Origin of the sequence: Bradyrhizobium xenonodulans (assembly GCF_027594865.1) — a bacterium.
Lineage (GTDB): Bacteria > Pseudomonadota > Alphaproteobacteria > Rhizobiales > Xanthobacteraceae > Bradyrhizobium > Bradyrhizobium xenonodulans.
Window position 1 is genome coordinate 4800516 of record NZ_CP089391.1, and the last position, 53870, is coordinate 4854385.

Genomic DNA, 53870 nt, shown 5'->3' on the forward strand with positions numbered 1-53870 from the left:
GCATGACCGCCGCCCAGCTGCTCGGACTGCGCGGTTCGCAGAACGGCGGCCTGGTCGGCCGCGTGATGTCGGAGGCCCTGCCCAACGGCATCGTGCCGAAGGCGTACAAGGCGGTCGAGAAGTCGAAGAAGTCCGAGAACGGCCTTCAGACGGTGCTCAACGTCCAGCGCGTCGGCAGCCAGCGCTATTTCGACGCCGCCGGCTTCCCCGGCCGCACGCTCGGCCTCGAGCCTGACACCGACAAACAAAAAACGGCGGGGAAATAACCCCGCCGCTTTCTGTCGCGCCTCGCAAGAGGCGCGACAATCTCAAGAACCCAAATCCTACATGCCGATGTCGAACACGTTCGGCAATTGGCCCGCCAGAGGCAGCGCGGTGGCGCCCAGGAAGGTCGCCACCATCGCCATCAGGCGGCGGTTGTTCTGGCGCTTGCCGCGCATCTGACCGGCGATCCACTCCAGCATCTCGCTGTTGACCTTGGAGGCATAGGACGGCGCCCAGCTCTCGATGTCGGTGTCGGCCGCCAGCGCGACGCTGCGCGGCGGCACCTTCAGGCCCGAAGCGCTCGCGGCGTAGTGAGCAACGGCCTTGGCCAACAAATCGTCGAACCGGCCGCCATCGGTGCGCTCGGTCGCGGCTTCGTTGATCTCGAACAGGATCTCGGCTTCCGTGCGGCTGACCGGCTGGTCGTTGACGGCGGTGGCGGTCAGGATACGGGTGCACCAGGCGGTGTCATCGGCATCGAGCGAGCGGGAGAAATGGACCCGGCCCTTGGTGGTCGGGCCTTCGCCCGTGATCACACCGTCGCGCACGATGGAGAGTGCATGGGCCGCGGTATCGCGGCAGGACGGTTCGAGGGACGGAGACTCAACAGAGTGATGCGCAGCGGCAGACATAGTTCACTTCCAGATTTCTTCTGATCGACCAGCATTTTCATGCGGACGTAAAGGGGTGGTTAATGATTCGATACGGGGATCGCGACTTTTCTAGATGGTTGCCAATTGGTCGCTGTCAGGACCATTTTGGTTCTAGGAAGCGCCGGGCGGGCGTGATGCGGGTCATAAAAGGCTTTATCGGGGCAATCGCGACCGTGTGACTGCGGTGGAGATGTTTCGCCGCAGGCGCCGCTGTAACAGAAAAGTGCTAGGAGATGGGCCCTTCAGGCAAGGAATTCACATTTTACTTGAAGCGGTTCACTCGAACTCGACGACACCCTATACTGAACGCGACGGCACAGACAAATTCCAAAGTAACTTCAATGAGATGAGGTAGAACCATGACACTTCCGATCGGCGCCACCGCCCCCGACTTCGAAGCCGAGACCACCGAAGGGAAGATCAAGTTCCACGACTGGATCGGCAATAGCTGGGCACTGCTGTTCTCGCACCCCAAGGACTTCACGCCGGTTTGTACGACCGAGCTCGGCGCTCTCGCCAAGTTGAAGCCGGAATTCGACAAGCGCGGCGTCAAGCTGATGGGCCTCTCGGTCGATCCGGTCGACCGCCACGCGAAATGGTCGGAGGACATCAAGGAGACGCAGGGCGCGGCTCCGAATTATCCGATGATCGGTGACACCGATTACAACGTCTCCAAGCTGTACGGCATGCTGCCGGCCGCGATCTCGGGCGACCCCCTCACCCGCACCGCCGCCGACAACCAGACCGTCCGCAATGTCTTCATCATCGGGCCGGACAAGAAGATCAAGCTGGTGCTGGTCTATCCGATGACCACGGGCCGGAACTTCCAGGAGATCCTGCGCGTCATCGACTCGCTCCAGCTCACCGCCAAGCACCGCGTCGCGACCCCGGCCGACTGGTCGCAGGGCGAGGACGTGATCATCGCGGGCTCCGTCTCCAACGACGAAGCCAAGACGATCTATCCCCAGGGCTGGAAGGAACCGAAGCCCTACATCCGCATCGTGCCCCAGCCGAAGTGATTATTGGCGGTTGCGGATAGCAACCGCTAGACTCCCCAATGCGCCATGGCGCATTGGGGCCTGACTCACGCCGCGTGCACGCGGTCCAGGAAACCGTCGACCTCGGCCTTCAGGTGCAGGCTCTCGCCTGAGAGCGCCTGGGCGGAGGCAAACATCCGGCTCGAGGTCTCGCCCGTCTCGCTCGCGCCCTTGGCGGCGTGGCGGACGTTCACGGCAACATCGGCGGTGCCCGAGGCCGCAGCGCGAACGCTGGCCGCGATGTTGTGGGTGGCGCTCCTCTGCTGCTCGACCGCGCTCGAGATCGAGCCGGCGATGCCGCTGATGCGCTCGATGGTCTGGCTGATCGCCTTGATGGCGGCGACCGATTCCTCGGTCGCAAGCTGCATGCTCTCGATCTGGTTCGAGATCTCGTCGGTCGCCTTGGCGGTCTGACCGGCAAGCGTCTTGACCTCCTGGGCCACCACCGCGAAGCCGCGACCCGCATCGCCGGCACGTGCGGCCTCGATGGTGGCATTCAGCGCCAGCAGGTTGGTCTGCTCGGCGATCGAGGTGATCAGCTTGACGACGTCGCCGATGCGCGCGCCCGCCTCGGAAAGCTGCGCCATGCGCTGGTCGGTGGCTTCGGCCTGCCGCACCGCTTCGGCGGAGATCTCGTTGGATTCCTGCACCCGGCGGGTGATCTCCGAGATCGACTGGGACAGCTCGTCGGAGGCCGAGGCGGCCGAACGGACGTGCTCGGAGGCGCTCTCGGAGGCGCCGGCCGACTGCGCCGACAGATCGGCGGTGGAACGTGCCGTATCGGTCAATTGCCGCGCCACCCGCTCGAACTCGCCGGAGGAGCTCAGCACCTTGTCGAGGATGCCGCCGACGCTGCCGCGGAACTCCTCGACGAAGTTGCGCAGCTCCGCCTTGCGCTGCTCGGCCGCGGCAGCCGAAGCCTCCGCCTGCTCGCTGCGCATGCGGGCCCGCTCCAGCGAATTGCTCTTGAACACGGCGACCGTGCGGGCGATCTCGCCGATCTCGTCGGCGCGATCCTCGCATTCGATCGCGACGTCGCCCTGGCCGTTGGCGAGCGCCGTGAGCGAGCGCGTGACCGAGGTGAGCGGCTTGGTGACGCGGCGGACGACCAGCAGTGTGAGGACCAGAACCAGCAGCGCGGCAATGCCGGCCGCAATGGCCATGCTCTCGATCGCCTGGGTCAGCATGCTCTCGAATTGCGCCATCGGGATGCCGACATAGAGGATGCCGACGACCTTGCCCGCTGCATCGACGACCGGGAAATAGGCGGTCATGAAGGACTTGCCGAACAGCGTGGCTGGACCCTTGTAGGCCTCGCCGCGGCGCAGGACGGCCTGCCCGGGATGGTCGGCGGCAAGCTGGGTGCCGACGGCGCGGTCGCCATTCTCCTTCTTCACGTTGGTCGAGCGCCGCACGAACTGCCCGCTCGCATCGTCGAACACGAACAGGGTCGCATTGCCCCCGACATAGGACACCGCCCGATCGACGATGGCGTGATCCTTGAAATCGGGCATCCGGGGAATCTCGGCGCGCGCAAGCGCGCCATCCCGCATCGTGATCTTCGCGTCGGGCACGACCTCGGCAAAGGCCAGCGCCAGCGTGCGCAGATTGGCCTCGATCTCGCGGAGGGCGCGATCGTTGAAAGCAGAGGTGAGCGACCAGTAGCCGGCGCCGACCACGAGCGCCGTATTCACGGCGATCAGCAGCACCGCGCACAGGACGGCCTTGGTACCCAGCTTGAATTGCGGCAGGAACTTCGCCGTTGGAAGGTTGGACATGAATGGAATGACCCCCGTAATTCCTGCATATTCGTGCAATCGGCTTACGGTCCTATTAATAATGGTTCACAGCCCCTGTGGGCGGGATGCTTACCAAATTGTAAACGAGGGATACCCCTGACCACGCCAAGTGCGCCGCCCATCATCGTCTGGTTCCGCGACGACCTCCGCCTCTCCGACCACCCTGCCCTCCACGCCGCCGCGAAATCAGGCGCGCCGGTGATCTGCCTCTACGTGCTGGATGACGGGGCCGGGCGTGCGCCGGGCGGCGCCGTGCGCTGGTGGCTGGCGCAGTCACTGCGGGCTCTCGGCGCCGACATCGCCACGCGCGGGGGATCGCTGATCCTGCGCAAGGGGCCGGCGGCCAAGGTCATCAGTGAAGTGGCGCGCGAGAGCACTGCCGTGGCCGTCTACTGGAACGCGATCGCACAGGCGGCGCATCAGGCGGTTGAGAGGCGGCTCGAAGCGGCGCTGACGAAGCTCGGCGTGGAGTCGCGAAGTTTCCCCGGCGACCTGCTGGTGCCGCCCTCGACGATCCGCAACAAGGAAGGCCGGGGCCTGCGCGTGTTCACGCCGTTCTGGCGGCGAGTCCTATCGCTCGGCGATCCGCCCAAACCATTGCCCGCACCGAAGGAACTGCGCCCGGGTCCGAAGCTCGCCAGCGACGCGCTGGAGAGCTGGAAACTCGAGCCGACCAAGCCGGATTGGGCGGGTGGTCTGCGCGAGCGTCGGACGCCGGGCGAGGCCGCCGCCCGCGCGCGCCTCCGCAACTTCCTCAAGCACGCCGCGCGCTTCTATGTCGGCGATCGCGACCGCCCGGATCGCGAAGGCACGTCAGGCCTGTCGCCTCACCTGAGATTCGGCGAGCTCAGCCCGCGCCAAGTCTGGCACGCCGCGCGCTTCGCCGCGGCGGAGAATCCCGCGATCGGGTCCGGCGTCGAGAAGTTCCTGAGCGAGCTCGGCTGGCGCGAGTTCTGCCGCCACCTCCTCCACGATCACCCCGACCTTGCCACCAAAAACCTGCAAGCCAATTTCGACGACTTCCCCTGGAAGGACGACAAGAGAGCCCTCACCGCCTGGCAACGCGGCCTCACGGGCTATCCCATCGTCGATGCCGGCCTGCGCGAGCTCTGGCACACCGGCGTGATGCATAACCGGGTACGGATGGTCGTCGCCTCCTTCCTGGTCAAGCATCTCCTGATCGACTGGCGCGATGGCGAAAGCTGGTTCTGGGACACGCTGGTCGATGCGGATGCCGGCAGTAATCCCGCGAATTGGCAGTGGGTCGCCGGCTGCGGCGCCGACGCTGCGCCGTATTTCCGGGTGTTCAATCCAACGCTTCAGGGCGAGAAGTTCGACCCCGATGGAACCTATGTCCGGCGCTGGGTGCCGGAGCTGAAGGACGTGCCGGCCAAGCTGATCCACCAACCCTGGCAGGCAGCGCCGATCGAGCTTGCAAGCGCCGGCGTCACGCTCGGCAAGACCTATCCGCTGCCGATCGTCGATCACGCCAGGGGACGCGAGCGCGCGCTCGCCGCCTACACAAAGATCCGCAAAGGTTGAGCGTTGCTTTGACACAATTATGAAACGCGCTATCGTCATCGCTCCATACAAACCGTGGGGGACGATATGGACGACGATAAGCCGATCACCGAACAAGCGATGGAGACGATCACCACCGCCGTGGAAGCAACCAAGGACGCCGCTGTCATTGCCGTCAAGAAGGTGAAGAAAGCCGCCAAGAAGGTCGCAAAGAAGGTCACGCCGAAGAAGGCTGCGAAGAAGAAAGCCGCCAAGAAGTCTTCGAAGAAAGCTGCAAAGAAGTCGTCGAAGAAGGCAGCCAAGAAGTCCGCGAAAAAGGCGACCAAGAAATCTGCAAAGAAGGCTGCCAAGAAAGCTGCCAAGTCGAAAAAGAAGGCCAAGAAGGCCAAGCGCTGATCGCAGCGCTCGGAGTCTCCGGGTGCAGACGCGCCCGGGGACTCCAGCGATACCCTACCCTCGCGGCTTGGCTGCGCGCCGGCCGGCGTGATGCTCGCCTTGCGGATCGCGGAATTCGCTGCGATGGCCGCGCCGGTCCTCCTTGGCAAACCGACGCCGCTTCTCGGGCGAACCGAACTGCTTGACCACCCTCCTGCCGTTGACCTTCTTGATGACGTAGCCGCCCTCGGTCATGGAGAACGGGGCCTTCAGCGACCCCATGTGGTCGAACCTGGTGCCGCGCGGGTGCTTGAACGGCTCGAACCAGGACGGATAGACGAAGTTCGACATCGGAAAGCCGTTGACGAGGAAGGCCTCTTCCTCGACGGCATCGCAGACCTCATAGGCATATTGGGTGTGCCGGGTCTTGTCGGCCCACAGATTGGCCATGGGATCGAGCACCATCTCGAACAGCTCGTGCGAGGCCGCCAGGCTGACCGGATCGTCCTCGCCCAGCGCCTTGAGGAAAATCTTCGAAATCGGCTGTCCGCGATGCGTCAGCTCGTGCCGGCCAAGGAAGTTCTTGTGGGTGGCATCGTCGAAATAGACCAGTTGCCAGTCGGTGGGCTTCGGCTTGCGGGTGACGTCGAGATCGACCGGATAGCCCCAGACCGGTAAGAAATGCTCGTCGTAGCACTTCTGGAGCGCGGCCGTGAGCCGCGCCATCATCCGGTCGCTCATCATCTCCTCTGCGTAGTTGATGCAGGCAATCCGGACCGGCTTCAGGGATCTGCCGAGCAGTGCGCGCCGCGCCTTCTTCATGGAAATCACCGTGTCAAAGGGAAGCTGAAATGCGGTCAGCGTAACACGACGCGCCGTGCACGTCAGGGATGTATTCCCCGGTGCGGCCTTCCGTCTAGAAGCGCCGATTGACCACGAACACTGCCGCCGCGCACATCGCCATGCCGGCAATCGCCAGCGCATCGAGCTTCTCCCCGAACAGCAGATAGGCCATCAGCGCGGTGACCGCAGGCACCAGGTAGAACAGGCTCGCGACCGAAGTTGCCGCGGCGTGGCGGATCAGCCAGTAGAGCAGCCCGATCGATCCGATCGACAGCGCCACGGCGAGCCAGGCGAGCGCGAGCACGAACTCCCGTGTCCAGTGCACCACACGCTCCTCGAACAGGAAGGCCCCGACCGCGAAGAAAATGGTGACGGCGACATATTGCACGAGATTGCCGGCACGCCAGTCGATGTGGTTGCAGTAGCGGCGCTGATAGAGCGTGCCGAGCGTGATGCTGATCAGCGAGACCACCGAGGCGAGCCAGCCGAGCCCGGCTTCGCCGCTCATGGGACGGCCGTGCAGGATCAGCACCACGCCGCCGAGGCCAAGCACGAGACCGGCCCATTGCACCGGCGTCACCTTCTCGCCGAGCCAGCGGTTGGCAATGGTCGAGGTCAGGATCGGCTGCAGGCCCGGAATCAGCGCGGAGAGCCCGGCCGGAATCGAATGCGAAATCGCAATCGCGGTGCCGCCGAGATAGAAGCCATGGACGAGGATACCGGCGACCGCACTATGCGCGATGCCGATACGGTCTGGCCATTTCGGCCGCGCAATGCCAGCGATGATCGCCATCAGGCCGACCACGATCGCCATGCGGATGGCGAGATAGGTCAAGGGATCGGCGTTGTTGATGACGTATTTGGTGCCGATGAATCCGGTGCTCCACAGCAGCACGAACAGGATCGGCGCGGCGCGGGCGGTCAGGGCTTCTTGATTATGGTTCATTGCCGCCCTCATTGCCCCAGCGGGGCCTGTGCGGCAATGCGAATTTCGTCTGGACGATGCTGCGCTGCGAGCGACCGCGGCGGACCGGCTCAGCCGCTCACCATTCTTCAGGACAGGGGTCGATGATCTTCCAGAGCTCGACGCCGTTCTTGATCTTCTTCATGTCGGTGGTGAGCCCGCCATTGCGGCGGATCCATTCCTTCACCGTGCTCGGGTAGTAGGACATCAGGTCGGACGTCCCCTCCGCGCTGGTGACCTTGATACCGAAGGTAAAGGCCTTGTCGTAATAGGCCTGATGGAAGCCGAGGCTGGCCCGCGGCGTCACGCAGATCTTGTTCATCGGCACGATGCCGAGCACCAGCGTGCAGGCCGAGTTGCAGATGCCGTCGATGATGACGCGCTCGCCCTTCTCGCGGACCCGCTTGTACTTGGCCTTGTACTCCTCGACGTAACCGCCGTGGTCGCGGGTGATGTGCAGCTCGGCACGCGCCGGCGTGGTGGCGGCGACGAAGAGCAACAGCAGGCTCAAAAGCGTGATGCGCATGGCGAGGTGACGGCGAAAGCCTTCAGGAATGGATCGGCCTTGAGGGACCCCCCAAGAACCGTTCGGGGGCCGGCGACAGGATTCTTAAGCGAATTCTCTTTGGTCATACTTGTGTGGGGAATTCGTTAAGCATCCCGAAAAGGCCAAAAATGGGCAACCTTCGGCCCTGCTCCCGGCATTTCTGTCACACCCCTCCGGGAATCTGCGGGATGGGCCCCGTTTTCCGGGTGCCGGATGGGTGTCCGGGCGCCCCGAAATGGCTATAAACAGCGGACCTATTCGCGCGGGTTCCGGAGAATCGAGATGAGCACGTTGAAGCTTGTAGCCGCGGTTGCTGCCCTGTCGGCGGCAATCCTCGCCCCCAGCCTTGCGGAGGCGCGGGGACATCACCGGTACCACCGCTTCTATGCCAATCCGCTGCCCTATCCGATCAGCTACGTGCACAATTACGGCCCCGGCATCACCCCCGGCACCTTCGCCTTCTACGACGGCCCGTCGACCAACCATTGCTACCAGAGCGCGGCCGCCTATGTCGGCCAGGACCGCCGCCGGCACCCCTGCTACTGAGGGGCGCAGGCAGGGCCTTTCTGCGGGCGTTCCTATCCGGCGGCGCCCGACAGCAGCAACTGCTTCTCGATCTCGTAGACCGGCAGCTTGACGAGGTCCTTGCCGACCTCGCCCTGAAGCGCTTTGCGCACCACGTCCGAATAATCGGCGCGGATCATGCCGAGTGCGCGGGGTGAAGCCACCATGGTCAGCGCCGAGGTCTCACCCGCGCTGACGGCGGCATCGAGCCGGCCGGCCAGGCTGCGCAGGAAGGCGCGCTCGGCCTCATCGTGCCAATCGGTCTGCTCGACCGAGCTGCGCGCGCCGCCGACGCCCGCATTCAGCCGGCCCGGCGCATCGGTGCCTTGCGCATGGGTCGCCGGATTGGGCTGCTCATGCACCTCCCTTGTGTGGAGATTCGGAAACATCTCGTCGCCGAGATTTTCCAGAATGAGCGCCTTGCGGCCGTCGCACACGACCAGCCAGTCACCCTTGTCGATTCTCATCTTGTCCATTGCACAGCTCCAAGCAACTTCGCGAGCCTGCTCTTCGAATTCCTCGAAGGACCGGCCACGGCGACAAGACTAGGGACGAAGCTGCGAAGGCGAATTGCGCAGGATCAAGCATGGTGGCGATGTCGTGCGGGATCACAGCAACGCAAGCGCAGCATTGGTACCGCGTGCGAAGCTGGGCTAGTCTGGTGGAGTGAGAGACCGTGGCGGGCTGGCTGAAGATTTGTTCATCAGCATTACATTTCGGTTCCGCCACAATTTGATCAGAACAACTTCGATATCCTGACCTGCGTCAGCGGAGGAAGACATCATGAAGCTCAAGATTGGCCTCGTCGCCGCATCCCTGTTCGGTGCCCTCATGGCATCGCCGGCGGCGTCCGCCATGCCCATCGCACCCGCGCCAGTGGCGCCCGAGGTTTCCAACGTCGAGCAGGTCCGCATGGTCTGCGACGCCTGGGGACGCTGTTTTTGGCGCCCGAACTATTATGGGTATTACGGGCCGCGGCCGTATTACGGGCCCAGATATTATGGCCCGCGGGTTTATGGGCCCCGCTATTACGGCTATCGCCGCTGGTGATTTTGAAGGGGCCCTCGGGGCCCCTTCGCTTTTGCGAGACGGCGGGCGGCGTCGATCTCTTCCAATCTAGACCGGCTCCAAAACTGATCCAGATCAAAGACGACAGGCGCGATCTCGTCATGCTGTGTCGATGGTGGATTTCATTGTTTTCCGATGCCCCCAGACGGGCATGAATGTGCAAACGCATCTGGAAAGGCAGCAGAGACCCGAAGGGCGCAGCTTCGAGTCCTTCGCCTGCCCCGCCTGCACGCGCCTGCATTTCATCGACCTAGCCTCCGGCCAGCCGATGAGCCGGGACCGTTGACGGTGACATCGATCTACCGGGAATTTGCCCGCGCCTCGTGACATGATGTCCGCAATACTACGGCCAGGAATCCGGTTTACTGAATCGCGATGTTTCGCCATTGATTGCGATGTATCGACATTCATTTAATCGTCACATTGCAGCATCCGGCCAGACGCATGTTTTTCGACGCTCTCGCCCCCTCGTCCGCACTCCAGCTGATCCGATTTGCCGATGTCGACGCGTTTCGGCCGGCCGAGTCGATGGAAGATGCCCGGAGCATTCCCCTCGACGTCGCCAATTTCGCGGCAGCCCGTGCGGTCGTGAATCTGCCGGGGTGCCGGATCATCGTGGCGCGCTCGTTTGCGCGCATTCTCGATAGCGCTTATCGCGCGCCGGGCGGCATGGTGATCCTGCCGATGACCGACGATCTGCGCGCCAGCTCGGGCGGCATAGAGCTCGACTCGCGCGTTTTCATCGCCTTGCGCGGCAATCATCACTGCCATTTCGTCGAGCATCAGACCAATTACCACGCGCTGATCATGTTCTCGCCCGCGCTGAGGGATCGCGACTGGTTCGATCGCGCCGACTCATTGTGGGTTCGCAGCGCGGACCCCGCCGCTCTTTTCTACGCGCGGCAGCTCGTGCAGGACATCCTGCGGACCGCGTCGGTCGAGCCGCACATGTTCGAAACCACCGAGGTCGCCGCGCATCTCCAGGAGGGCCTGCTGCTCGCCCTCGACGATTTGTTTCAAATCGACCCGCTGTCGGAGCGCGGCGCGCCGAATGCAAGCGCGCGATCCGCCAGGCTCGTGCAGCAGATCGACGATTACGTCACGGCCTATCCGACCGCACCGATCTATACGGCCGATCTCGCCGGCGAATTCGGCGTCTCGGTCCGGACGCTCGGCGGGGCGGTCAGCAAGGTGCGCGGCATGAGCCTGCATCAATACATCCGCCTGAAGCGGCTATGGGCGACGCGCGCGCGGCTCCTCAAGGGCGGCGGTGCGACGGTCGCCACATGCGCCCGCGCCCAGGGCTTTCATCACCTCGGCGAGTTTGCCGCCGCCTACCGCGCGACCTTTCACGAGACTCCCTCGGAGACCCTGGCCCGGGCCAGGCACACCGGTCTTGCCGCAAGCTGACATCACTGGCCGCGGCACCGGCTGCTCGGCCCTGGACTTGTGCGTCGAGCAATTCGGGAACCAGTTCCTTCGAACCGCGTTACCCAGTTCAAGCAGTGCGCCGTCAGCCAGCCCCGGTGGCGCACTGAAGAGCCCCGCGCCTCCACGCGCGGGGCTTTTTCTCGCCGTCAACCGGGTGGTTCAGGGAAAAGCATGTCCATCAACCGCAATGTCCTGTTTCTGATCATTGGCGCTCTGGTCGTCACGGCGGCCGTGCTCGGCTACAACCTCTACCAGGCGAAGATGCAGCCCGACGGCCTCCAGATCAACGTCGGCCCCAATGGGCTGAAGATCCAGGGCAAGTAGACGGAGGCTTGCGCGTCGGCTGGGGGCTTCAAAGCCCTAGCCCGACAAATGGCGCGCTCGGAGAGATTCGAACTCCCGACCCTCGGAATCGAAATCCGATGCTCTATCCAGCTGAGCTACGAGCGCCCCGGCCCGGGCGTTGGGCCGCAACCGAGAAGCGCCGGACCGGCGGCTGACAGGCCAGCACATCGGACGGCGTTCGGATGGGTTCGAATTAGCAGAGAGACTGACCAATAAAAAGCCCTCCCCGCCGCGTTTCGGGACGGGTCAGAGGCGCTCTCACCAGGTCGTGTTGAAGAGACCGAAATGGGGCTGCTGCGCCACCAGCATCATCGGCCGGCCCTGCTGCGGCGCCGGATGGGTCCGGGCCACCTTGCGCTTGGGCTGCTGCGCCTGGGTCTGCGGAGCTTGGCCTTGAGCAGGCTGGGCCTGCGCCTGAAGCTGCGGCTTCACGTCGGTCTTCTTCGCAGCGGCGGTATCGCCCTTCAGGGCCGGCGTGAACTGGGCAAATGTCTCGCGCACCCGCGCCTTGGCCGACATCTCGGCCAGCGCGGGCGACATAGCCTCCTGCGCCGGCGGTTGCGGCGCGACGACCGCGGCTGTCTTGACCACGGGAACCGCAATCGTCGGCTGGCTGGTGTCGAGCACGACGCGCTCAGGCAAATGGCGATCGGACCGGATCCGGATCAGCGGCTGATCATTGCTTGCGGTGGCAACGGCCTGCGCAACCGGCTGCGACGGCAGAACGTAATTTGCCGCGAACAACAGTGCGAGCAAGGCTCCACCGACAAAAACGAAATACCGAAAGATGGGCATTGGCCACGCTCCGCCCCCCGCATCCCCGCGTGGGCTCTTCGCCTTAAAACAGGCGATACTCTAATTGGTTCCTACCACCCAGCCATTGGTTCAAATGGCAACGCCAGGTTTTTCAGCCAAGCCCCTCGGAGGGTAACTTTTCCGCTACCGGAAATGCCGTCCTTATGCGCGCCGTGCCGCGACAAGCGAACACTTCGCCTGATCGGCATTGACGTTGACGACGCCGACAGGAATGCGCGCAAAGGTCTTGCGGCTCTTCATCGTCACCGTATCCGCAAGCACACGGCTGCGGTCGGTGAGATGGCTGCCATCGCGCCGCGTGAATGCGCAGACGATCTCCAGATCCTTTACGGCATAGTCATTGTCGTTTCGCAGCGTGAATGTCACCAGCGCCTTCGAGCCGAGGCCGCCGCGACGCCAGGTCTGCGACGAAATTCTGAGACGATCGAGTTCTGCCGCAGCCGGGGCCTGAGCCTGGGTCACCGGCGAGACTGACGGTCCCGCGTCACGCGAAGGAGGCGGTTCAGTCGCCACGTCGGACTTCACCGGTTCAGCGCTGTTGCCCTTGGAGGGCGGCAGGAGCATCCAGATGCCGCAACCGACGATGATGGCCGCCATCAGCCACAGCAGGCTTCGGCCAAAGGCGACGCTCGCGATCGTCACGATCCGCGCCAGCCGCTCGCTGCTTCCCGCAAAACGTGCCAACCCGATCCGGTCAAACCTGGCGTTCATGGTCCATCACCGACAGCGGCCGAAGCGACGGACTCGGTCGCTATTTACCCTAATCCGGCAGACGAACTAAGGTTCCCGCGCTCGTGCCGAGTCGGCAAGGACGGTGGCGATCACCACCTGAGGCCGCTAACATGCGCTGCAACATCGAAGACCCCGTTGGGAGAACATGAAATGCCTGTCGTCGTCACTTGGGACCACGTCCATCTGCGCAGCCCCGATCCGGAGGCCACCGCGGCCTGGCTGCGGGACATCCTCGGCGGCGAGATTGTGCAGGCGCCCGGACGGATAGACGTGAACCTCGGCGGCGCAAAGATCTTCATCGCGCCGCTCGAGGGCCACAACGCCGTCAGCCCGCCGCCTCCGCACCCGCATCAAGGCCTCGACCATTTCGGCCTCACGGTGAAGGACATCGACGCCGTCGCGGCCGAGATCAAGGCCAAGGGCGTCACCTTCACACGCGAGCCGACCACGATCCGGCCCGGCGTCCGCATCTGCTTCATTCGCGGCCCGGAAGGCATCTCCATCGAGCTGCTCGAGCGCGACAAGAAATACGCCTGACGCGGCGCCGCATCCAATGCCGGCGAGAGGCCGGGCGCGCTGTCGCCCGGCTAAGTCATGCTACCGGGCATGAAGCAGCGGATGGCCACGCCCGTGTAGCCGTAGATCGGCCACACCATGGTCCGTCCGACCCGGTTCGGCTCCGAGATCACGGCTTCCTCGGGCACGTCGACCCAGATGAGTTCCTGCTTCTGGCCGTCGAGCCCGTAGCCGTAGCGCGGGACGCGGACACGGTAGTGCCCGTCCTTGCTCTCCCAGTCGGTATCCGAGAGCGCCGAGCCGTCGGCATCGGAGCAGCACGGTCCCTTGCCGCTGCGCAGGCCGTCGAACCAGGCCTTCAAGTCGGCATTGGTGTTGACGAACTGGCCGCGGTCGCGCGCGTGCCCGAACGGGGCTGCGAGTGCGATCAAGGCCAAGACGCAGGCGAGGCTCGCCACGCGTCGCCAGCGTGTCGCGGTGCCGGTCCGCCGTTGTCGTGTTTCGCAAATCGTGGGACGCACACTGTACAGACGCGGCTCATCGCCGCCGGAATCGATCCAGTTGCTCACGTTTGTCCTGCTCCAGCACCCCGCGGCCAGTGCAACAATGGTTATGCATTTCGCGGGCCAACTTGATTCGCAACGACTGGCCTCGCGTCATGATCAGACCGTCATGGCGGTGTCATAGACAAGCCGGGACAACTACGGCTCGCGGCAGCCGACTCGCACGGCCGGCCGGCAAACTGCCGCGTTGCGCGAGCGGATGCGCTTTGGCATAAAAGCGCTACCGGTTACGTCATTGGGCGATGGCGGCCGGCCTCGGGACGTTATGAAGAACGGCCTCTATTCGATTCACGTCAACCTGCTCGATGGTCGAGTCGGCAAGGGCAGCGGCGTCATTCTCTTTCGCGACGGCAAGATCCTTGGCGGCGATGCCTACCTCTATTACACCGGCAGCTACGTCGTGAAGGACGACCACACCTTCAAGGGCGAGGTGCTGGTGCAACGGCACACTTCGCCGCGGGGCGATGACAATCCACTGTTCGGCGGCCCCGCGCCGGTCGGCATCGGCGTCAGCGGCACCTACACGGACACCCGCGCGGAGATGACGGGCACGGCGCTCGTCGGCAAGGCCAGCCTGATTTTCGGTGCGACGCTGCACAAGCTCGCGGAGGCCGACTAGGCCGCGCCGCCGCGAGCGGCCGAAAACAAGTCGCGGCGGCCCCTGCTGACATCCCGCGCAATAGGTCTTATGCAGTGAGAATGCCTGGATCGTGGACATATCGCCCATGGGAACGCGGCTCGGCGATCGAGCTGGGTCACCTCGCGGCGACAAAGGCTGCCGCGCTCGCGTATCACGTTCACCCGGATGTTCAAGTCGCCGCCGTGATCGAAGGATGGCGCATGTACATGACGGCGTTCGGAGAGTTTTGCGCCACCATCGGCGATATCGTCGTCATCCCCGGGGGCGTACCACATGCCTCGTATGGTGGCCCCGGCTCGATCGTCACCCATCTGTACGTGCCGAGCGATCATGCAGCGGTGAGAGAGATCTCGGGGCCGCTCCGCATCCGCCACTCGCTAGCGACCTCGCCAGACGAGATACTCGATGCGATCGGCTCGCACGACCCATGGCCGAGAGATCCCGTGCTGCCTGCGCGACGTGCCGCGCTAACGGAGCTGGTTTCGTGCGAAGGCCTCGACATCCGCGCGTCAGCAGCACGGCAAGGCCGATCGACCGACGGCTTCATTCGGCGGTTCAAGCGAGAGGTCGGGATGACCCCTGCTGCCTATCGCCTTGTGTTGCGACTGGCCTCGGCACGCTCGCGGTTGAAGCGCGGCGACACCGTCGCCGACGTGGCTTATGCCGGCTCGTTCTCCGATCAGAGTCACCTTGGTCGCCTGTTTCGTCGCGCTTACGGCGCAACGCCGGCCGCCTATCGTTCGGCTTTCGCGGAATGAGGCGGTCGATTTCATTCCAGACGTGAATCGGCCCCGGTCGTTAAGCTGGCTCCACCTCTGCATTCATTGCGAGCTGCGCATGAACCTCCTGGCATCTTTCGTGGTCCTGTTTGCGGGCCTAAGCCTCGCCCTCCAGCAAGTGCTGAACGCTGGCCTTGGCAATGCCTTGCAATCAGCGAGGTGGGCGGCGTTCGCGAGTTATCTTGGCGGAACAATCGCCTTGCTGCTGGTTCTCGCCGCGCTGCGCGAGCCGATTCCCGCTGGCCCCTTGGCCGGACGAGCTCCCTTGATCGCATGGACCGGGGGAATTTTCGGCGCGATCTTCATCGTGACCAGCATCTTCATGGTGCCGCGCCTTGGCGTGGCGACGGTGTTGACGTTGATCGTCGTCGGTCAGTTGCTCGGTTCGTTGGCGTTCGACCACATCGGTATGCTCGGCCTGCCGCAGCATCCGGTCAGTTTGACACGCGCACTGGGCGCCGGCTGTCTCGTCCTCGGCGCAGCTCTCGTTCGCGGGTAAAGATCGCCCGCAGTGCCGGCTTGCTGCCGCGTCAATGCGACCGCGGGGCTGGTCACTCCGCCGCCTGTTCGAGCGGCGCTACGCGCGGCAAAATGATCTGGATGCGCGTGCCCTCGCCCGGCTCGGAATCGAGATCGAGCCGCCCGCCGAGCCGGTTGGTGACGATGCTGTAGACGATGTGCAGTCCGAGGCCGGTGCCGCCCTGATCGCGTCTCGTGGTGAAGAACGGATCAAACGCGCGGCGGCGGACGTCGAGCGACATGCCGCAGCCGTTGTCCGAGAAGATGATCTCGACATTGTCCTTGCCGGACTCGCGCACCTGGATGTCGATCGTCCCCGGCCGGCCGTCCGGGAAGGCGTGCGCCACCGAATTGAGAAACAGGTTGGTCAGCACCTGGCCATATGGGCCGGGGTAGCTGTTCATGGTCAGATCCGGCTGACACTCGACGTTGAGCGTCAGATTGTGCTTGCGCAGGCCCGGCCGCAGACTCATCACCACCTGCTCGGTGAGGTCGCCGAGATCGAAGCTGCGCTGGTCCGAATAGTTGCGGTCGGCCGCGACCTGCTTGAACGACTGGATCAGCTCGGCAGCGCGGTTGAGATTGGAGACGAGCTGCGAGGACGCGTCGCGGCTGGTGTTGAGGAAGTCGTTGAGCGTGGAGCGGCGGAGCTCGCCGCGCTCGACCTCTGACGTGAACATCGCGGTCTTGCGCTCCAGCGCGGAGGCAACCGTGAGGCTGATGCCGACGGGATTGTTGACCTCGTGTGCGACGCCCGCAACGAGCCGCCCGAGCGCAGCCAGCTTCTCCGCCTCGATCAGCGAGGCCTGGGTCTCGCGCAGATTGCGCAGCGCGGTCTCGGCGGATTCCTTGGCTTTGCGCATCTCCTGCTCGCCACGCTTGCGCTCGCCGATGTCGAGCGCCACGGTGACGATCCGCTCGATCTCGCCCTCGGCATCGAGCAGCGGCAGCTTGTTGACCAGCCATTGCCGCATATTGCCGGAGGCGTCCTTATACTCCTCCTCGTAGAAGCCGAGTCCCTTGCGGAGCTTGAGCACCCTCTTGTCGCTCTCGTCGGACTTGGCCGCGCCATAGCGCGACATCAGGTCCGCCGTGGTGCGGCCGAGCGCATCGCCGGGCTCGATGCCGAAGATGCCGGCCATGTAGCGGTTCATCAGCACGTAGCGCAGGTCGCGGTTCTTGACGTTGATGACCGCGGGCACGGTGTCGATGACCTGCTGGAGCAGGCGCCGTCCTTCGGCAATGGCGTCTTCCGCCCGCTTCTGATCGGTGATGTCGCGCAGCGTGCCCTCGTAGCGGACGATGTTGCCCGCCTCGTCCCGCACGCCGGTCGCGCTGTCTGAGAGCCACAAAATGTTGCCGCTGCGCTGGCGCACCTGGTACTCGAACTCACGCACCATGCCGTCGCGCGCCATCAGCCGCTGATATTCGTCACGCGCCTCGGGACTGACGTAGATCGTGTGGGCGATGTCGTTGATGCTGTCGATCAGGTGCTGCGGGCTGTCATAGCCCATCATCCGCGCCAGCGCCGGATTGGCGTTGAGGAGGTCGCCGGCCGGCGTCGTGACATAGATGCCGTCGATCGACCCCTCGAACAGTTTGCGATAGCTCTCTTCGGCGAGGCGCTGCTCGGTGAGCGCGCGTACCGCCGCCTCGCGCGCCGTGTCGGCCTCCTCCAGCGCGCGGCGGAACACTTCGGCCGCCCGCGCGATGTCGCCGATCTCGTTGTCGAGGTCGGCCGACGGGATCGAGGTGTTCTTCTCGCCCGCCGCGAGCGCGCGGATCGATCTTGCGATCTTCGCAAGCGGCCGGACCGTCCGCCGCACCACGAAGGCGGCTGCGACCATGCCGATCAGCACGCCGATGGAACCGAGCACGATGCTCTGCCACCGTGCTTCCGTCAGCGTGCGCGCGAAATCGCGCGACAGCACGTGGCCGCGCCGGGCGCTGACCTCGCGCAGCAACTCGGTGACGCGACCGATCAGGCGGCCCTCGGTGCCCAGCACCTCGCGGTCGATGTCGGCGATCTGCCGCTCCCGGACGGCCACGGCCATAATGGCTTCGGCGTAATCATTGACGGCCGACTTCAATCTGGCGTCGGCAATGTCCATCGCCCGCATCCCCTCGGCGGCCTGCTCGGCCGCAGACGGGTTGCGCGCGAGCAGCCCGAGTGCAATCCGGCTCTGCGCCTCCGACAGGCGGGAGGCCAGCTCGCGGTCCGCTGTGGCGCCGACGGCCACGTCGAACCGGTCGCGCAGCGGCGGCAGGCCGGCAAGGAGCTGGGCGCGGCGGTCGATCAGGGTCGAGATCCGCTCCAGGCCATTGCGATAGGTCGCAAGGCGTTCGGTGACCCCGTCGATCATGTCCTGCTGCTCGGGTGCGAGCTCGATGCGGGTCTTCTTCAGGATATCGCTGAGCGTCGAGGCCGCCTCGCCGACTTGCTGGAACTGGATGCCGGCGCCGGGATCGGTGACGAAGTCGCGCGCGGCGAGCCGCAGCTCGTTCATGCGGCGGTCGATATCCTCGGCGAGGTCGCCGACGCTTTGGAGCCGCTGCAACTCGGCGAAGGTCGTGTCGATGTGCCGGATCGCGATCACGCTCGCGGTCGAGGTGACGATGATCACCGCCAGCACCAACAGGAAGCTGCCGAAGGTGAGCTGGCCGATGGAGAGCGAAAATGTTCGCTTTTTCTCAGGGGTCGGCGTCAATTCGGCGGACATTGGTGCGTTTTAAGGACCGGGCTACTGGAGACCCAATATACGACGTATTGCGGCCCCGGGGGAACATGCCTCTGGCCGCCAAATATCCTTAATATCGCGGACCCGCCGCCCTTCTCCCCTTCCGATTATGATGTTTTGACGCTTGTCCGCCGCCGGGCCGGGATGGTCATGGCGGCAACGCCGAGGACGACGCAGGCAAGGCCGATCCAGGCGGTCTGGCTCAGGCTTTCGCCGAGAAAGGCGACGCTGATGGCGACCCCGATGGGGACGCGCAAATACGCCTGCGCCGTGGTCCCGACCGACCCCAGGGTCTGGATCAGGCGGAAGTAGATCGCGAACGCCGCGGCGGTCGAGAACACGGCCAGCGCGAGCAGCGCCAGCACCGAGCTCAGCGACGGCGACAGCGTCCAGGGCTGCTCAACCACCAGCGAGGCCGGGATCAGGACCGCGGCGCCCGCCAGCAGCGAGCCGGCGGCCGGCGCCATCGGGTCGAGGCCTTTGAAGCTGCGGCCGAAGATCGCGGCGCAGGCATAGCAGATGGTGGCGGCGACGATCGCCGCTTCCGCAATGATGCCGCTGCCGATGTCATGGAAGGCATCGACGCCGACGATCAGCAGGATGCCAGCCATGCCCGCCACGACGCCGAACAGCTTTCGCGGAGTCGTGGCCTCGTGCCGAGTCACGACCGCTGTGAGCAGGAAGGTGAAGATCGGCCCGGCCGAGTTGAGGATGGTGGCGAGCGCGGCATCGACATGGCGCTCGCCCCAGGCGATCAGCGTCCAGGGAATCACGCTGTTGAGCACGGCCTGGAACGCGAAGCGCTGCCATGTCGCGGCATCCGTGGGCATCCTGATTCCCCACGCCGACATGATCGCAAGCAGCAGCAGGCCTGCAATCGTCGTGCGGGCCGCGATCAACGTGATCGGCGGGATGGTGGCGACGCCGAGCTTGATGAAGGTATAGGAGCCGCCCCAGAGCGTTGCGAGCGCGACCAGCAGCGCCAGCTCGACGGCGATGTTGGTGTCCTGCCGGTTGTCCATGATGCGTCCCGTCCCGATGTCAGGGACGGAACCTAGCGCGTCCGCGCTCGTCAATACTTCGTTCTCTATCGAAGTATCCTAGCCGACCGCGCCGACCTCGAACACCTCGCCGTCATAGCCGGCCTCGCGGGGAATGCGGAGCTGGCGGCCGGTGTCGGTCTTGGTCATCACGGGCATCACCGTGACGATGGACAGGCCGCGGGCGTGCTCCAGCGCGGCACTCACGCTGCTTTGCTTGGCGAGGCGGATCAGGTTGCGCGTGGTCGGAAACGGCAGCTTGAAGCGGCCGCTGTCGCCGCCCTCCACCGCCTCGCGCGGCGAGACCCAGATCGAGTCGGTGGACTCGCGGCCGTCATGCGCGCCGAGCTGATCAGGCGGTGCCGCGGCGAGGAAGAACCAGGTGTCGAAGCGTTTCGGCATGCCTTCCGGCGTGATCCAGTGCGCGTAAGGCACGAGCGTGTCGAGCGCAAGCTGGAGGCCGTTGTCAGCGAGAATGTTCAGGAAGCTGATCTTGTGCTCGTTGAGCGCAACGCGGTGCTTGTCCGCAATCTCGCCGGCGCGCTTGGCATCGACCGGTGTGCCCGAGTCCTTCGCCCGCGCCAGCAGGATGCCGCTCTCCTCAAAGGTCTCGCGGATCGCCGCGATCCGAAAACCGCGGTCCGCTTCGCTCAAGTCCTCGCCGCCCGAATACAGGTCGGAGCGGGCGACGATCTCCTGATCGCCGGCATCGACGCTGCCGCCCGGAAACACCAGCGCGCCCGAGTTGAACTCGATCTGATGATGGCGGACCATCATGAAGACCTCCAGCTCCCTGGCACCGTCACGGAGCAGAAGGATGGTCGAGGCCGGGCGTGATGCTGATGTCTCGGCCATTCAACTAGCCTGCGGCGCTGGATTGCGGGCCGAGATTGGCGCGCTTGTCGAAGCGGGCAACGCGCGACAACAGGTACTCGACCTCTGCCTTCGCCGCCGGCGTGATGGTGGCGCCGGGCTTGCGCTGGGCGCTGGAGGCGATGATGCCGCGCTTCTGCAGCACGTATTTGCGAATGGTCAGGCCGACGCCCGGCTGCTGCTCGTAGCGGATCAGCGGAAGATGTGCGTCGAACAGATCGTGCGCGGCATCGCGCTTGCCGGCCTTGGAAAGGTTCACGACATCGATCAGGAGTTCGGGGAACGCATAGCCGGTCATGGCGCCGTCGGCGCCGCGCTCCATCTCGAAGTCGAGGAACGTGCCGCCATTGCCGCAGAGGATCGACAGCGGCCGGAGCGAGCCGTCCTTCTGGAAGCCGCGCAGCGTCGAGATTTTTTCCAGCCCCGGCCAGTCCTCGTGCTTGAGCATCACGCAATTCGGATTGTCCATGACGATCTTGCGGATCACGGCCGGCGTAAACACCACCGAGAGCGTCAGCGGGTAATCCTGAAGCACCCAGGGCACATCTGGCCCGATCGCCTCGGCCGCCTGCTTGAAATAGCCGACGATCTGATCGTCGGTGCGGAGCGAGGGCGGCGGCGCGATCATGACGCCGGCCGCGCCCGCATCCATCGAGGCCTTGGCCAGTGCGCGCATGGTGGCAAAGCCCGGCGCCGAGACGCCGACGATCACCTGCATTTTCTTGGCGCGCTTGACGAAGCGCACCGCCACCTGCTCGGCCTCGGCGGCGTCGAGCTTCGGCGCCTCACCGAGGATGCCGAGCACCGTGACGCCGTCGCAGCCGACCTCCTCGTAGAAATCGGTCAGGCGGTCGATCGAGCGCTCGTCGATCCGGCCGTCATCGTGGAACGGCGTCGGCGCGATTGCGAAGGTGCCCTTGGCGTCGGCGGTGAGCTTCATCAGTCCTTGTGTCCTCTGTTCGTCATCCCGAGGCGGCTCGCAGAGGCGTCCCCGGAACGGCCATGGCCTAAAACCTCCGCGCCCCCATCTTGATCTGCTCCTCGGAGAAGAAGATCTCCTTGGCATGATCGGCGATGTCCTGGGCCTTCCAGCCCGAGTGCGGCGGTTTCCAGCCTTCCATTTCCATCATCCGCATTTCGCGCACGCCGCGGGGCCCGGACACGCCCAGCACCTTGCCGGTCTGATCGCCCGACAAATCGCTGACCATGTATAGCACAGCCGGCGCGATGCCGTCCGGCCCCAGCGCCGCCCCCGGGTTCTCCTTATAGCGGGGCAGGTCTGCGGTCATGCGGGTCAGGGCGCCCGGGGCCAGCGTCCAGATCCGGATGTTGTATTTGCGGCCCTCGATCGCCAGCACGTTGGACAGGCCCCAGATGCCGCCCTTGGCCGCGCCGTAATTGGTCTGCCCGAAATTGCCGATCAGGCCCGAGGTCGAGGAGGTGTTGACGATGACGCCGCCGCCGTTTTCCCGCATCCAGCGAAACACCGGCATGGTGCAACAAAAGGTGCCCTTCAGGTGCACCTTGATGACCTTGTCCCAGTCGGATTCGCTGGCCTTTGAAAAGGTCTGGTCACGCAGGATGCCGGCATTGTTCACCAGGATATCGGCTCGGCCAAAATGCTTGATGGCGTCGTCGAAGACCGATTGGCCGCCTTCCATGGTGGAGATGTCGGCACCGTTGGCGACCGCCTTGCCGCCTTCGGCCTTGATCGCATCCACCACGAGCTGTGCCATCGACTTGTCGGCGCCGGAGCCATCGCGGGGGCCGCCGAGATCGTTGACGACGACCGAGGCCCCTTCCCGCGCGAACAGTCTTGCGTAGGCCTCACCGAGCCCCCCGCCCGCGCCGGTAATCAGCGCAACCTTGCCATCGAGCAGTCCCATGGTGGCGTCTCCCTGTTTTTGTTTCTTTCTCTTCTTATGTCGCTCTTGCGATCCGGGTGAGGGGTACAGGTCTCAATACCGTCCCAGTTCGTGGTGAGAGCCCCTCTCCCCGCAAGAGCGGGGCGAGGGAGACGACGGCCGTCGCGTGTTGCTAACCCAGCACCGTCTTGCCGTTCTTGATCACCGTAACCCCGCGCGAGTTCACCTTGGCTTCGAACGAGATCGTGTTGCCGTCCTTCCAGAGGTCCATGGTCACGGTCTCGCCGGGATAGACCGGCGACGAGAACCGCGCGACATGCTGGCGGAAGGCGCTGGCGTCGTAGTCGGCATAGGTCTGGAGCACGCCGCGACAGGTGATGCCGTAGGTGCACATGCCGTGCAGGATCGGGCGCGGGAAGCCGGCCTTCTTGGCAAACTCGGGATCGGAGTGCAGCGGGTTGCGGTCGCCGCAGAGGCGATAGACCAGCGCCTGGTCCGGGCGCGTCGTGATGTCGATGGTCCTGTCGGGCGCGCGCGAGGGGATCTTGTGCGGATCGGGCTGGGTCAGGTTCGGGCCGCCAAAGCCGCCGTCGCCGCGGGCGAAGCGCGAGGCGACCAGCGTCGCCAGCTTCTCGCCTTTCTCGTTCTTGAGCACGGTCTGGTGGCTGATGACGACGCCCTTGTCCTTGCCCTTGTCGTAGACTTCGACAACGGAGGAGTCGGCGGTGATGTGGGCGGCCACTGGCAGTGACTGATGAAAAGTGATGTCGCGCTCGCCGTCCACCACCATGACGCGGTTGAGGTTCATCTCGCCGGGGCCCGCGCCCCACGCGGCAACGGACGCAAAGGTCGGCACCACCTTGAGCGGCCGCGGCGTCAGCGTGCCCTCGTTGACGAAGGCGAGCTCGTTCTCGTCCATGGGATCGGCGCCGAGGCCGATGCCGTAGGCGTAAAGCATCACCTCGCGGTCGGTGTAAGCGTATTTCTGGCCGAGATTTTTCAGGCCTTTGAGCTCTTCGTATCTGGCGGACATTTTTCTGGTTTCCTCCCGGAATTTCACCGGCGCTCATTGATGCGCCCTCTCCCCTTGTGGGAGAGGGCCACGAGGTGCCGGCCACATACGCGTTTGGGTGAGGGGTTGCCTCCGCACCAAAAGCTCTCTCCATGGAGAGAACCCCTCATCCGGCGCTTCGCGCCACCTTCTCCCTCAAGGGGAGAAGGAAGAATTCGTAGGATGGGTAGAGCGCAGCGAAACCCATCATTGCTGGCGTCGGTGGGTTTCGCTGCGCTCTACCCACCCTACGCAGCGTCGCATCAGGCCGGCGTGAAGAACGGCAATGGCGCGCCGTCGGTCGGCTTGAACACCACCTTCACCTTCTGGCCGATCTTGAGCGTCTCGAGATCGCAGTCGACGAAATTGGTCTGCACCGACGGTCCCTCCTTCAGCGTGACGTAGCCGATCGCGTAAGGACCGGTCGGCGACTTCCGCATCAGGCTCCAGGTGTAGATGGTGCCCTCGCCCGACGCCTCCTCCCACACCGTCTTGTCCGAATAGCAGAACGGGCAGATCGAGCGCGGGAAGTAGTGCGCCTCGCCGCACGCCGTGCAGCGCTTGATCATGAACTTGCCCTCTTTCGCCGCATCCCAGAACGCGGCGGTCTCGGGGTTCGTCACCGGGGCCGGATATTTCTTTGCATCACCCATCACACGCGCTCCAGAATGGCGGTCGAGGCGGCGTGGCGCACGCCCAAAAGGCCGCCGGTGCCGTGGGCGATGGCGAGATCGCAGTTCCTGACCTGGACCTTCGGATGCGCCTCACCGCGCAGCTGCCTGACCGCCTCGATGATCTTGGTCATGCCGCCGCGATTGACGGGATGGTTGCTGCAGAGGCCGCCGCCATCGGTGTTGAACGGCAGCTTGCCGACGCCCGAGATCAGATTGCCGTCGGCGACGAACTTGCCGCCCTCGCCCTTCCTACAGAAACCGAGGTCCTCGAGCTGCATCAAGACGGTGATGGTGAAGCTGTCGTAGATCGAGGCGTATTTGATGTCTTTCGGCGTAATGCCGGCTTCCTCGAACGCGCGCGGGCCGGACCAGATTCCGGCGGAGTAAGTCAGATCGAGATCCTTGCCGCCGCGCGGGCCCTTCATCGCCTCGCCATGGCCGATCAGCTTGACCAGCGGCTTCTTCAGGCTCTTCGCGATCTCCGGCGTGGTCACGATCAGCGCGCCGCCGCCGTCGGAAACAACGCAGCAATCCATGCGGCGCAGGGGATCGGAGATCATCGGCGAGTTCAAGACATCCTCAACGGTGACGACGTCCTTGAGCATCGCATGCGGATTGTATTGCGCGTGATGGGAGGCCGCGACCTTGATCCAGGCGAGCTGTTCGCTGGTGGTGCCGTAGTCGTGCATATGGCGCATGGCACACATGCCATAGGCATTGTGCGTGGTGGCGCCGTAAGCAGATTCGAAATCGACCTCGGCACCGGCCGCGCGCGGCGGCATCACCCCGGTGCGCGGCTTGCCGGCCAGCGTGATCAGCGCGATCGAGCACTTGCCGGCGGCGATCGCCTCAGCCGCGTGGCCGAGATGGATGATGTAGGAACAGCCGCCGGTCTCAGTGGAATCGACGTGGCGGAGTTTTTTGGTGTTCAGGCCGAGATAATCGACCATCGGCCAAGCGCCGCCGGGCGCATCGCCCGCGCAGAAATAGCCGTCGACATCGTCCTTGCTGATCCCGGCATCCTCGATCGCGCCCTTGGCGACCTCGGCATGGAGCTGCGCGGTGGATTTGTCCGGCGCATGCCGGGTCGGGTGTTCGTAGATCCCGGCAATGTAGGCCTTGCCCTTGATGGTCAAACTTCAGGTCTCCGCTCGCGTTTCTTCTTGGCTCTTTTTTCTGAACCGCGGTGGGCTGATTGGCAAGCGGGGAAATATTCCGCCCCGCGAGAGGGCAGCGGGTTGGCGCAAGTGGAGGTGCATCCAAAATCAGGGCCGCGGATAGGAAACGACCCTGCCTGTCGCATCGTCATTGCGAGGAGCCCTTGCGACGAAGCAATCCAGAATCCCTCCGCGGAAGGATTCTGGATTGCTTCGCTGCGCTCGCAATGACGGAGTTCGTGGGCACTGACAGCGCAATTTCAACTCAAGTCGCGTTTCGCAGACACACCCCCGCATCCTCGCGGCGCACCTCGCCCGAGCTTTGCTTCCGTCTTGCTCCCCTCCGGGAACAGAGGGCGCAGGGAAGACCGGGCGCCGGCCGGGCACCCACGGTCCACTGTGCGAAGGTTGCGCTACAAGAGGCTGCACAGCGGCATACAGGTGAAGCCAAACAACCGGCCTTCCCTGCGCAGTGGCTTTACGGCTTATGTCGTGCTCTCCCCGGGGAGCGATGCACTATTGCCCCCGTCGCCTTGCGGATGACCGCAACACTTGACGCACAGACCCCGGGCGTCAGGACCACACGATTTTGCCGTACGCGAGACCGCGCCCGTCGTGCACGAGACAATCGCTCGCGCGACGCAGCCCGCGTCCACCGCCACTCACCCCGCGTTCGTGACGATCGCGATACGCCCCTCTGACTGGGATGAGGTGAGCAGCAGGTACGACAATTCCGAATTTCGGTAAAGCGGAATGTTTTTACGCCAATGGATTGACCCACGGCGTGGATGTTTTGCCCGGCAGGCGACACAAGGGATGGTGTGGCTGCCCGGATCAGCGCAGCGACATCCTGGAGATGCCGCGCAAACCGTCTCGGGTGTCGCTACGCTCACCCGAGCTACGAACCGGCACTCGGACGCGCGCGATAACCGAAGAACAGCATCAGCCCAGCCAGGATCAGGCCGAAGGCCAGGAAAACAGCGCCGCCCTTCACGCCAAAACTGTTCTGGTATTGGTGTTCGGCCGCGTCGTCGACGATGAGAGGCCGCGCATCCGGCCGGCCCGTGAGGTAGCGGATCCTGGTCTGCCTGACCGTCTGAACGCCGTTACGTGTGATCTGCCGCCAGAAGGCCGGGCTGATATGGGTCGGCCCGTAGGTCTGCTGCTGTCCGCTTCTGTCGGTCCACGCTAGCGTAACGAGATAGCTTGGAGCCTCGCCGGCCTTGTTCACTTCACCATAGGCACGGGTGATATCCGCGGTCGCTTCATCGCCGCGGTCGAGGATCTCCTTCAACGTGCTTTGCTCGGCATAGGAGCTCACCAGCATGTAACCGCCGAATGAAAGCATCACGACGGCCAGCAGCGCGAGGGTGTAAGGAAAGGGACGCGCTCGGTTGGCGATTGCGGCGCTCCCGGGCCCGCTTCGACGCGCCGACCATGCCTGCCACCCGATCACGAGCACCAGAATGACGGCGCAAATGGCTGTTCCCGCCAACATGAAGCCGGACAGGGACCGGAGATGGCTCAGATGGTCGTCGAGATCCTCGACCACCACCGGAAGCGATGAATCGTCGTCAACGACCTGAATGGGAATCGTCAGGAGCTTGAGCTGATTGCCGACCGTGACCCGCGCCGCATAGGCGGCGCTGACCGCGATGCCCTTGTGCTCGCGCGCAACGCCGTCCCGACCGGTCCATTGCAATCCGATCGACAGGTTTTCATCGACATAGCGCGGCCAGGCTCCGTCGAACACGAACGGAAATCGCGGCGAGACGGGTTGGGCCGACGTGATTTTCCCCGTGGTGCCGTAGCCATCACGCATGACGCGTTCGATGGCGTGCTGGTTCCAATACAGCCCCAACGTCGCCAACACGCCGACGGCCAAAAACACTATCAACACATTGCGCAATGACATCGATCGCCGCCTCGCTTAGCGCACGACCGCGTCGCCCGGCGCGCTTCACTATCGCAAGTTGCTGATATCGTGCGGGCGCAACTTTTGTCAAACGCACAAGATCATCAGAATCCGAGGGTGGGCAAAGCGCAGCGTTCCCACGTCTCCTTCGTAATCAATGGCAGGTGGTGGGCACGGCGCTTTGCGCCTTGCCCACCCTACGAGACCTCGTGCCGTCCCCGCCAACTGCCTTCCGTCAGGTCGGGCTGCGCGGCGCGGGCTTCAGTGGACGCCTCCGCGACCCAGGGAAAATGCCCGTCGCGATCGGGGTACACGACCTGCAGGCATTCAAACTCATCATTGCCGTAGAACCACCTGCTCCATCCGAGGTGAGAGTGATAGTGTTGCAAGGACACCGGAAGAAGCACGGCGGCGACGTTCTGAAACAGCGCATCGGTCAGCTCACCGATCGGCGGTCGCCGTCCAGCGTCGAGCTCCTGGTAGATCGTCCAGAACGTATCCTGGGCCGTCTGTTGCCGCATCGAAAACACGATCAGCTCTGGAAATCTGAACCTCAGCCAGAGGCCGGTCGTATAGGCGAAGCCGGGTCCTTCGCCATCAGGCATGACATGCGTGCCAAACCAGCCGTGGTTGCGAACTTGCTCGACGAAGTTCTGCTCGTGCTTATCGAGCCGATCGGGAGGCGCATCAAGGGCTGTAAACATTGCTCGCGCGTCCGGTCCAACGAGGAGGTGAGGATACGATTACCAAATAGCTCGGACCGGGTAAATCGCCGGCTCGCTGGCACGTATCGAACCGCTGTCCGGGCAAGATTCCGTAGGGTGGGCAAAGCGCAGCGTGCCTACGTCTTCTTCGTAATCAATGGCAGGTGGTGGGCACGGCGCGTTGCGCCTTTGCCCACCCTACGAGACTGCCCTACTCGGCTGCGATCTGCCGTGGCGCCGGCGGCGGGTTTGCCAGATCGGCAGCGAGCTGGGCGTAGCGGGCCTTCGCGTCGGCAACCGCCTTCTCCTTCACGGGGCCGTAGCCGCGGATGCGGTCGGGGAGCGAGAGCAATTCCACCGCGGTGTCGATCGTAACAGGCGACAACAGGCCGAGCACGGTTGTGACGTCCTTCTCGTAGCCGGCGATCAGGTCACGCTCGAGCTTGCGGTCGGCGCTGCGGCCGAAGATATCGAGCGCCGTGCCGCGCAGGAACTTGAACTTCGCCAGCACGCGGAAGACGTTCAGCATCCACGGGCCGAAGGCGCGCTTCTTCGGGCGGCCGAGCGCGTCGAGGCCACCGCCGAGGATCGGCGGGGCGAGGTTGAAGCTGAACTTGAAGTCGCCCTCGAACTGGTCGCGGAGCTGCTGCGCGAAGGCGCCGTCGGTGAAGAGACGCGCGACTTCGTATTCGTCCTTGTACGCGAGCAGCTTGGCGTAGTTGACCGCGACCGCGCGCGGCAGCGCATCGCCGTAGCCGCCCTTGACCGCGGCGTCACGGACCTGATCGACCAGCTTGCGATAGCGTTTGGCCAACCGGCCGTTCTGGTAGGCGGTGAGATGCCTGGTGCGATGCTCGATGACTTCGTCGAGGGTCATCGCCTCCAGCGTCTTCGGCGCGACGACCTCGTCCGTGCCCTTCAGCATGCCGGCGAGGCGCTGGGGATTCGCGACCGCGAGACGACCGAGACGGAAGGCTTCCTTGTTCATCTTGATCGAGACGCCGTTGACCTCGATCGCCTGCTCGATCGATTCCGCCGACAACGGGAACAGCCCCTTCTGATAGGCATAGCCCATCATCATCATGTTGGTGGCGATGGCATCGCCGAGCAGCTGCTCGGCCGGCTTGGTGAAATCGAAGAACACCGAGTCCTTGTGCAGCGCCGTCTCCAGGAGGCCGTTCAGCTTGCGGGTCTGGAAGTTGAAGTCGCGGTTGAGGACGAAATCGGCGGTGGGAATGACGTGGCTGTTGATGATGCCGCGGGTGCGGCTGGTGTCGCAGAGCGAGATCGTGTCCTTGGCGACCGCGACCACCTCGTCGGCCGCGAGCACGAGATCCGCCGTGCCGGTGACGATGCGCGAGCATGTCACCTCGGCCGGGTGATCGGACAGGCGGACGTGGCTCAGCACCGCGCCACCTTTTTGCGCGAGGCCCGACATGTCGAGGATCATCGAGGCCTTGCCCTCGATGTGGGCGGCCATGCCGAGCAGCGCGCCGATGGTCAGCACGCCGGTGCCGCCGACACCGCCGACCGCGATGTTGTAAGGCTTGTCGAGCGTCGGGCGCGAGGCGGGCTCGGGCAGCTCGCCGATGTCCGCCAGCTCGGCCGGGGCGCGGTGGCGCGGCTTGCCGCCGTCGACGGTGACGAAGGACGGGCAGAAGCCCTTCACGCAGGAATAGTCCTTGTTGCAGGACGACTGGTTGATGGCGCGCTTGCGGCCGAACTCGGTCTCCAGCGGCTCGACCGAGATGCAGTTCGACTGCACTGAGCAGTCGCCGCAGCCCTCGCACACGGCCGGATTGATCATGACGCGGCGCGCCGGATCCTCCATCAGGCCGCGCTTGCGGCGGCGGCGCTTCTCGGCGGCGCAGGTCTGCACGAAGACGATGGCCGAGGTGCCCTTGTAGTCGCGGCACAGCTTCATGACGTTCTGAAGCTCGTCGCGATGATACAGCTTCACCCCGGGCGCGATGGTGTCGGCCGGATAGGCGTCGGGCGCTTCGGAGACCAGATAGATCTCGCGGATGCCTTCGGCGTGGAGCTGGAAAGTGATCTGCTGCGGCGAGAGATCGCCGTCATGGCGCTGGCCGCCGGTCATGGCCACCGCGTCGTTGTAGAGGATCTTGTAGGTGATGTTGGTCTTCGACGCGACCGCCTGGCGGATCGCCAGAAGGCCTGAGTGGAAGTAAGTGCCGTCGCCAAGGTTGGCGAAAATGTGGTTCTCGTTGGTGAACGGCGCGATGCCGACCCACGGCACGCCCTCGCCGCCCATGTGCGTGAACGTCTCGGTCGAGCGGTCCATCCACAGCGCCATGAAGTGGCAGCCGATGCCGGCCAGCGCGCGGCTGCCTTCGGGGACCTTGGTCGATGTGTTGTGGGGACAACCGGAGCAGAAATACGGAGTTCGGGAGACGGGTGCGACCGCCTGCATCTGGGTCGCCTGACGGCCGTTGAACCAGTCGGCCTTGGCGCGGAGCATCGAAGCAATCTCGGGGTTGAGATTAAGTCGAAGCAGCCGCTCGGTCAGCGAGGTCGCGAGCGAGGCGACGCTGAGCTCTGCCGAGAAGGTCAGGAAGCGCTTGTCGTGCTCGTCCATCTTGCCGACGATGCGCGGGCGGACGTCGTCGCGCCAGTTGAACAGCTCCTGCTTGACCTGGTTCTCGACGATCTCGCGGCGTTCCTCGATGATGAAGATTTCCTCGAGGCCGACCGCGAACTGCCGCACGCCTTCCGGCTCCAGCGGCCAGGGCATGCCGATCTTGTAGAGGCGAAGGCCGATTTTTGCGGCGACCTCTTCGGTGATGCCGAGCTCGCGCAGCGCCTGCCGCACGTCCTCATAGCTCTTGCCTGAGGCCATGATGCCGAAGCGGGCGTTCGGCGAGTCCATCGTGACGCGGTTGACCTTGTTGGCGCGCGCAAAGGCGATGGCGGCAAAGCCCTTGTAGTCCTGCAGGCGGCGGTCCTGCTCGAAGCGGTCATCGGGCCAGCGCAGATTGAGGCCACCGGGCGGCAGCTCGAAATCCGGAGGGATGATGAACGGCTTCATCTCGTCGGTGAGGTCGATCTCGGCGGTCGTCTCCACCGTCTCGGTGATCACCTTCATGCCGACCCAGCAGCCCGAGTAACGCGACATCGCGATGCCGAGCAGGCCCATCTCGATCATCTCGTGGATGCTCGAGGGGTAGAGATACGGCATCAGCGCCGACATGAAGGCATGGTCGGACTGATGCGGGACGGTCGAGGATTTTGCGCCGTGGTCGTCGCCGGCAAGACACAGCACGCCGCCGTTCTTGGCCGAGCCCGCGGCATTGCCGTGGCGGAACACGTCACCACAGCGATCGACGCCAGGACCCTTGCCGTACCAGATGCCGACCACGCCGTCGTATTTGGCGCCGGGCGAGAGGTTGAGCTGCTGCGAGCCCCATACCGCGGTCGCCGCCAGATCTTCGTTCACGCCGGGCTGGAACTTGATGTTGTACTGCTCGAGATGCTTGCGGGCGGCGAAGAGCTGCTGGTCGTAGCCGCCGAGCGGCGAGCCGCGGTAGCCGGAGATGAAGCCCGCGGTGTTGAGGCCGTTGGCGCGGTCGCGCCGGATCTGGGCCATCGGCAGCCGGACCAGGGCCTGGATGCCCGTGGTGAAGACGTGCCCGGTTTCCTGGGTGTATTTTTGATCGAGACTGATCGGACCCTGGTTGATGCCCATGCTGTCCTCGTTTCGCCCTGTTCAGGTCTTGCCACTTAAGCCGTTGCCTGCCCGTTGTTTTTAGCTAGGGCGCGCCGACCACCTCTGCCACTCTATGTCGGATATTTAACGCGGCGCATCACAATTCTGGACCAAAGGGAGCGTCGGGTAAAAATCGCAACTTCGTGGCTGCAAAGGCATCGGCGATTTTCAATTTGTGTCACCATACCCCCGCCGTCGCGAAATGAATCGACGCACCGACAATGCAGGACGACGTCGATTGGTCGCAGGAGAGGCTTTCGATGCGGACGATTCTGGCTGGTCTTGCGTTGTGCAGTGCGGTTGCGAGTACGGTTACAAGCGTAACCCTCGCCGCCGAGCCGTCGCCCGAGCTGATCGCCTACGGCAGGACGCTGGTCGAGGCCGGTGGCTGCGCGGGCTGCCACACCGCCGATCCGGCCAAACCGTTCGCGGGCGGCAAGCGCATCGACACGCCCTTCGGCACGATCTATGCGCCGAACCTGACGCCCGACCGCGACACCGGGATCGGCGCCTGGACGGATGCCGATTTCACCCGCGCTGTGCGCACCGGCATCGCACCTGACGGCTCGAACTATTATCCGGCGTTCCCCTACCCCTACTTCACGAAGATGACGAAGGACGACACGCTGGCGATCCGCGCCTATCTCGGCACGCTGGCGCCCGTCGCGAGCCGCAACAAGCCGCCAGAGCTACGCTGGCCGTTCGGCTATCGCGGCCTGATGCGGGTCTGGAACGCCCTGTATTTCAAGCCCGGTCTGTTCGAGCCGGACCAGAGCCAGAGCGCGGCGTGGAACAGAGGCGGCTATCTCGTCACCGGCCTCGGCCATTGCGGCGCCTGCCATACACCGAAGAACTATTTTGGCGCCGACAAGCAAGCGCAGGCCCTCTCGGGCAGCGAGGTCGGCGGCTGGTACGCGCCAAGGCTCGATGGCGCCGCGCGCACCGGGCTGAGATCGTGGAGCGTCGAGGACATCACCGAATATCTGCAAAGCGGCCGCAACGCCAAAAGCCATGCCGGCGGGCTGATGGCGGAGGTGGTCGTCAACTCGACGGCGAAGATGGGCGATGCCGATGTGCGCGCGATCGCGGTTTACCTGAAGAGCCTGCCGCCGTCGCGGCGCGAGACCATCGTGACGCCGCCTGACGATACCGAGATGAAGTCCGGCCTGGCGGTCTATGCGAAGCTGTGCGTCGCCTGCCATGAGGCCGACGGCTCGGGCGCCCCGCGGATCTACCCGCCGCTGCCCGGCAACGCGCTGCTGCAATCGGTCAACCCGTCCTCGACCCTGCGCATCATCCTCGACGGCGCCCACACCGTGACGACGGAACGTGCGCCCAACACCGGCGAGATGCCTGGTTATGCCAAGCAATTGTCCGACCAAGAGATCGCGGCAGTGACGAACTACATCCGCAATTCCTGGGGCAATGCGGGCCCGCTGGTGACGCCGGCGCAGGTGGCGAAGGCGCGGAAGGAGGAGTAGTCCCTCCCCGTCATTGCGAGGAGCGCAGCGACGAAGCAATCCAGGATCCTTCCGCGGAGACATCTCTGGATTGCTTCGCTGCGCTCGCAATGACGACGTGGATAGAGCCTACTTCTCCTCATCCCCCGTGAAGACGAATTTCGGCATCTCCCATTTGTAGCGCACCGCCAGCAGACGGAAGCTGAGGCCGAGGACGAAGGTCAAGATCGTCCAGAGCTCGGCATTGAGATTCAAACCGAACGCGGTGGCATAGAACAGCCCTGTCACGACCGAGACGCTGGCGTAGAGCTCGGAACGAAACAACAGCGGCACGTCGTTGCAAAGCACGTCGCGCAACACGCCGCCGGCGCAGCCCGTCACCATGCCCGAGACGATCACGATCGGCAGCGAGACATCCATCTGCCAGGCGACGTTGCAACCGATCATGGTGAAGACGACGAGGCCGATGGCATCGAGCACGATGAAGGCGAGGTGCAGGCGATGCACGAGCCGCGCGATCACGATCGTCAGCAGCGCCGCGCCGCCCGGCAGCGCGAGATAGACCGGGTTCGCGACCCAGACCAGCGGATAGTGGCCGAGAAACAGGTCGCGCAGCGTGCCACCGCCGAGCGCGGTGATGCAGGCGAGAAGACACACGCCGACATAGTCCATGCTGCGCCGCCCGGCAGCCAGTGCGGCCGTCATGCCCTCCGCCGTGAGGGCAACGTACGCCAGATAGTGCAGCACCGTGTCGGTCGGGGGCAGGCTCCACATCAGCTTATTCCCTCGGGCTTGTTCCCTCGTCGCCGTCATGGAACTCGCGTCCAGTTCCGGGGTGAACAGGTTCCCGATTCCCGCCGCCGGAGCAACATGCGACGAAAGCATTGGAGGGCGCGGAACAGAATCTCGCACCTGAGGGTTGTCCCGCCGTGATCAACGAGGAGACCCAATCGATGGCTGACGACCGTTTTCCCAACGATCCGTATCGCCCGAACCTCGCCGACGATGAGTATGTCCGTGCGGCGCGCCGGGATGCCGAGCTGCAGGCTGATCCCGAGCTCGGCGAAGGCCCCGCCTCCAGCGGCAAGGTCGCGCTGTTCGCGGTGGCCGTCGCCCTGGTACTGGGCGCCGTGTTCTACGGCTTGAACAACACCAGCACGAGCAATCAGGCCAGCAACACGCCGGCGACGCAGACCGCGCAGCAGGCGCCGTCCGCCAATCCGGCCGCGCCTCCGGGCATGCGCGACGTGACGCCGCGCACCAACACCGAGCCAGGCACGACCACGGGCGCGGCGCCGAGCAAGCCGGCCCCGGATACGCAGACGCCGTCTGACGGCGCCAAGTAACGATTTGCAACAACATGCGACAGCGGCGGGACCTCACATCCCGCCGCTTTTCATTCGGCTCTAGCTGAACATCTTGTTGAGCTCGCCGCCGGGATAGCCGCTGCCGAGCTCTGTGAAGGTGCCCTTCTCCGCCATTTCCTTTGCCGCGCGCATGAAGCCGCCCCAGGCGGCGCGGGCGAGCGAGCCGCCGACACTGATCCGGCGCACGCCGAGATCCTCGGCTTCCTGCCGCGACAGTCCGGAGCCGCCGATCAGCAGGTTGAACGGTTTTGGTGCGACAGCCTTCACCACCGCGGCGATATCCTCGCGGGTCTTCAGGCCCGGCGCATAGAGACAATCGGCGCCGGCATCGGCGTAGGCGGTGAGCCGGTCGATGACGAGCTTGAGATCGGTCACGCCCCACAAATAAGCCTCACAACGCCCGACCAGCAGCGTGCCGCTGTCACCGATCGCCTTGCGCGAGGCCTTGATCCGCTCGACCGCGAGCGCGCGATCGTAGATCGGCTTGTCCTTGTCGCCGCTGGAATCCTCGATCGAGAGGCCCGCGACGCCGGTGCGCACACAGCGCTCGACGTTATCGGCGACCTTGTCCGGCTCGACGGCGAAGCCGCCCTCGAAATCCGCGTTGACCGGGATGTCGACGGAAGAGCTCAATGCTGCCAGATGCTGACAGACATCCTCGACGGTGACGTGGTTGTCGGCCTTGCCGATGGTCCAGGCAAAGCCCGCGCTCGATGACGCAATCGCCTTGAAACCGAGATGCTGCAAGGCTTTCGCGCTGCCGACGTCGACCGGATTGGGCAGGATGAAGCAGCCGCTCTCGTGCATTGTCCTGAACGTCGCGCGCTTGTCAGCGGTCGTCACATGCATGTTTCTCTCCCTGAGTTGGCCGCGCAGAGATAGGCACGGGTGTGCGCCAGTGCTAGTGCACGTCGTGCACGGCGCGGCTGTCCTTTGGCGCCTGCTCGCGATCATTCATGCTGTAGTCGCGGACGACGCTGGCGATGCGCAAGTGATAATCGGCAAAGATTTTTGCCCTGCCCTTGGCCTGGGTGCGGCGGTGCTCCATCGTGTTGCGCCAGGCCTGAACCGCCGCCTCATCCCGCCAGAACGACACCGACAGGATCTTGCCCTTCTCGGTCAGGCTCTCGAAGCGCTCGACCGAGATGAAGCCGTCGATGGTTTGCAGGATCGGCTTCAGATCGGCGGCGAGGTCGAAGTAATCCTGGCGATGTTCCGGCTTCGGCCAGACCTCGAAGATCACGGCGATCATGGGCGTCTCCTCATCGTTGGTGGCCCTACAATACCACTTACAAGACCACTTGGCGCAGGAAGGTGCGCTCTTCGGCGAGGATGAATTTCTCGGCTTCGGCATAATTGAAATTCGCTACGCCATCGAGATCAGCGCGCAACGTCTTGCGGTAGGATTCGTAGGCCGCCAGGCTCGCGAAGGAGATCAGGCCGAAGGCGATGTTGTTGGTTCCCTCGTGCGGCATGAAATAGCCGATCAACTCGCCGCCGCAGCGCGGGATGATGGTGAGCCAGCGCTTCGAATATTCCTCGAACTGCGCGCGCTTGAACGGATCGAGCTGGTAGCGGATGAAGACGGTGACGGACATGATGGGCTCCTGTGTTCTCTGTCGCTGCAAGCGCAGGTCTCGTAGGGTGGGCAAAGCGAAGCGTGCCCACGTCCTTTGTCCGCAACGACGATTGGTGGGCACGTCGCTGCGCTCCTTTGCCCACACTACGGGGACGGATTGCTTCGCTCGCAATGACGTGTTTGCAAAGCCACGCTACGCGCTTGCCCGACGACAATGCTTCGGCTACCATCGAAGCATGAAATCAGGTCCCGACATTGCCATGGTCGCCTCCCTGGTCGGCGACCCCGCCCGCGCCAACATGCTCACGGCGCTGATGAACGGCCGCGCGCTCACCGCGAGCGAGCTGGCGCAGGAGGCCGGCATCACGCCGCAGACCGCGAGCTCGCATCTTTCGAAGCTCGAGGCCGGTGGGCTGGTTGAGCCGGAGAAGCAGGGCCGCCACCGCTACTACCGCCTCACCGACGACGATGTCGCCGGCGTGCTCGAAGGCCTTGCGGGCCTTGCCGCCCGCACCGGCCACATGCGCGTGCGCACCGGGCCGAAGGATCCGGCGCTGCGGCGCGCACGGATCTGCTACGACCACCTCGCCGGCGATCTCGGCGTGCAGATGCTCGATTCCTTGCGCGCACGAAATCTGGTCAGGCAGAAGAAGCAGGACATCGAGCTGACGGCCGAGGGCGAGCGATTCCTCGCAAAACATCTGCAGATCTCGCCCGACATGCTCACCCATCCGCGCCGGCCTGTCTGCAAGGCCTGCCTCGACTGGAGCGAGCGGCGCCATCACCTTGCCGGCACACTGGGTGCCGCCATGATGCAGCGCTTCAACGAACTGAAATGGGCGGCGCGCGACGCCACGCCCGGCAGCCGCGTGGTGAATTTCACCCGCACCGGCGAAAAGCAGTTCGCCGCGCTGTTCGGGAACGGCAAGGACTGATCGCACGTTTGCGTGTGAATGAAGGCTCTCGTCATGGCCGAGGCTTGACCCGGCCATCCACGTCTTTAATGCGGCTGGCACGTGGATGCCCGGACATCAGCGCGAAGACGCGCTTCGCGCGTTTGCCCGGGCATGACGAAGACCGTGTCTCGCACCAAGAGCCTGTTTATGAACCGCCTCCTCCCGGCCGCGCTCGCGGCTGCCCTCCTCGCCTCCCCATTCACGTCCGCCCACGCCGCCGACACCGCCCCACGCGAGCCCTACGGCATCGCGCTTGAAGGCTTTGCCTATCCCTATCCCGTGCATCTGCTGCCTGTCATCAATGACGGCGAGCAGCTCAGCATGGCCTATATGGACGTCGCGCCTGCGCAGCCGAACGGCCGCACCGTCGTGCTGCTGCACGGACGCAATTTTCCGTCGAGCTACTGGGCGCCTGTCATCAGGATGCTGAGCGAGGCGGGCTATCGCGTCGTGGTGCCGGACCAGATCGGCTTCGGCAAATCCTCCAAGCCGCAAGGCGAACTCCATTTCGACAATCTGGCGCGCAACACCGTCGCGCTGCTCGATCACCTCAAGATCGAGAAGGCCGAGATCGTCGCCCATTCGCTCGGCGGCATGCTCGGGGTACGCATCGCCCGCGCCTATCCCGACCGCGTCGTCCATCTGGTCCTGACCGCGCCGATCGGGCTCGAGGACTACCGCCTCTATGTGCCGCCGACGCCGACCGAGACAATCATCGCGACCGAGGACAAGCTCACGGCCGACGGCTATCGCAAGCAGCTCCAGACCAATTACGCGATCAAGCTGCCGCCCGACGCGATCACGCCGTTCATCGACGCCCGCTTCAACATCAAGGGAAGCCCCGATTATCCGCGCTGGCTGCGCGCCTTCGTCAGCTCCGGTCAGATGATCTATCGCGAGCCGGTCGCGGACGAGATTCCGCTGATCACGCTGCCAACGCTGTTCATCATGGGCGCCGATGATCACAACGCGCCGGGCCGCCCTCTCGCACCGGAGGCGTTGCGCGCGAAAATGGGAGAGAATGCCGAGCTTGCGAAAGCGCTCGCCGCGAAGATGCCGAATGCGCGGGCGGAGGTGATCCCGGACACCGGCCACCTCGTGTTCCTGGAAGCGCCGGAGAAGTACAAGGAGTTGGTGCTGGGCTTTCTCGGCCGGTAGCGACACCAGGATGTCGTCCGAGGCAAGACACGGGGAACGTTCATGCCGCATTCAGGTCATGATTGGCAGATTTGGATCGCGACGTGTCGACTTGTTGCAAGATTTAACATGTCGAATCGTGTCTTTTGATTCATTGTGCGCCGCAAGCGCCAGTCCCCCCAAGAATCTACCCCAAGGACGAGAAGGAAGATCAAATGAAATATCTGTTCGCAGCCGTCGTGCTCGCCACCACGGTCGTCGGGTTCGGCGAGATGGCCAGCGCCGCCGAGGGCTGCGGCCCCGGGTTCTATCGCGGCCGCTACGGCAATTGCCGCCCGATGCGCGGTGCGGTCGTTGTTCGCCCCGCCCCCGTCGTGGTCGCCCCGCCAGTCGTCGTCGTGCCCCGCGCCCGCGTGTGCCCCTATGGCTTCCGTTGGTGGGGTGGCCGCTGCCGCCCGATCTGATCTCGTCTTTTCGGTATTGCAAAGTGGCCGCGCGGCGAAAGCTGCGCGGCCATTTCTTTTGAGCGTCCGAGATCGCATCGGGGTGCGCCCCGCCGAATCAAAAACGGGGACCGCCATTGCGGTCCCCGTTCAGAGCTGGCTAGTTGCGAGCTTACCAGTGGTGGCGGCGATGCCAGCGCCGGCGGCGCCAGCCCCAATGACGGTGACGCCAGCCCCAGTGACGGCGATGGCCGTGCCAGTGCACCTGCTCGGGCTTCAGCTGCGCGGTCTCCTCGCTGGTCGTGACGGCAGGACGAGCCTCGAGATTGCCTTCCGGCATGCGGGCGGGACCACCGGCCGGCTGCGGCGACAACGGCGCGGCCTGTGCAGCGGTCGTGGCGAAGGCGGCGGCGCCCGCCGTCACTCCCAATGCAAGCTTCAAAAAGTTCCGGCGCTCCATGACAAATCCCTCTCGGCTACCTGGCAAGTGATGCAGAGGAAGTGTCGGGGTCACGACATGAACCAAAGCTGAATCAGGTGTTCAGCTTCATTGCGAAGCGGACAGTCTTCCACCTACTTCGCAAACTCCTGCGCCAGCACCAGCGTCTCGCGCGTGCGTTTCACATTGGGCCAGTCGCGGTTGAAATCGGCAACGAGCTGCCTCAAGGCGTCGCCCTTGAGCATCGTATCGAGCGCGGCTTCGTCATCGAACTGATACATCGCCTGATGTGTCGAAGGCGGCGCGCTTGCTGGCGTCAGTGACGGTGGCGCGGACGACGAAGTAGGCAGCGGGCATGCGTTTCCTCCTGTTGTTTGGCCGCAGCATAGCCGGTTATGCTTGCGGCAACAAAAAGCCCGCACGACCGGATTATTCCGTTGCGCCAAAAAGAGAGGGAGCGACCATGCGCAGGATCATCACGGGTCTCATCGCGATCACCTGCCTGTGGCCGGCTGCCTCGCTCGCCGAAATCGTCCGCTTCGACATCGTGGAGCGCGTGCCCGCCTTCGCGGGGCGCAGCTTCGGCGCCGTCGGCACTTATGAGCGCATCACCGCGCGCGCCACCTTTGCGCTCAACCCGGCCGACGACCGGAACGCCGTCATCACCGATCTCGCGCTCGCGCCGCGCAAGGCCGACGGCAAGATCGAGGCCGCCGCGGACGTCGTGATCCTCAGGCCCAGCGATCCCACCCACGGCAACGGCACGCTGCTGCTGGAGGTGCCCAATCGCGGCCGCAAGCTCGCGCCGCAGCTGTTCGACGATTCCGCCCCGCCCGGCGCCAACAACGCGGAGAAGGCCGAGGATGCCGGCATCGGCTTCCTGCATCGCCAGGGTTTCACGATGGTCTGGGTCGGCTGGCAGGGTGACATCCCCTCCAGGCCCGGACAACTTGCGCTTGCCGCGCCCGCGATCAAGGACGTCACCGGTCCCGCGCGCGAAGAAATCATCTTCGACAGCACAACCAACCCCGGGCGCGCGACGCTGACCTGGCCGGCGACTGACCCCGCCGACCTCAAGGTCTCCGTGCGCGCGGCCTGGTCCGATGTGCGGCAGATGCCCCCCGGCCTCTCCGCAAAACTCGTCGATCCCAATACGGTCGAGATCACCCGCCCCGATGGCTTCGACGCCGGCGCGCTCTACGAGATCAGCTACACCGCACGCGATCCGGTCCCGCTCGGCGTGGGGTACGCCGCTGTCCGCGATGTCGTCAGCTTCCTTCGTCACGACGAGACGCCGGCGAACCCGCTGCTCAACGGCCTGCATCCGTCGGTCAGCCGCGCCATCGGCTTCGGCGTCTCGCAGTCCGGCCGCTTCCTGGGCGACTTCCTCTATCTCGGCTTCAACGAGGACCTCCAGGGCCGCATGGTGTTCGACGGCCTGATGCCGCATGTCGCGGGCACGCGGCGGATGGCGACCAACGTCCGCTTCGGCCAGCCCGGCCGCAACCCGCGCCATCCGCAGGATCCGGCGTGGCAGGCCGATCTGTTCCCCTTCACCTATGCGAGCCTGAGCGATCCCTATTCCGGCAAGACCGATGGCCTCTTGCGCCGCTGCGCGCTCTCGGCGACCTGCCCCAAGGTGATGCAGACCGACAGCGAGCACGAATGGTGGGCCTCGCATGCTTCGCTCCTGGTCACCGACCTCTCAGGCAATCACCTCGACCTCCCGGACAACGTCCGCGCCTACATGATCGCAGGCACGCCGCACTTCGCCAGCCCCACCGACGTGACGCAGAAGGGCGTGCCCGCAATGGCGTTGCCGCAGAACCCGATGCATGCGGGCATGCCGATGCGCGCGCTGCTCACCGACCTCAACGCCTGGATCAGCGACGGCATCAAGCCGCCCGCAAGCCGCGTCCCCATGCGCGCTCACGGCACGCTGGTGCCGGCGCAAGGCGCCGTGCCGGCGGACATCCCCGGCCTGCCCTATGCCGGCATCTACACGCTCGCCGCCTTCTCCGACCAGAGCGTGCTGCCGCCCAAGGAGATCGGCCGCTATCCCGTGTTCGTGCCGAAGGCGGACAATGACGGCATGGCCATCGCGGGCATCCGCCAGCTCGCATTGGCCGTGCCGCGCGCAACCTACACCGCCTGGAATCCGCGCGCGCAAGGGTTTGGCCCGACTGCGCTCTATCCGCTGCAAGGCGCGGTGGTGCCGTTCGCGCCGACCGAGGCGGCACGGAAGGAAGTGCATGATCCCAGGCCATCGATTGCGGAACGATATGCCGATGACGGCGCGTATATCGCCGCGGTGAAGCGTGAGGCAGCGCGGCAGGTGGCGGAGCGGCTGCTGGTGCCGGAGGATGCGGAGCGCGCGGTGGATGCCGCGAAGCAGGGCAAGCTGGCGAAGCTGGGGCAGTGAAACAAACCCGGTGACCCCGTAGGGTGGGCAAAGCGAAGCGTGCCCACGGCTGCCGCCGCCGTGCAGAAGATGGTGGGCACGGCGCAAGTGCGCCTTTGCCCACCCTACGAAAAACATCGCCGCATTGTCGGAACGCCCGCCCCTCATCCGTCCTATGCCCAGACAGCACGGAGACACCCCATGGCCGACCTCACCCTCACCACCTTCGACTGGGTTCCCCCGCCTCCGCGCGGCTTCGTCCGCGACCTCCGCGTGCGCTGGGCGCTGGAGGAAGCCGCCCTGCCCTATCGCGTCGCGAGCGCGCCGTTCAGCGATCGCGGCCCCGCGCATCTCGCGCACCAGCCGTTCGGCCAGGTGCCATGGCTGACCGACGGCGACCTCTCGATCTTCGAAAGCGGCGCGATCCTGCTGCATCTCGGCGGGCTCAGCGCAAAGCTGATGCCCCCAGATCCGCGCGGCCGTAACGAGGCGACCGAATGGCTATTCGCCGCGCTCAATTCGGTGGAGATGGCAAGCCTGCCCTGGACGATGTCGAAGTTCATGGGCCATCCGACCGACACGGCGGCGTGGAAATTCGTGGACGATTTCCTCAAGCTCCGCCTCAAGCACATGGAGCCGGTGCTTGCGGGGCGCGAGTGGCTGGCGGGCTCCTTCTCCGTCGCCGACATCCTCATGTCCGACGTGCTGCGCATCGTCGATCAGTTCGACGGGCTGGGGGACAGTCCCGCCTGCCGCGCCTACGTCGCCCGTGCCACCGGCCGTCCGGCTTTTGCAAAAGCCCACGCCGACCAGATGGCGCATTTCGCTGCGGCGGATGCGGCGCGCTAGCGCCAGGTGAGCGTGATGTGACGCACATAACTGCCCGGGGTGATCGCCGTACCTTCGCCACCATCGAAACGAAGTCGCGTCAGATCATTCAGGCGGAAGGTGACCCATGGCCCGCATCGAATATCTCAAGGACCAGCTTGCCCGCGCCGAGCGGCTGGCGAAAGCCATCCTCGACCAGCAGACGGTGCAGCGACTTCAAGCCTTCGCCGCCGAATGTCGCGCTGAATTGCAGGTGCTGACGCGGAGGGCCGCAGCGTAAGGCGCGTTACACCAGCTTCATCGGCGCATCGGCGACCACGCGCAGGTCGATGCTTCCGATCAACGCCGCACGGCGCACCTCCGCAGCGCTGATCGCATCGTCCGTCTGGCGCAACGTGCTGACGTTCGAGCCGAGCGAGACGATCCCGCCCAGCACGAGCGCGATCGATGCGAGCGCGGCAGTCTGACCAAACCCAAACACCCCGAAGATCGTGACGAGCAGCAGCGCGGCCCCGGCGCCGATCGCGATCTTGGACGCCAGGATGTACTTCCGGCATCGCTCTGCGATCTCGGCGAGGCGCTCGATCCGATCTTCGATGTCAGAAATCTCGTCGGTCGGGTCGTCTTCGGTCATTGTCGAGCAAGCTCAATTGCGAGTTCCAGTATACGACGATCTGGCTTCGTCCTACCGGCCTTCAAGTATTCCTTGATGCCGCTTCTCTCGAAGACAATCTCTGTCCTGCTCACATCGCGCGGAAGCTCAACGTGAACGACAGTCACCCCATCGACGAGGATATCGTACAGATCCTCGTATTGTTCTGGAATGCGGCGAACGATGTAGACGTTCCGAGTGATCGACAGCAAACGATGCCGAAGCAGCGATAGCAGCCTTCGTGCCGCGGGCGCCGACAGCAGGTGCTCGCGGCCTGCTTCCAACTCCCGGATCATTTGCTTGTCCGACAGACGGCTCGGCGTCACTAAGCCCCCAGCTTTCGGTCAGTAGCCCACATGAGCGAAGCGACATGCGGGGCCCAAGTAAGAACCCGGATGTCGCTACGCTCCATCCAGGCTACGTCCAAATCACAACGGCAAATTGTCGTGCTTCTTCGCCGGCATCTCCACCTTCTTGTCCTTCAGCATCGCCAGCGCCCGCGCGATGCGCTTCCGCGTCGAGTGCGGCATGATGACGTCGTCGATGTAGCCGCGCTCGGCGGCGATGAACGGCGACAGGAAGCGGTCTTCGTATTCCTTGGTGCGGGCGGCGATCTTGTCGGGGTCGCCGATATCGGAGCGGAAGATGATCTCGACCGCGCCCTTGGCGCCCATCACGGCGATCTGGGCGGTCGGCCAGGCGTAGTTCATGTCGGCGCCGATCTCCTTGGAGGCCATGACGTCGAAGGCGCCGCCATAGGCCTTGCGGGTGATGATGGTGACGAGCGGCACGGTGCACTGCGAGTAGGCGAACAGGAGTTTCGCGCCGTGCTTGATCAGGCCGCCATATTCCTGCGCGGTGCCCGGCAGGAAGCCCGGCACGTCGACGAAGGTGACGATCGGGATGTTGAAGGCGTCGCAGAAGCGGACGAAGCGCGCGGCCTTGCGCGAGGCATCAGAGTCAAGCACGCCGGCCAGCACCATCGGCTGGTTGGCAACGAAGCCGACGGTGCGGCCCGCGATGCGGCCGAAGCCGGTGACGATGTTCTTGGCAAACAAGTCCGCGATCTCGAAGAAATCGCCCTCGTCCACGACCTTCAGGATCAGCTCCTTCATGTCGTAGGGCTTGTTCGGATTGTCGGGGACCAGCGTGTCGAGCGACATGTCGATCCGCTCGATGGAATCGAAGCTCGGCCATTCCGGCACGCCGTCCGAATTGTTCGACGGCAGGAAGTCGATCAGGCGCCGCATCTGGAGCAGCGTCTCGACGTCGTTCTCGAAAGCGCCGTCGGCGATCGAGGAGCGCGTGGCGTGCACCGAGGCGCCGCCGAGCTCTTCCGCCGTGACGACCTCGTTGGTCACGGTCTTCACCACGTCGGGGCCGGTGACGAACATGTAGCTGGTGTTCTTCACCATGAAGATGAAGTCGGTCATGGCAGGCGAATAGACATCGCCGCCGGCGCAAGGGCCCATGATGACGGAGATCTGCGGGATCACGCCCGAGGCCAGCACGTTGCGGCGGAACACGTAGGAATAGCCGGCGAGCGCGGCGACGCCCTCCTGGATGCGGGCGCCGCCCGCGTCATAGAGGCCGATGATGGGCGCCCGCGCCTTCATTGCCATGTCCTGGAGCTTTGTGATCTTCAGCGCGTGCGTTTCCGAGAGCGAACCGCCGAACACCGTAAAGTCCTTGGCGAACACAAAGGTCTTGCGGCCATTGACGGTGCCCCAGCCGGTGACGACGCCGTCGCCGGGCACCTTGGTCTTCTCCATGCCGAACTCGGTGGAGCGGTGCTCGACAAACATGTCGAATTCCTCGAACGATCCCTTGTCGAGCAAGAGCTCGATGCGCTCGCGGGCGGTCAGCTTGCCGCGAGCGTGCTGCGCGTCGATGCGCTTCTCCCCGCCGCCGAGCTTTGCGCCGGCACGACGATCTTCAAGGGCGTCCAGGATGTTCTTCATTTGCTCCCGCCAGTTCTTAGCCTAAATGCGATTGCCGGGGGTTCTAACACGGCATTTTGCGGGCCGGGAAGCGGCTTTCGGCGCCGCAGGGCTGCCTTGCCGCAGCGTGAAAGCGCAAGGAATTACAAAGCTTTGCTAGGAGGCGACGATGGACGAGAGAGCTACCGAGACGGGGGCCGCGACAGGCAGTGTCAACATCCTGCTCCGCCTGGAGGGCCTGACCCTGTTTGTGGGGATGGTGATGCTCTACGCGGCCTGGGACGGTTCGTGGCTGGTCTTTGCCCTGCTGTTCTTCGTCCCCGATCTGAGCTTCCTGGCCTATCTCGCCGACGCGCGCTTCGGCGCGATGGTCTACAATGCCGCCCACAGCTACATGGCGCCGGTGACGCTGCTGACGCTGGGTTTCGGCCTCGCCTCGCCCCTCACCCTGTCCATCGCCTTGATCTGGCTCGCCCATATCGGCATCGACCGGGCGCTCGGCTATGGTCTGAAATATTCGGCCGGGTTCGGCTTCACCCATCTCGGGCGGATCGGGCGGCAGAAGGACACCTGATCCCACGCGCCTACGGCTGCGCGCCGTCCGCAAATTTGGCTGATCGGCCCGGTTGACCCGGCTTGCCGATTCAGGCTTGCTTTGGGTCTACGATCAGGCGCCGAATGTTGCGTGAGCCCAGTCGGTACGGCGGCGGTCATCATGCCCTGGCTCAAGCATCACCATGTCCGCGACGGTCGTCCCCCTGCCGCCGAACTCATCGTCCGAAACCGTCGACTTCCTGCGGCGCATGGCCAGCATGGTGTCGGGCCGGAACGGGCAGATGCTGCTGCGCGCGGCCGCGCTGATCGAGTCGCTGGCGCAGCGGGCCATGACGGCCGAGCGGCTCTATCACCAGACGCAGGAAGAGAACACGCGCCATGTCGAGCTGCGCGAGGCCGCCGAACTCGCCTCCGACGCCATGGTCAGCCAGATCAAGGCCTTGCGGACGCAGCTCGCTGAAGTGACTACCGCAGCAGCAGCCGAGCGCGCGGCGTTCGATGCCGAGCGGGGCAAGCTGCTCGGCCTGATGCAGCATGCCGAAACTCACATCGGCAAGCTCACCACCGAGCTCGACAGCTTGCGCGCCTCCGTCGACGGTTTCAACGAGACCGTGGTCTCGGTGCCGATCGAGGTGCTCCGGCTGGCGCGCACCCAGTTCGATTTCCTCTCCGCCGGCTTCGCCCGCAAGGGCGACGTGATCTCGCAGGCGATGAGCGAGATCGGCGGCTTTGCGATCGACCAGGCCCTGACGGTGAAGAAGACCGACACCGCCTGAGGCGGACGCGCGCCAGCCGAAGGGGATGCCGCGGATCTATCCGTGATATTCCCAGGTGGACGCACTGTCCGAGAGGACCCGCAAGAGACTGCGGATCCGCGTGGGCATCTGTTTGCGGCTGACTTGCACGGCATGGACCGGGATATTCGGCACCCGCCAGCCGCGCAACAATTCGACAATGCGTCCGCCTTCGAGGTCCTTCACGCCGCACCAGGCCGGAAGCCAGGCTATTCCGAGGCCTCGCGAGACCATCGCCCACGCGACCGACATGTCCTCGACGACCACGCGCTTTCGCGGCAGCATCCGGATCAGCGTGCCGTCCGACGGATCCTGAAACTGCCAGGGCATGAGCTGTCCGGTTGCCGGATCGCGAAAACCAATCTGATGATGCGCTTTGAGGTCTCGAACCGAGCGAGGCTCTCTCATGAACTCAACATAGCGGCGGGTCGCGACCAGCACCCAGGGGAACGTCGCCAGCCGCTTCGCGGTGACGCCGGGGTGGCGATCGAGGGAGCCGAAGCGGATAGCGATGTCGATTCCTTCGGTTCCCAGATCGAGGCCGAAATCGTCCACCTTCAATTCGAGCTCGAGCGCCGGATTGGCCTTTAAAATGGCCGGGAGTTTCGGTGCGATGCAGGCCCTGAGAAAAGCGCCCGGAGCTGCAAGGCGCACGCGTCCGGCTTCGCCGCCTGTGGCTTCGTCCAGCATCACGTCGAGTTGCTCCGCCTGCCGCAAGAGATCACGGGCGCTCTCCAGCAGGCGTTCGCCGTCATGCGTCAACGAGATCGCATGCGTGGTGCGATGAAGAAGCTTCACGCCCCGCATCTGTTCGAACCGCGCAATCGCCTTGGACATGGCCGACGTCGACGTTCCGGCCCGGCGGGCAGCTTCGGCGAACGAGCCTGCTTCGACGACGCGGACGAACTGGAGCAGATTGAGGAGCTGTTGATGGCTGCGCGGTGTTGCCATGGCGTCATCATAGCAATGACACCGCGCCCACTACAAGACCGCCTGAGAGGGCTGGTATCAGATCACAGCAATGGATCTGACGATTGGAGAGAACAGTGTTTGTTGAAATCGGCGAAGCAGCACTCGCATCAGCGGCCGCAAAATATCCTGGAGATCAGCCGATCTTCATGCTCAACCTCCTCCGCTACCGGGACGAGGCCTTGTACCGAGCGAACGCAGAGCTTCCCGTCTGCAGCGGTCGCGAAGCCTACTACACGCGATATGTTCCTGCATTTCGCAAGCTGGCGCTCAGGCAAGGGGTCGTGCCGACTTGGCTTGGATCGGTCGGAGCTCTGCTGGTGGGGGCGGAAGGCGAAGCCTGGCACGATGTCGCCATCGTGCGCTATCCCGACTTCGCGACCTTTCAGCACATTGTTTCGAGCGCGGATTATCGACGTGAAGCCGAACCCCACCGCCTGGCCGCGCTCGCCGACTGGCGATTGATTGCGACGACCGAAGTGCAGGTGCCGGACTAGGGGCCACTGCACGCCCCGATTGACAGCGCGTGGAGCCGTTGTTCTACTGACCAAAAATCGGGGAGCGTTCCAATGGCCACGACATGGCGCGCCGTCGCAGCGCTGATCGCGCTGTGCGTTTCGAACTGGTTTGTTGGCGGCGAAGCCGTCGCGCAGGCACTCCCAAAGGAAGTCGCCACCCGCACCGAGATCTATCCGGTCCCCTCGCTCACCCTCTCCGACCAGCAATTCCTCAGCGGCGATGCGGCGGCCGGCAAGCCGGTGACGGTCGCAGGCGAATTTCGCGTGGCGCAAGGCACCGGAAAGCTCCCCGTCGTGGTGCTGATGCACGGCTCGAGCGGCGTCGGCGCCACCACCGAGGCCTGGGTGCACGCGTTCAACGCCATGGGCATCTCCACCTTCGTGATCGACGGCTTCACCGGCCGCGGGCTGACGGTGGTCGGGCCGAACCAGGCCCTGCTCGGCCGGCTCAATCTGATCGTCGACATCTACCGCTCGCTGGAGATTCTTGCAAAGCATCCCCGCGTCGACCCTGATCGTATCGTGCTGATGGGTTTTTCGCGCGGCGGACAGGCGACGCTCTATGCGAGCCTCGACCGCTTCAACAAGCTCTGGAACAAGTCCGGCGTCCAGTTCGCGGCCTACATCCCGTTCTATCCGGACTGCTCGACGACCTACGTTGGCGACAGCGAGGTCGCCGCACGTCCGATCCGCATCTACCACGGCACGCCCGACGACTACAATCCCGTGAAGAGCTGCAAGGCGTTCGTGGAGCGGCTCAAGGCGGCGGGCCGCGACGTCGTGCTGACCGAATATGCCGACAGCGCGCACGGCTTCGATAGCGGCCTGCTCGGCGTCAACACTGTTACAGTGTCCGCCAACGCACAGACCGTGCGCAACTGCAAGATCAAGGAAGGCGACGGCGGCGTGCTGATGAACGGCGACACCAACGCGCCCTTCACCTACAAGGATTCCTGCGTCGAGCTGAACCCGCGTGTCGGCGGCAATCCCGCGACGGCCGCGGAGTCGCGCAAGGCCGTGGAGGAGTTTTTGCAGGCGCTGTTCAAGCTGGGCTGAGAGTGCCTGCTCGGCACGCGATGCCGCAGGTGGGGGATGCCAATCGAGCGGCGCCAGCGCGGCAGCGCTAGATCGCGCCAATCTCGGCAAGGCAGGCTTGCGTCAGCGGCATGCGCTCACTGATGAGACGCGGCTCCTTGCAATCCATGTTGAGCGCGAACACGGTGTGTGCTTCGCCCTTCTCGGCCCAGCCGACCATCCAGCCCAGCGACGGCTCACCGCGCTCGGCTCCCAGCAGCCCAGACTTGGCGCGAATGACGCTGTCGCCGACCTTCGTCACCGGCAGGATGTCGGCGACGAGATCCTGGCTGCGCTTGCTGACCGGCAGCGAGCGGCGGCGCAGCTGGTCGACGAAATCGATCTGCTCGACCGGATCGATGCGCAAATTCCCGGTCAGCCAGAACTGGTCGATGCCGCCGCCGATGTCGCGATTGCCGTAGTCGAACAGATCGACGTATTTCTGCATCCGCTCCTGACCGATGCGGCGCGCGATCTCCTGATAGACCGGCACCGCGCTGACCGCGATTGCGCTGCGCAGCGTGTGATCCTTGTTCCAGGCTTCGATCGGGCGCTTCACGCCGTCCCACGCAAACACATCCTTGTCGGGATCAGCGACCACGCCGGTCTCCAGCGCGATCAGCGAGTTCGGAATCTTGAAGGTCGAGGCCGGCAGCTTCCCCTCGCCCGAGCGCTCCTTGTCGCTGGCGACGATCAGATAGTCCTCGACCTTGTAGCCGACAAAGGTGCCTGACGTGCCGAGGTCGGTAAAGTGCTTGGCCAGGCTGTCGCGGAATTCATTCCGCGGCGGCGCGACATGGGCAAGCGCACGCTGCGGCAGGATCGCAGTCGCGGCGAGAAGACCGAGGGTGGAACGGCGAGTGAGCAAGGGCGGTATCCGTTGAGCGATGAAAGTGCCGCGACCATGCAGCGGCTACGTGGTCAAACGATGACAGCGCTCAGCGCCGCCCCGACAGCCGCAGCACGAACACCAGCACTTCGGCGACGGCCTTGTAGAGGTCGGGCGGGATCTCCTCGCCGAGCTCGACCTTGGACAGTGCGCCGGCCAGGATCTCGTTCTCCTCGACCGGGATGTCGTTGGCTCTCGCGATCTCGACGATCTTTTCGCCGATCGTGCCCTTGCCCTTGGCGACGACGACGGGCGCACCAGAGCCCTTCTCGTAATGCAGCGCGATCGCGAGCTTGGTCTGGTCGCTCATGTGGCGCGATCCAGGAAGTGGCCGGCACGGGCCGGTGCGGGCTGCGGCGGGGTGCCGTCGCGGACCAGGATGTCGCCGGGCTTGAGCTCGGCGCGCGTCAGGGCCTGAGTGAGCTCGCCGATGCCGGCGCGGAGCTGCTGTGCGGTCGCCGGCCGCTCCGCCCACATCCGCACGAAGGTCTTGTCGCCGTTGAGCGTTACCAGTGCATGCACGGGGCCAGCCGGCTCGACATTCAGTGTGAAGCGCGCGCGCCAGGCGCGCTTGGCGGGATCGGCGGACTCGTTGCCGCCGTCGCGCGAGATCTCGAACTGCGCCATCGCGGTGCCCTGCCGGGTCGCAAAAGGAATCTCGAAATTCCACTGCGGCACGTTCGGGTCGATGCGGTGACCGCTGGCGTCGGTGCGATCTGGGAGCGAAGCGACCTGCAACAGCGTCTGCCGCGCGATCGCGGCGTCGGTGTCGTCGAGCAGGCGGTGCACCGTCGCAGAGAGCGGTGTATCGGGCGCGAGCGATGGCGAAGCAACCGCCTGCGGCGCCGGCAGCGCACCGCGGAACGGCGGTGGTGTCGTGCGCGCGGCCTCGAAGAGATGGCCATCCGGCACGGCCTTGTTCGAGCCGGGAACGTTGCCGGTCAGGCGCGGCAGGTTTTGCATCGCTTCTTGCAGCAGGGTCGCGGCAAGGCCGGCGGACACGGTGCGCGGCACTGCGGCTTGCGGAGCACCGCCGGCGATGTCGGCCAGCACGGCGGCAGCGAGATTGGCGTTGCGTGGCAGTGGAGATTGTTGGGAGATCTCGGGGCCAGTTGAAGGCGATGCCGCCTCATTTGCCGCTTGAGCCGTTGCTGCGGTGACCTGCAGTGTCGCCGCAGCAGTGGTTGAAACCGCAGCGCCCTGCGGCGCGGGAGTCTCGAGCGTGGCCAGCGTCTGGCGCAGCACCAGCAATGCGGCCTTCAGGTCCGGGACATTGCCGGAGGACGGCGTCGCGCCCGAGGCCAGCGAGGCTTCGAGAAACAGACCGGATTTCTGGAAGGCGGATTCGATATCGCCGCCGTCGAGGGCGCTGTTGAGCGGCGTCTGCTGCGCCAGCACGTCCAGCACCGCCTGCTTCAATCCCGCCGGCAGATCACTGCCGGTGACGACGGCGGCCAGATTGGCGAACAGCGGCGCTTGGCTGCCCTGTTTCGTCACGGCCTCAGCCGAAGCGGCGGTGACAGCGACCTGTTCTAACGGCGTCAGAGTGTTGCGTGCCGCGCTCGCGGACGGCGCAAGCGGCGGACTCTCCACCAGCGAGGCCGCGCGCGGCGTCAGCGTGATCTGGTCGGCCGGCGCCTCGCCTGCCCCGTTCATCACCGCGAGCCGGATGGTGCCGTCGTTCTGCGACACCGCGAGCTGGAGATTTTGCCCCGGCGTCAGCGCCACCTCCGACATCACGTCCATCGAAAGGTTGGCGATTGCGATCCGCACCAGATTGTCGGCGAGCACGCTGACGACCCGGGCGTCGACGACGCTGCCGGCCTGGAGCACGAGATCGGGCGTCGCCGCATCAGCCGCAGGGCTGGCAGCACTGACCGGAAGGATCGAGCTTATCGGCGTCGGCATCTTCGGGGGCCCAGGGAACGCTGGCCCCACCCTAAGGCCCCGTCGTAAACCCCTCGTTAAGGACCTTTGGCCGCCTGCGGCTTCACCGCGGCCAAAACCGTCACGGCGGCCTCGAAATCCCGCAGGCGCGCGGCCCGTCGGCGAGCTGCCTCCTCGTCCACGCCCCATTGGTCGGCGTTCCAGTCCTCATCGACATGGGCGGCGGCCCAGACCTGGCCGGCATCGCGCACGCCATGGGCCAGCGCCAGCGCCAGCAGCGCCGATCCGGTCAGGGTCGTGACCACGTGGAGCACGGCCACCGACCAGGCATCCTCGGGCAGCGCGGCACGGGCGGCCCGGAGCGCCTCGTCCGGCTGCTTCACATGCATGATGCCTTCGGACAGGATGAAATGCGCGCCCAGCGTCTCCGCTGCCCAGAACAGCACGGGGTCCCAATGCGCGGCCTCGCGGGCGACCAGCCCCTCGGGATGGCCGGCGCGATAGAACAGCAAATCGGACTCAAGGTATTTTGCGAGGTCCTCGGCGACAAGTTCGACGCGGTCGACGACGCCCTCGACCACGCTGTTGGCGATCCGCGTCAGCGGCATGCTCATCGGATCGATCGCCTCGCCCTGGGCCGCCCATTCGGCGGCGACTGCGTCGGCCAGGCCGCGCGAGGGGATCACCACTTGTCGGCTGGACGGCGTGCGGATCGGCCTGCCGTCGAGCGTGATGACGAAGCCGCCCTCGGCCTCGGTGACGCCGGCCTCCTTGTAGAAGCGCTTACGCAGGGGCGTGCGCGCGGATTCCCGTGGATCCGGCGGGGGTTGCCCGGCTGCTTCTTCGAACAATTCGCGCATCTTGAGTTTTCGGTCTCCGCCGCTGGATGCTAGCCTTTTAAGGTAAGATCAGCAGCCGATAAAGCGAGCGGCAGGCATGAGGGAACTTGCGGGCGTTGGGGCCCTGTTGGCCGGGCTTTGGCTGGCCGCGGCGGAGGCCGGCTTTCGCACCCCGGAATCGCTGGTCCGCAACGTCTATGCCCATTACGGCGAAGGTGCGCCGGAGCTGTCAAAGGGCCTGCCGCGGGATGCCGCCACCGCCCGGCAATTCTTCGATCCTCCCTTGCGCAAAGTGTGGTCCGCGCCGCGTGTCGAGCCCTACGACTTTCTGGTGCAGAGCCCGAGCTGGAAGCTCGGCCCCGTTACGATCGCGGTCGTGCGGAGGCAATACGACAAGACCTATGTCGCAGCGAATTTCGACAATCGCGGCCGGAGGGTCGCGCTGAACTTCATCCTGGTCAACGGGCCCGAAGGCTGGCTGATCACGGATATCGAGAGCCCGCACGACTCTCTGCGGATGTTTCTGGAGCAGTTTCGGAATTGAGCCCCGCTGTCATGAGCGTGTGGCTCGCCGCGCGCCCTGCTAGGTCGCTCAACTACTCTTCCGGCGCGTTCTCGATCGGGTCGAACCGGCTCGCGTCGAGCCCGAGCAGATTCCACGACTGTTGCATGTGCTGCGGCAGCGGCGCGGTGGCATCGATGAAGCCGCCGCGCGGATGCGGAATGACGATGCGGCGTGCGAGCAGATGCAGCCGGTTTTGCAGGCCGCCCGGCAACTGCCAGTTCTCGATGTTGAAATATTTGGGATCGCCAACAATGGGGTGGCCAATATGCTCCATGTGGGCGCGCAGCTGGTGGGTGCGGCCCGTCACCGGTTTCAACGACACCCAGGTCAGCTTGTTACCGGCGGTCTCGACCACGGCGTAGTACGTCACCGCGTGGCTGGCGCCCTCGTCGCCATGCTGGGCGATGCGCATGATGGTGTCGTCCTCGCTCTCTTCCTTGGCGAGGAAGGTCGAGATGCGGCCCTGCTTCGGCTTCGGCAGGCCCGGCACCAGCGCCCAATAGGTTTTGCGTGCCGACCGCGAGCGGAACGCGCCGGTCAGATGCGAGGCGGCAAAGCGCGTCTTGGCGATCAGCAGGCAGCCCGAGGTCTCGCGATCGATGCGGTGCACGAGGCGCGGCTTCTGGCCCTTGGCATCGCGCATCACCTCGAGCATCTGGTCGATGTGCCGGGTCATGCCCGAGCCGCCCTGCACGGCAAGTCCGGCGGGCTTGTTCAGGACGAGGACGTCGTCGTCCTCGTAGATCGTCATCTCCTTCAGCGCCTTGAGCGTCTTCTGCGCAGCCTCCGAGAACTCGCCGACGACCTTCGGCGTATCCAGCTTCAGCGGCGGAATGCGGACGCTCTGGCCCTCCTCCAGCC

At 64.9% G+C, this 53870-nt stretch carries 59 protein-coding genes, 1 tRNA gene and 2 pseudogenes (2 of these 62 cut by a window edge); 25 read left to right on the forward strand and 37 right to left on the reverse strand.

The window, feature by feature from the left end; genetic code table 11:
- Positions 1-266, forward strand: partial view of an alkaline phosphatase family protein gene (locus I3J27_RS22740; protein ID WP_270160655.1) — the 3' end only. The gene continues 1585 nt to the left of window position 1, outside the view; the window shows 266 of its 1851 coding nt (coding positions 1586-1851); its start codon lies off the left edge, out of view; it ends in the stop codon at positions 264-266.
- 57 nt (positions 267-323) lie between these two features.
- On the opposite strand, the gene I3J27_RS22745 is transcribed toward I3J27_RS22740, so the two are convergent.
- A complete protein-coding gene (locus I3J27_RS22745; protein ID WP_270160656.1) occupies positions 324-896 on the reverse strand; it encodes a hypothetical protein in 573 nt (190 codons plus the stop codon).
- A gap of 380 nt (positions 897-1276) precedes the next feature.
- Between I3J27_RS22745 and I3J27_RS22750 the strand changes: the two genes are divergently transcribed.
- Positions 1277-1936 (forward strand): peroxiredoxin, encoded by a 660-nt coding sequence (locus tag I3J27_RS22750; protein WP_270160657.1) that lies wholly within the window; start codon positions 1277-1279, stop codon positions 1934-1936.
- A 65-nt stretch (positions 1937-2001) separates the two neighbouring features.
- Here the strand turns inward: I3J27_RS22750 and I3J27_RS22755 are convergent, their stop codons facing one another.
- Positions 2002-3732: a methyl-accepting chemotaxis protein gene (locus I3J27_RS22755; RefSeq protein ID WP_270160658.1), complete on the reverse strand. Its 1731-nt coding sequence runs from the start codon at positions 3730-3732 to the stop codon at positions 2002-2004.
- Positions 3733-3849: 117 nt separating this feature from the next.
- On the opposite strand from I3J27_RS22755, the gene I3J27_RS22760 reads away from it, so the two are divergent.
- Both I3J27_RS22760 and I3J27_RS22765 read left to right on the forward strand, forming a co-directional pair.
- Complete coding sequence (locus tag I3J27_RS22760; protein ID WP_270172866.1) at positions 3850-5295, forward strand: cryptochrome/photolyase family protein; 1446 nt, start codon at positions 3850-3852, stop codon at positions 5293-5295.
- Positions 5296-5361: 66 nt separating this feature from the next.
- Complete coding sequence (locus I3J27_RS22765) at positions 5362-5670, forward strand: histone (protein WP_270160659.1); 309 nt, start codon at positions 5362-5364, stop codon at positions 5668-5670.
- A gap of 54 nt (positions 5671-5724) precedes the next feature.
- Here the strand turns inward: I3J27_RS22765 and I3J27_RS22770 are convergent, their stop codons facing one another.
- The 3 genes from I3J27_RS22770 to I3J27_RS22780 all read right to left on the reverse strand — a co-directional run bounded on the left by I3J27_RS22770 (position 5725) and on the right by I3J27_RS22780 (position 7982).
- Positions 5725-6471: a hypothetical protein gene (locus I3J27_RS22770; protein ID WP_270160660.1), complete on the reverse strand. Its 747-nt coding sequence runs from the start codon at positions 6469-6471 to the stop codon at positions 5725-5727.
- A gap of 94 nt (positions 6472-6565) precedes the next feature.
- Complete coding sequence (locus tag I3J27_RS22775; RefSeq protein WP_270160661.1) at positions 6566-7438, reverse strand: DMT family transporter; 873 nt, start codon at positions 7436-7438, stop codon at positions 6566-6568.
- Between the two features lie 97 nt (positions 7439-7535).
- A complete protein-coding gene (locus tag I3J27_RS22780) occupies positions 7536-7982 on the reverse strand; it encodes a hypothetical protein (protein ID WP_270160662.1) in 447 nt (148 codons plus the stop codon).
- A 303-nt stretch (positions 7983-8285) separates the two neighbouring features.
- On the opposite strand from I3J27_RS22780, the gene I3J27_RS22785 reads away from it, so the two are divergent.
- A complete protein-coding gene (locus I3J27_RS22785) occupies positions 8286-8549 on the forward strand; it encodes a hypothetical protein (RefSeq protein WP_270160663.1) in 264 nt (87 codons plus the stop codon).
- 32 nt (positions 8550-8581) lie between these two features.
- Here the strand turns inward: I3J27_RS22785 and I3J27_RS22790 are convergent, their stop codons facing one another.
- Positions 8582-9043, reverse strand: a complete 462-nt coding sequence (locus tag I3J27_RS22790) for a host attachment protein (RefSeq protein WP_270160664.1) — start codon at positions 9041-9043, stop codon at positions 8582-8584.
- 307 nt (positions 9044-9350) lie between these two features.
- Between I3J27_RS22790 and I3J27_RS22795 the strand changes: the two genes are divergently transcribed.
- The 3 genes from I3J27_RS22795 (at position 9351) to I3J27_RS22805 (ending at position 11390) form a co-directional block, all read left to right on the forward strand.
- Entirely contained in the window at positions 9351-9617 is a 267-nt protein-coding gene (locus I3J27_RS22795) for a hypothetical protein (protein ID WP_270160665.1), read from the forward strand.
- A gap of 462 nt (positions 9618-10079) precedes the next feature.
- Positions 10080-11045: an AraC family transcriptional regulator gene (locus I3J27_RS22800; RefSeq protein WP_270160666.1), complete on the forward strand. Its 966-nt coding sequence runs from the start codon at positions 10080-10082 to the stop codon at positions 11043-11045.
- A gap of 192 nt (positions 11046-11237) precedes the next feature.
- On the forward strand, positions 11238-11390 hold the full coding sequence (locus I3J27_RS22805; RefSeq protein ID WP_270160667.1) for a hypothetical protein: 153 nt from the start codon (positions 11238-11240) through the stop codon (positions 11388-11390).
- 49 nt (positions 11391-11439) lie between these two features.
- Here I3J27_RS22805 and I3J27_RS22810 read toward each other — a convergent pair.
- The 3 genes from I3J27_RS22810 to I3J27_RS22820 all read right to left on the reverse strand — a co-directional run bounded on the left by I3J27_RS22810 (position 11440) and on the right by I3J27_RS22820 (position 12938).
- Positions 11440-11516 (reverse strand) — tRNA-Arg (locus I3J27_RS22810).
- A 153-nt stretch (positions 11517-11669) separates the two neighbouring features.
- Positions 11670-12206, reverse strand: coding sequence for a hypothetical protein (locus tag I3J27_RS22815; protein WP_270160668.1), 537 nt, complete (start codon positions 12204-12206; stop codon positions 11670-11672).
- A 162-nt stretch (positions 12207-12368) separates the two neighbouring features.
- Entirely contained in the window at positions 12369-12938 is a 570-nt protein-coding gene (locus I3J27_RS22820; RefSeq protein WP_270160669.1) for a hypothetical protein, read from the reverse strand.
- Between the two features lie 171 nt (positions 12939-13109).
- On the opposite strand from I3J27_RS22820, the gene I3J27_RS22825 reads away from it, so the two are divergent.
- A complete protein-coding gene (locus I3J27_RS22825) occupies positions 13110-13496 on the forward strand; it encodes a VOC family protein (RefSeq protein WP_270160670.1) in 387 nt (128 codons plus the stop codon).
- Between the two features lie 50 nt (positions 13497-13546).
- Here the strand turns inward: I3J27_RS22825 and I3J27_RS22830 are convergent, their stop codons facing one another.
- Positions 13547-14044 (reverse strand): hypothetical protein, encoded by a 498-nt coding sequence (locus tag I3J27_RS22830; RefSeq protein ID WP_270160671.1) that lies wholly within the window; start codon positions 14042-14044, stop codon positions 13547-13549.
- Between the two features lie 259 nt (positions 14045-14303).
- Between I3J27_RS22830 and I3J27_RS22835 the strand changes: the two genes are divergently transcribed.
- The 3 genes from I3J27_RS22835 to I3J27_RS22845 all read left to right on the forward strand — a co-directional run bounded on the left by I3J27_RS22835 (position 14304) and on the right by I3J27_RS22845 (position 15956).
- On the forward strand, positions 14304-14657 hold the full coding sequence (locus I3J27_RS22835) for a GrlR family regulatory protein (protein ID WP_063986297.1): 354 nt from the start codon (positions 14304-14306) through the stop codon (positions 14655-14657).
- A 221-nt stretch (positions 14658-14878) separates the two neighbouring features.
- On the forward strand, positions 14879-15436 hold the full coding sequence (locus I3J27_RS22840; protein ID WP_270160672.1) for a helix-turn-helix domain-containing protein: 558 nt from the start codon (positions 14879-14881) through the stop codon (positions 15434-15436).
- 79 nt (positions 15437-15515) lie between these two features.
- The gene (locus I3J27_RS22845; RefSeq protein WP_270160673.1) at positions 15516-15956 is read left to right on the forward strand and encodes a DMT family transporter; all 441 of its coding nucleotides are present in this window, start codon (positions 15516-15518) and stop codon (positions 15954-15956) included.
- A gap of 52 nt (positions 15957-16008) precedes the next feature.
- On the opposite strand, the gene I3J27_RS22850 is transcribed toward I3J27_RS22845, so the two are convergent.
- From I3J27_RS22850 to I3J27_RS22900, 11 genes are all read right to left on the reverse strand, one after another.
- Positions 16009-18696, reverse strand: a complete 2688-nt coding sequence (locus I3J27_RS22850) for a PAS domain S-box protein (RefSeq protein ID WP_270160674.1) — start codon at positions 18694-18696, stop codon at positions 16009-16011.
- Positions 18697-18821: 125 nt separating this feature from the next.
- Complete coding sequence (locus tag I3J27_RS22855) at positions 18822-19736, reverse strand: DMT family transporter (RefSeq protein ID WP_270160675.1); 915 nt, start codon at positions 19734-19736, stop codon at positions 18822-18824.
- 78 nt (positions 19737-19814) lie between these two features.
- Positions 19815-20609, reverse strand: a complete 795-nt coding sequence (locus I3J27_RS22860; RefSeq protein WP_270160676.1) for an NUDIX hydrolase — start codon at positions 20607-20609, stop codon at positions 19815-19817.
- 4 nt (positions 20610-20613) lie between these two features.
- A complete protein-coding gene (locus I3J27_RS22865) occupies positions 20614-21567 on the reverse strand; it encodes a dihydrodipicolinate synthase family protein (RefSeq protein ID WP_270160677.1) in 954 nt (317 codons plus the stop codon).
- 67 nt (positions 21568-21634) lie between these two features.
- Positions 21635-22513, reverse strand: coding sequence for an SDR family oxidoreductase (locus I3J27_RS22870; RefSeq protein WP_270160678.1), 879 nt, complete (start codon positions 22511-22513; stop codon positions 21635-21637).
- A 151-nt stretch (positions 22514-22664) separates the two neighbouring features.
- Positions 22665-23525: a MaoC family dehydratase gene (locus I3J27_RS22875; RefSeq protein WP_270160679.1), complete on the reverse strand. Its 861-nt coding sequence runs from the start codon at positions 23523-23525 to the stop codon at positions 22665-22667.
- Positions 23526-23806: 281 nt separating this feature from the next.
- Positions 23807-24196, reverse strand: coding sequence for a Zn-ribbon domain-containing OB-fold protein (locus I3J27_RS22880; protein WP_270160680.1), 390 nt, complete (start codon positions 24194-24196; stop codon positions 23807-23809).
- Positions 24196-25353, reverse strand: a complete 1158-nt coding sequence (locus I3J27_RS22885; RefSeq protein WP_270160681.1) for a thiolase family protein — start codon at positions 25351-25353, stop codon at positions 24196-24198. The genes I3J27_RS22880 and I3J27_RS22885 overlap by 1 nt, the downstream gene beginning before the upstream one ends.
- A gap of 919 nt (positions 25354-26272) precedes the next feature.
- Positions 26273-27289 carry a hypothetical protein gene (locus I3J27_RS22890; protein ID WP_270160682.1) on the reverse strand — a complete coding sequence of 339 codons (1017 nt, stop codon included), beginning with the start codon at positions 27287-27289 and terminating at the stop codon, positions 26273-26275.
- 197 nt (positions 27290-27486) lie between these two features.
- On the reverse strand, positions 27487-27993 hold the full coding sequence (locus tag I3J27_RS22895) for a DUF4262 domain-containing protein (RefSeq protein WP_270160683.1): 507 nt from the start codon (positions 27991-27993) through the stop codon (positions 27487-27489).
- A 211-nt stretch (positions 27994-28204) separates the two neighbouring features.
- Positions 28205-31696 (reverse strand): indolepyruvate ferredoxin oxidoreductase family protein, encoded by a 3492-nt coding sequence (locus I3J27_RS22900; RefSeq protein ID WP_270160684.1) that lies wholly within the window; start codon positions 31694-31696, stop codon positions 28205-28207.
- Positions 31697-31977: 281 nt separating this feature from the next.
- Here I3J27_RS22900 and I3J27_RS22905 point away from each other — a divergent pair, with 281 nt between their 5' ends.
- Positions 31978-33198, forward strand: coding sequence for a c-type cytochrome (locus I3J27_RS22905; RefSeq protein ID WP_270160685.1), 1221 nt, complete (start codon positions 31978-31980; stop codon positions 33196-33198).
- Between the two features lie 108 nt (positions 33199-33306).
- Here I3J27_RS22905 and I3J27_RS22910 read toward each other — a convergent pair whose 3' ends face one another.
- Entirely contained in the window at positions 33307-33951 is a 645-nt protein-coding gene (locus I3J27_RS22910) for a trimeric intracellular cation channel family protein (protein WP_270160686.1), read from the reverse strand.
- A gap of 179 nt (positions 33952-34130) precedes the next feature.
- Between I3J27_RS22910 and I3J27_RS22915 the strand changes: the two genes are divergently transcribed.
- Positions 34131-34523 (forward strand): hypothetical protein, encoded by a 393-nt coding sequence (locus tag I3J27_RS22915; protein ID WP_270160687.1) that lies wholly within the window; start codon positions 34131-34133, stop codon positions 34521-34523.
- A gap of 60 nt (positions 34524-34583) precedes the next feature.
- On the opposite strand, the gene I3J27_RS22920 is transcribed toward I3J27_RS22915, so the two are convergent.
- The 3 genes from I3J27_RS22920 to I3J27_RS22930 are packed head-to-tail and all read right to left on the reverse strand — an operon-like array spanning position 34584 to position 36142.
- Positions 34584-35393 carry an isocitrate lyase/PEP mutase family protein gene (locus tag I3J27_RS22920; protein ID WP_270160688.1) on the reverse strand — a complete coding sequence of 270 codons (810 nt, stop codon included), beginning with the start codon at positions 35391-35393 and terminating at the stop codon, positions 34584-34586.
- 52 nt (positions 35394-35445) lie between these two features.
- Positions 35446-35796 carry an antibiotic biosynthesis monooxygenase family protein gene (locus tag I3J27_RS22925; RefSeq protein ID WP_270160689.1) on the reverse strand — a complete coding sequence of 117 codons (351 nt, stop codon included), beginning with the start codon at positions 35794-35796 and terminating at the stop codon, positions 35446-35448.
- A 37-nt stretch (positions 35797-35833) separates the two neighbouring features.
- On the reverse strand, positions 35834-36142 hold the full coding sequence (locus tag I3J27_RS22930; RefSeq protein WP_270160690.1) for an NIPSNAP family protein: 309 nt from the start codon (positions 36140-36142) through the stop codon (positions 35834-35836).
- Between the two features lie 217 nt (positions 36143-36359).
- On the opposite strand from I3J27_RS22930, the gene I3J27_RS22935 reads away from it, so the two are divergent.
- The 3 genes from I3J27_RS22935 to I3J27_RS22945 all read left to right on the forward strand — a co-directional run bounded on the left by I3J27_RS22935 (position 36360) and on the right by I3J27_RS22945 (position 38680).
- Positions 36360-37058 (forward strand): winged helix-turn-helix domain-containing protein, encoded by a 699-nt coding sequence (locus tag I3J27_RS22935; RefSeq protein WP_270160691.1) that lies wholly within the window; start codon positions 36360-36362, stop codon positions 37056-37058.
- A 168-nt stretch (positions 37059-37226) separates the two neighbouring features.
- On the forward strand, positions 37227-38237 hold the full coding sequence (locus tag I3J27_RS22940) for an alpha/beta fold hydrolase (RefSeq protein WP_270160692.1): 1011 nt from the start codon (positions 37227-37229) through the stop codon (positions 38235-38237).
- A 194-nt stretch (positions 38238-38431) separates the two neighbouring features.
- Entirely contained in the window at positions 38432-38680 is a 249-nt protein-coding gene (locus I3J27_RS22945) for a GCG_CRPN prefix-to-repeats domain-containing protein (protein ID WP_270160693.1), read from the forward strand.
- Between the two features lie 151 nt (positions 38681-38831).
- Here I3J27_RS22945 and I3J27_RS22950 read toward each other — a convergent pair whose 3' ends face one another.
- Positions 38832-39119 carry a twin-arginine translocation signal domain-containing protein gene (locus tag I3J27_RS22950; protein ID WP_270160694.1) on the reverse strand — a complete coding sequence of 96 codons (288 nt, stop codon included), beginning with the start codon at positions 39117-39119 and terminating at the stop codon, positions 38832-38834.
- Positions 39120-39232: 113 nt separating this feature from the next.
- Positions 39233-39455: pseudogene (locus tag I3J27_RS22955) on the reverse strand (hypothetical protein).
- A 106-nt stretch (positions 39456-39561) separates the two neighbouring features.
- Between I3J27_RS22955 and I3J27_RS22960 the strand changes: the two are divergent.
- The 3 genes from I3J27_RS22960 (at position 39562) to I3J27_RS22970 (ending at position 42607) form a co-directional block, all read left to right on the forward strand.
- Entirely contained in the window at positions 39562-41520 is a 1959-nt protein-coding gene (locus I3J27_RS22960) for an alpha/beta hydrolase domain-containing protein (RefSeq protein ID WP_270160695.1), read from the forward strand.
- Positions 41521-41700: 180 nt separating this feature from the next.
- The gene (locus I3J27_RS22965; RefSeq protein ID WP_270160696.1) at positions 41701-42348 is read left to right on the forward strand and encodes a glutathione S-transferase family protein; all 648 of its coding nucleotides are present in this window, start codon (positions 41701-41703) and stop codon (positions 42346-42348) included.
- A 106-nt stretch (positions 42349-42454) separates the two neighbouring features.
- Positions 42455-42607 (forward strand): hypothetical protein, encoded by a 153-nt coding sequence (locus tag I3J27_RS22970; RefSeq protein WP_270160697.1) that lies wholly within the window; start codon positions 42455-42457, stop codon positions 42605-42607.
- Between the two features lie 6 nt (positions 42608-42613).
- On the opposite strand, the gene I3J27_RS22975 is transcribed toward I3J27_RS22970, so the two are convergent.
- The 3 genes from I3J27_RS22975 to I3J27_RS22985 all read right to left on the reverse strand — a co-directional run bounded on the left by I3J27_RS22975 (position 42614) and on the right by I3J27_RS22985 (position 44940).
- Complete coding sequence (locus I3J27_RS22975; protein WP_270160698.1) at positions 42614-42961, reverse strand: hypothetical protein; 348 nt, start codon at positions 42959-42961, stop codon at positions 42614-42616.
- Positions 42958-43275: a hypothetical protein gene (locus I3J27_RS22980; protein WP_270160699.1), complete on the reverse strand. Its 318-nt coding sequence runs from the start codon at positions 43273-43275 to the stop codon at positions 42958-42960. The genes I3J27_RS22975 and I3J27_RS22980 overlap by 4 nt, the downstream gene beginning before the upstream one ends.
- Before the next feature lie 132 nt (positions 43276-43407).
- Positions 43408-44940, reverse strand: coding sequence for an acyl-CoA carboxylase subunit beta (locus I3J27_RS22985; RefSeq protein WP_270160700.1), 1533 nt, complete (start codon positions 44938-44940; stop codon positions 43408-43410).
- Positions 44941-45088: 148 nt separating this feature from the next.
- Here I3J27_RS22985 and I3J27_RS22990 point away from each other — a divergent pair, with 148 nt between their 5' ends.
- Together I3J27_RS22990 and I3J27_RS22995 are read left to right on the forward strand one after the other, a co-directional pair.
- Positions 45089-45493 (forward strand): DUF4260 domain-containing protein, encoded by a 405-nt coding sequence (locus I3J27_RS22990; protein ID WP_270160701.1) that lies wholly within the window; start codon positions 45089-45091, stop codon positions 45491-45493.
- Between the two features lie 163 nt (positions 45494-45656).
- Positions 45657-46250: a hypothetical protein gene (locus I3J27_RS22995; protein WP_270160702.1), complete on the forward strand. Its 594-nt coding sequence runs from the start codon at positions 45657-45659 to the stop codon at positions 46248-46250.
- Positions 46251-46286: 36 nt separating this feature from the next.
- On the opposite strand, the gene I3J27_RS23000 is transcribed toward I3J27_RS22995, so the two are convergent.
- Entirely contained in the window at positions 46287-47030 is a 744-nt protein-coding gene (locus tag I3J27_RS23000; protein WP_270160703.1) for a substrate binding domain-containing protein, read from the reverse strand.
- 42 nt (positions 47031-47072) lie between these two features.
- A pseudogene (locus I3J27_RS39205) lies at positions 47073-47219 on the reverse strand (helix-turn-helix domain-containing protein); the annotation flags it as partial.
- A 95-nt stretch (positions 47220-47314) separates the two neighbouring features.
- On the opposite strand from I3J27_RS39205, the gene I3J27_RS23005 reads away from it, so the two are divergent.
- Positions 47315-47734, forward strand: coding sequence for a DUF1330 domain-containing protein (locus tag I3J27_RS23005; RefSeq protein WP_270160704.1), 420 nt, complete (start codon positions 47315-47317; stop codon positions 47732-47734).
- A 72-nt stretch (positions 47735-47806) separates the two neighbouring features.
- Entirely contained in the window at positions 47807-48811 is a 1005-nt protein-coding gene (locus I3J27_RS23010) for a dienelactone hydrolase family protein (RefSeq protein WP_270160705.1), read from the forward strand.
- Between the two features lie 67 nt (positions 48812-48878).
- Here the strand turns inward: I3J27_RS23010 and blaOXA are convergent, their stop codons facing one another.
- The 4 genes from blaOXA to I3J27_RS23030 all read right to left on the reverse strand — a co-directional run bounded on the left by blaOXA (position 48879) and on the right by I3J27_RS23030 (position 52465).
- Positions 48879-49697, reverse strand: coding sequence for a class D beta-lactamase (blaOXA, locus tag I3J27_RS23015; RefSeq protein ID WP_270160706.1), 819 nt, complete (start codon positions 49695-49697; stop codon positions 48879-48881).
- A gap of 70 nt (positions 49698-49767) precedes the next feature.
- Positions 49768-50028: an EscU/YscU/HrcU family type III secretion system export apparatus switch protein gene (locus I3J27_RS23020; RefSeq protein WP_270160707.1), complete on the reverse strand. Its 261-nt coding sequence runs from the start codon at positions 50026-50028 to the stop codon at positions 49768-49770.
- Positions 50025-51626, reverse strand: coding sequence for a flagellar hook-length control protein FliK (fliK, locus tag I3J27_RS23025; RefSeq protein WP_270160708.1), 1602 nt, complete (start codon positions 51624-51626; stop codon positions 50025-50027). The genes I3J27_RS23020 and fliK overlap by 4 nt, the downstream gene beginning before the upstream one ends.
- Before the next feature lie 56 nt (positions 51627-51682).
- A complete protein-coding gene (locus I3J27_RS23030; protein WP_270160709.1) occupies positions 51683-52465 on the reverse strand; it encodes an ATP12 family chaperone protein in 783 nt (260 codons plus the stop codon).
- A 76-nt stretch (positions 52466-52541) separates the two neighbouring features.
- Here I3J27_RS23030 and I3J27_RS23035 point away from each other — a divergent pair, with 76 nt between their 5' ends.
- Entirely contained in the window at positions 52542-52988 is a 447-nt protein-coding gene (locus tag I3J27_RS23035) for a hypothetical protein (protein ID WP_270160710.1), read from the forward strand.
- A 52-nt stretch (positions 52989-53040) separates the two neighbouring features.
- On the opposite strand, the gene I3J27_RS23040 is transcribed toward I3J27_RS23035, so the two are convergent.
- Positions 53041-53870, reverse strand: partial view of an RluA family pseudouridine synthase gene (locus tag I3J27_RS23040; RefSeq protein WP_270160711.1) — the 3' portion only. It continues 385 nt past the right edge of the window; only the last 830 of its 1215 coding nucleotides appear in the window; its start codon lies off the right edge, out of view; its stop codon occupies positions 53041-53043.

Excerpts from the sequence above, each read along its gene's own strand:
- I3J27_RS22745 (WP_270160656.1), bottom strand. The coding sequence starts at position 896 with ATGTCTGCCGCTGCGCATCACTCTGTTGAGTCTCCGTCCCTCGAACCG.
- I3J27_RS22750 (WP_270160657.1), top strand. The coding sequence starts at position 1,277 with ATGACACTTCCGATCGGCGCCACCGCCCCCGACTTCGAAGCCGAGACC.
- I3J27_RS22755 (WP_270160658.1), bottom strand. The coding sequence starts at position 3,732 with ATGTCCAACCTTCCAACGGCGAAGTTCCTGCCGCAATTCAAGCTGGGT.
- I3J27_RS22765 (WP_270160659.1), top strand. The coding sequence starts at position 5,362 with ATGGACGACGATAAGCCGATCACCGAACAAGCGATGGAGACGATCACC.
- I3J27_RS22770 (WP_270160660.1), bottom strand. The coding sequence starts at position 6,471 with ATGAAGAAGGCGCGGCGCGCACTGCTCGGCAGATCCCTGAAGCCGGTC.
- I3J27_RS22775 (WP_270160661.1), bottom strand. The coding sequence starts at position 7,438 with ATGAACCATAATCAAGAAGCCCTGACCGCCCGCGCCGCGCCGATCCTG.
- I3J27_RS22780 (WP_270160662.1), bottom strand. The coding sequence starts at position 7,982 with ATGCGCATCACGCTTTTGAGCCTGCTGTTGCTCTTCGTCGCCGCCACC.
- I3J27_RS22785 (WP_270160663.1), top strand. The coding sequence starts at position 8,286 with ATGAGCACGTTGAAGCTTGTAGCCGCGGTTGCTGCCCTGTCGGCGGCA.
- I3J27_RS22790 (WP_270160664.1), bottom strand. The coding sequence starts at position 9,043 with ATGGACAAGATGAGAATCGACAAGGGTGACTGGCTGGTCGTGTGCGAC.
- I3J27_RS22795 (WP_270160665.1), top strand. The coding sequence starts at position 9,351 with ATGAAGCTCAAGATTGGCCTCGTCGCCGCATCCCTGTTCGGTGCCCTC.
- I3J27_RS22800 (WP_270160666.1), top strand. The coding sequence starts at position 10,080 with ATGTTTTTCGACGCTCTCGCCCCCTCGTCCGCACTCCAGCTGATCCGA.
- I3J27_RS22805 (WP_270160667.1), top strand. The coding sequence starts at position 11,238 with ATGTCCATCAACCGCAATGTCCTGTTTCTGATCATTGGCGCTCTGGTC.
- I3J27_RS22815 (WP_270160668.1), bottom strand. The coding sequence starts at position 12,206 with ATGCCCATCTTTCGGTATTTCGTTTTTGTCGGTGGAGCCTTGCTCGCA.
- I3J27_RS22820 (WP_270160669.1), bottom strand. The coding sequence starts at position 12,938 with ATGAACGCCAGGTTTGACCGGATCGGGTTGGCACGTTTTGCGGGAAGC.
- I3J27_RS22825 (WP_270160670.1), top strand. The coding sequence starts at position 13,110 with ATGCCTGTCGTCGTCACTTGGGACCACGTCCATCTGCGCAGCCCCGAT.
- I3J27_RS22835 (WP_063986297.1), top strand. The coding sequence starts at position 14,304 with ATGAAGAACGGCCTCTATTCGATTCACGTCAACCTGCTCGATGGTCGA.
- I3J27_RS22840 (WP_270160672.1), top strand. The coding sequence starts at position 14,879 with ATGTACATGACGGCGTTCGGAGAGTTTTGCGCCACCATCGGCGATATC.
- I3J27_RS22845 (WP_270160673.1), top strand. The coding sequence starts at position 15,516 with ATGAACCTCCTGGCATCTTTCGTGGTCCTGTTTGCGGGCCTAAGCCTC.
- I3J27_RS22850 (WP_270160674.1), bottom strand. The coding sequence starts at position 18,696 with ATGTCCGCCGAATTGACGCCGACCCCTGAGAAAAAGCGAACATTTTCG.
- I3J27_RS22855 (WP_270160675.1), bottom strand. The coding sequence starts at position 19,736 with ATGGACAACCGGCAGGACACCAACATCGCCGTCGAGCTGGCGCTGCTG.
- I3J27_RS22860 (WP_270160676.1), bottom strand. The coding sequence starts at position 20,609 with ATGGCCGAGACATCAGCATCACGCCCGGCCTCGACCATCCTTCTGCTC.
- I3J27_RS22865 (WP_270160677.1), bottom strand. The coding sequence starts at position 21,567 with ATGAAGCTCACCGCCGACGCCAAGGGCACCTTCGCAATCGCGCCGACG.
- I3J27_RS22870 (WP_270160678.1), bottom strand. The coding sequence starts at position 22,513 with ATGGGACTGCTCGATGGCAAGGTTGCGCTGATTACCGGCGCGGGCGGG.
- I3J27_RS22875 (WP_270160679.1), bottom strand. The coding sequence starts at position 23,525 with ATGTCCGCCAGATACGAAGAGCTCAAAGGCCTGAAAAATCTCGGCCAG.
- I3J27_RS22880 (WP_270160680.1), bottom strand. The coding sequence starts at position 24,196 with ATGGGTGATGCAAAGAAATATCCGGCCCCGGTGACGAACCCCGAGACC.
- I3J27_RS22890 (WP_270160682.1), bottom strand. The coding sequence starts at position 27,289 with ATGTCATTGCGCAATGTGTTGATAGTGTTTTTGGCCGTCGGCGTGTTG.
- I3J27_RS22895 (WP_270160683.1), bottom strand. The coding sequence starts at position 27,993 with ATGTTTACAGCCCTTGATGCGCCTCCCGATCGGCTCGATAAGCACGAG.
- I3J27_RS22900 (WP_270160684.1), bottom strand. The coding sequence starts at position 31,696 with ATGGGCATCAACCAGGGTCCGATCAGTCTCGATCAAAAATACACCCAG.
- I3J27_RS22905 (WP_270160685.1), top strand. The coding sequence starts at position 31,978 with ATGCGGACGATTCTGGCTGGTCTTGCGTTGTGCAGTGCGGTTGCGAGT.
- I3J27_RS22910 (WP_270160686.1), bottom strand. The coding sequence starts at position 33,951 with ATGTGGAGCCTGCCCCCGACCGACACGGTGCTGCACTATCTGGCGTAC.
- I3J27_RS22915 (WP_270160687.1), top strand. The coding sequence starts at position 34,131 with ATGGCTGACGACCGTTTTCCCAACGATCCGTATCGCCCGAACCTCGCC.
- I3J27_RS22920 (WP_270160688.1), bottom strand. The coding sequence starts at position 35,393 with ATGCATGTGACGACCGCTGACAAGCGCGCGACGTTCAGGACAATGCAC.
- I3J27_RS22925 (WP_270160689.1), bottom strand. The coding sequence starts at position 35,796 with ATGATCGCCGTGATCTTCGAGGTCTGGCCGAAGCCGGAACATCGCCAG.
- I3J27_RS22930 (WP_270160690.1), bottom strand. The coding sequence starts at position 36,142 with ATGTCCGTCACCGTCTTCATCCGCTACCAGCTCGATCCGTTCAAGCGC.
- I3J27_RS22935 (WP_270160691.1), top strand. The coding sequence starts at position 36,360 with ATGAAATCAGGTCCCGACATTGCCATGGTCGCCTCCCTGGTCGGCGAC.
- I3J27_RS22940 (WP_270160692.1), top strand. The coding sequence starts at position 37,227 with ATGAACCGCCTCCTCCCGGCCGCGCTCGCGGCTGCCCTCCTCGCCTCC.
- I3J27_RS22945 (WP_270160693.1), top strand. The coding sequence starts at position 38,432 with ATGAAATATCTGTTCGCAGCCGTCGTGCTCGCCACCACGGTCGTCGGG.
- I3J27_RS22950 (WP_270160694.1), bottom strand. The coding sequence starts at position 39,119 with ATGGAGCGCCGGAACTTTTTGAAGCTTGCATTGGGAGTGACGGCGGGC.
- I3J27_RS22960 (WP_270160695.1), top strand. The coding sequence starts at position 39,562 with ATGCGCAGGATCATCACGGGTCTCATCGCGATCACCTGCCTGTGGCCG.
- I3J27_RS22965 (WP_270160696.1), top strand. The coding sequence starts at position 41,701 with ATGGCCGACCTCACCCTCACCACCTTCGACTGGGTTCCCCCGCCTCCG.
- I3J27_RS22970 (WP_270160697.1), top strand. The coding sequence starts at position 42,455 with ATGGCCCGCATCGAATATCTCAAGGACCAGCTTGCCCGCGCCGAGCGG.
- I3J27_RS22975 (WP_270160698.1), bottom strand. The coding sequence starts at position 42,961 with ATGACCGAAGACGACCCGACCGACGAGATTTCTGACATCGAAGATCGG.
- I3J27_RS22980 (WP_270160699.1), bottom strand. The coding sequence starts at position 43,275 with ATGATCCGGGAGTTGGAAGCAGGCCGCGAGCACCTGCTGTCGGCGCCC.
- I3J27_RS22985 (WP_270160700.1), bottom strand. The coding sequence starts at position 44,940 with ATGAAGAACATCCTGGACGCCCTTGAAGATCGTCGTGCCGGCGCAAAG.
- I3J27_RS22990 (WP_270160701.1), top strand. The coding sequence starts at position 45,089 with ATGGACGAGAGAGCTACCGAGACGGGGGCCGCGACAGGCAGTGTCAAC.
- I3J27_RS22995 (WP_270160702.1), top strand. The coding sequence starts at position 45,657 with ATGTCCGCGACGGTCGTCCCCCTGCCGCCGAACTCATCGTCCGAAACC.
- I3J27_RS23010 (WP_270160705.1), top strand. The coding sequence starts at position 47,807 with ATGGCCACGACATGGCGCGCCGTCGCAGCGCTGATCGCGCTGTGCGTT.
- I3J27_RS23020 (WP_270160707.1), bottom strand. The coding sequence starts at position 50,028 with ATGAGCGACCAGACCAAGCTCGCGATCGCGCTGCATTACGAGAAGGGC.
- fliK (WP_270160708.1), bottom strand. The coding sequence starts at position 51,626 with ATGCCGACGCCGATAAGCTCGATCCTTCCGGTCAGTGCTGCCAGCCCT.
- I3J27_RS23030 (WP_270160709.1), bottom strand. The coding sequence starts at position 52,465 with ATGCGCGAATTGTTCGAAGAAGCAGCCGGGCAACCCCCGCCGGATCCA.
- I3J27_RS23035 (WP_270160710.1), top strand. The coding sequence starts at position 52,542 with ATGAGGGAACTTGCGGGCGTTGGGGCCCTGTTGGCCGGGCTTTGGCTG.